Genomic DNA, 42,014 nt, shown 5'->3' with positions numbered 1-42,014 from the left:
AACAAAGAGTGAGGCGAATGGACGAGGAATGCCTTTTTGCAGCTAAAAAGTTTGCGTTTTAGCTGTGGAGAGGATGGGTGGGGGTTTGTTGAGGAGTTGTTCGACGGTCTCGAAAAAGCAGCCTCAACGCGCGAAGAAGGCTGCATCCCCGCGAAAGCACGCTGAGCCTGCCAAAAAGGAGGCTATCTCCAAAGGTCTAAAAAGACCTAAGAGTAGAAGCCATAAACAAAGGAGCTAAGCAGTTACAAGCTGCTCAGCTCCTTTTTCAATTAATTATTATCTTTTCCAACGGTGAATCTGTTGCCGATCAACAACAATAGTTACTTTTGGGACAGCCTGTTTTGATGTGGAGAGAGAGCCGGCCTAGACCGAGTTGCAAATGATGGTAGCTAGCAGCTTACGCATGGATCGGGTCCCAGCTTTAACCATAATTTTATCGATATGTACTTTGACGGTTTTCTCGCTAATGTTACAGTGGTCAGCGATTTCTTTGTTGCTGTAGCCGTTCATTGCGATTAGGCCAATGATTTCGGATTCACGATTGGTGAGTTGATGGATAGCGGCGAATTGGGTAATGACCGAATGTACTCCTTTATGGTGAATGATTCGGACGGAATTCTCTTGGACATGCGGCATGCTTGAACGACCTCAATATCTGTATATAAAATGTAAGACATATAACGTTCATTGTAGCAGAGTTATTCCCTATTTCATCCAATTGATTTGTCGAATTTGAAAATTTTTCTCAATCTTTGCTTTGAATGACGAGCAATAAGCCAGTTTCAAGCTCAATCATGCCCTGCGATGCTGCAAGAACATTACTGATCCCTAAGGATTGTCCGATTTGGAGAGTGGCGTTATGAAGCGGATATTGAAAGCCATGCAACGTGATGCCGGTCACTTCCATACTAAGCGGAAGCAGGGATATATGCGTATAGTTCCCCCTCGCGATGGAGGTGGATTGCTGGATGACGATGATTTGATTATTGGCATCAACGATGGCGCATGAAATTCCTTGCTCCAATCCTTTGCGAAGCAAATGGACGTTGGCTAATGAATGATCGAATCGAGTGCCTATCGCGCCTAGCAACGTAATGTGAGCAGGCTGCTGCGCCAAGGCCCAGTTAAAAGCCATTTCGGTATCTGTTAAATCCTTGAAAATGGGGTCGCAGTCCACGAAAGTGTGGCTGGACGCGCGAATTAATTCAAGCTCATCCTTGGTGACGGAGTCGAAATCGCCCATCGCGATATCGGGTTTGTAGCCATGTTGAATTAAGTATAAAGCGCCCCGATCGGAGCCTACGAGGATATCATCCGATTGAATGTCTCCGAGAGCCCAATCTCCCAAAGTGCCTCCTGTGACAATGATGATTCGTTTTCCGTTCATACCTATTTCCCCCAGCCGCTTAATTTCATCCCTCTAGTATACCATATAGAGGCAAAAAACCGAGCTGCATCCCTCACAGCCCGGTTCATCATTAAGTTCGTGTATCTACACGTTTGCGCAGTGGATTAAGCTCCGTTTGGTCATGATCAATCTCCGCTTCACTCGCGAAGCCCTGCAATTCCCAAGTCGTTCGGCCCAAGACGAGATCAGCGGGAAACTCGTCGCCACGCTTCAGTGTAACCTCTTGTCCTGCTTCATTGGCATAAATGCCATCAGTTTCCACTGTATCACCTGTCATGGGTTCCATGGATTTGTCTTTCGACATGCCGTATTCCTCCTTTCCTGTTGCTAATCCATACCATTTCCAATGAGGGAGGAAATTATGAGCAGATTCATGTAGAATGAAAAGGTTGTCACAGATTGGCCAGACAGAAAGGAAATGAAACGAATGGCTTTATGGGGGACGATTGTGAATGCAATCGCCATTATCATTGGGGGCTTATTAGGCATGATGCTGCCCCGCATCTCGGAGGGCATAAAAAACACAGTTATGCAGGGCTTGGGGCTCGCAATAACTGTGCTTGGTATTACTATGGCTTTAAAGTCGAACCAAATTGTACTCATCATTATGAGTGTAGTGATAGGCGGCATTCTTGGTGAGCTTCTCCGCATTGAATATAGGCTGGAGCAATTGGGCGACTGGCTGCAGTCTGCTCTGCGCAAAGGCGATTCATCGACCGCTCCTGGGAGCAGGATTTCAGAAGGTTTCGTGACGTGTACCCTGATTTATTGCATAGGGGCGATGGCGATTCTAGGTCCACTTGATGGCGGACTTCGCCATAATCATGATATTTTGTATACGAAGTCGCTGCTGGACGGCTTCTTGTCGATTATTTTCGCATCGACCCTAGGCGTAGGTGTTGTTTTCTCAGCCGGTTCGGTGTTCCTTATGCAGGGAGCTATCGCACTTAGTGCAACCTTGATTGCCATGGCTTTCAGTCAAGCATCCTTGGATGCGATGATCGTCCAAATTACAGCGGTTGGCGGCATTCTGGTTATTGGTGTAGGCATGAACATTTTGCAAATTAAGAAAATCAATGTCGCGAATATGCTGCCAGCTTTGGTGATCGCTGCGATAGCCGTTCCCTTGCAGCAGTACTTCACGTCATGGTTCAGCCGATTCTTCTAGATGTTTCTAAAGGCTAGCGCCGTTAAATTTATAGCCAACTCCGCGAACCGTAATAATGTAGCGAGGCTCCGCTGGATTCGTTTCTATCTTCTTCCGCAAGTTGCTGATATGTACGATAAGGGTGCGTGGGTCGCCCATGCTGTCCAGGCTCCATATAAGTTCAAAGAGCTGCTCGATTTTGTATACGCGGTTCGGCGTTTTGGCCATCAGGGAAAGCAGGTCGAACTCTTTGGCTGATAGGGAGATACTTTGTCCATTCACACGGACGATATGACTGACGAGATCGATTTCGAGGCCAGGGAATTTGACCAGCTGCGGATCGTCCTGATGCTGCTCGCGAATCGAGTTGCGGCGCAAATGTGCTTTGACTCTCGCGACAAGCTGACTTGGACTAAAGGGCTTCGTCAAATAGTCATCGCCGCCCATGCTAAGTCCGAGAATAATATCAATGTCCTCGCTTTTGCAAGAGATGAATAGAATAGGTGTATTGTTCGTTTTGCGGAGCTGGCGGCACACTTCGATACCATCCAGTCCTGGCAAAAGGATATCCAGAATAATTAAATCGGGTCTGTGTTCTTTCACGATGGCGAAGACATCATGTCCATTATTGGCACTGATGACCTTGTACCCTTCTCTAGCTAAATATAGTTGAATCAACTGGACGATTTCTTGCTCGTCATCAACGATTAAAATTGTTTCTCCTGCCATAAAATGAATCCTCCTCAGTCACGGAACGGCTCTGTTGAGAGAAAATGGTGTCCCCATTCTCAGCGGTTACCTTCATTATAGAACGATTCTCCCGGAAAACTCTATCCATTTATTTACAAACTGACAGAAATAGTGTAGTTCTTGCTTGGAAGTAGGTACTTTGCCCTGTTGGTAAATATCGAATGTTGGCGAATATTGTCGTAAAATACAAAAAAGTGCAGAAAACATCAAATATTAGACAGGAATTGACTTAAAGTTAATGTGATCTTTATAAAAAATTTATGTTCTCATGCTAAGCTACCTAAGTCTCTATGCAGAAATCAAGAGGGGGCGACGAAAGACATGAGTCAAAAGACTGATTTGGACCTTGCTACACTTTCATGGTTTCAGAACAATGCATTCGTACGCCAATTCATTGAGCAAGCCTGGGATTACTTCTGCACGTTTGATGTTCATGGGAATTTGACATACGCATCCAAAAGCTTTGGTCAAGTAGTCGGTTTCATTCCTAAAGATTTTCAACAAATAGTAGACTTCATTGATTCCGAATATCGAATGGATTTATATAAAATGTTCATCAAAGCACTGCAGACTTACCGCAGCAACAAGCTCGAATTTCGTGCGAAAAGTGCCAAAGAGGAATGCATCTGGTTAGAATGCACAGCGATTCCGATTAAGAATGAGCAGGGGGAATTAGCTGAAATTTCGTTTGTTCTTCATGATATTACACTGCGCAAAAACGAGGAAAGCCGACTTGTGGCCATGGCCTTTCATGATCCTTTGACAGGTTTGCCAAACCGGCGGTTGTTCAAGGATCATCTGCAACAGATGCTTGTCCAGTCCAAACAGACGAATCGGGCGTTTGCTCTTTTATATTTGGATATCGATGATTTTAAAATCGTTAATGATACGATGGGCCATGATGTCGGGGACGCGTTCTTGCAAGAATTCGCACAGCGGATTCAGGGCTGTCTTCGTGAGGTGGACATGTTCGCCCGCATGGGCGGCGATGAGTTCACGATTATTCTGCCAACTGTCGATTGCGAGGAGCATGTAAGCAGTGTGGCCGAGCGAATCATTCAATGCGTGGAGCAGCCATGGAAAGTACACGGACGGATTTTCCGATCAACGGTCAGCATGGGAATTACGATGTGCCACTCCGGTGTGGCGGATGCAGCTACCCTGTTGAAAGAAGTGGATATTGCGCTGTACCAAGTGAAGGGGAAAGGCCGCAATCATTATCAATTTTTCCGCCCAATCAAAGATAAATAAGAAGACCGCTAGTAGGAGCAAATGGCTCTGGCTAGCGGTTTTTTCGTATTCTCCAATATTTACACCTAGCACATTTCTTGCCTTTCTAAGATGATAGAAGAAGCGGAAACCGATCAGATAAGGGGAGATGAGGGATGAAAACCACCAAGAGACTATGGCGGAAATGTTTGATGATACTAGGGACGACTGGGTTATTGATCGCTGCTGCGAACTCCGAAACCTCCGTTACACAAGCTCAGGCAAGCTCGGCACAGGGTGCCTTTGCCATGTCCTATCTATACTTTGGCAATTCAAGCTCCTATACGTCCCAAGTGGACAAAAGCGGTCAAACCTTAGATGAGGTTTCACCCAGCTATTTTCATATTAAAGCAGATGGCAGTTTGCTAATAGACGATTCCTTTCAAGCTTCTTTTGTCACGGATATGCACCAAAGAGGGAAAAAGGTTGTTCCTTTTCTGAGTAATGATTTTGATCAGGCACTTGGGGAAAAAGCGATTGATAATCGGGAGAATTTGGCCAATCAAATCGTGCAAGCGATTCAAACGAATCAATTGGATGGTATTAATCTGGATATCGAGAATGTTGGCGCGGACTTTCGGGATAAATACACGGATTTCGTTAAACTGCTGCGCGATAAACTTCCGAGTACGAAAGAAGTTTCCGTCGCGGTTGCGGCGAATCCGACAGGAGCCACCACGAGCTGGATTGCTTTATATGACTATAAGGCCTTAGCTGCGGTGAGCGATTATTTGATGGTCATGGCTTATGATGAAAGCTTCCCAGGAGATCCGACTCCGGGGCCTGTCGCTAGCTTGCCCTTTGTTGAGAAATCCATTCAATATGCGATCAAGCAGGCGCCGGCGAATAAAATTGTACTCGGTCTTCCCTTCTACGGAAGGTACTGGAATCAAGATCCAGCGGCAGATGGCGCAGGCTTGTCAGCCCAGACGATCACGAAGCTGGTGAATGCGTATCAGGGAACGGTACGGTATGATACCGCAAGCCAGTCGCCTGTAGCGACTTTTTCGATTGGCCCTACGGATCCCGCTTACAGCATCAATGGCAAAAACCTGGATATCGGCGACTACACCGTTTGGTTTGAAAACGAACAGTCGCTCAAGGCAAAGTTAAAGCTGGTCAGCAAATATAAGCTGAAAGGGACTGGCAGCTGGAGTCTCAATCAGGAAACCTCAGATACCTGGGATTACTACAGTCTGTGGGCGGACGGTTTCTACTTCACCGATATGCAGAAGCACTGGGCCCAAGCCGACGTGCTTGCCGCGGCGAACCGCGGCTGGATGCTTGGCACAGCCGCAGACCGGTTCGCGCCCGACGCGGCGCTTACCAGAGCCGAAGCCGCGACGATTATCGTGCGCGTGCTGGGCTTGACTGGCGAGGCGCCGTCAGGCAGCGCCTCGTTCCGTGATGTGCCTGCCACCCACTGGGCGTGGCAGTCGATTCAGCTCGCGAAGCAGAACGGGCTGATCCAAGGGATCAGCGACGATCGCTTCGCGCCGGATCAGATCATGACGCGGGAGCAGATGAGTGTGCTGCTCTCCCGCGCTTTGCACTTAACTTCGCAGTCCGGCGGAGCTACGGCGAAGGTCTTCTCTGACGTGCCAGCGGGAAGCTGGTCGGCAGAGGCCATTGCTGCGATGAGCAGCTATGGCCTTGTCGACGGCTACGCGAGCGGCACGTTCCGCCCCAGCGCGTCGCTGACGCGCGCGGAGATGGCGGCGCTGCTCAGCCGCGCCCAGCCGCTGCTCACGAAGTGAGCCGGCAGCAAACGACCCCTCGCTTAAACAAGCGGGGGGTCGTTTGCTGTTTGGTCATGCCGAGTGTTAGCTAGAGGGACAAGCGGCGATTTGAGGAAATCCTGGAAGTTGCCGATGCCGTCCACGGAGCCCAGTTTGACGAAGGTTGTTTGTTCTTTCGGCCCAGGTTTGTCAGTGACGAACTGCCGGATGTTTTTGATTCTGGTTTCAGCGCTTGTGATGCGGTTGGAGCCGATCTGGAGCACAGCGGAGGAGGATATGCCTAGAATGCGGATGCCCTTCACTCGAATGAAAGAGCCTAAGTTATCCACACACATTGTGAAAGGCTCTGGAGGCTGAGGGATCGGGAAGGGTCTCTGGAAAAGAGGATGAGCAGCGAAGCTGCCCTCGTTCCCATAATAAAAAGGGACTTCGCGCTGCAGCGCGAAGACTCTGGTTTGAAGCACGGTACTCACGTTATCTCCGACATGCATGACGCTGCTTGAAGATAAATCATTGATGTAGACGTAACCGACGATGGATAATCGGGCCATCGCTCATCGCTCCGAGGCTGTAGGGATGAATGGAGAGATAATCACGGATTCTGGCGGTGTGTCGAACATAGAAGACAAGGAAACCACTTCTGTATCCCCAATGAGAAAAATGGAAGAACTGGATACCCCGATAATGCGTACATCTCCGACAAAAAGCTGTTTGTTTTCCACATTCAAGTTAAACATCGCTATCCCTCTTTCCTCGGCAGGCTTGATATGTAGCTCTCAATTGCACTAAGTATGTCTTGTTTGGTTCTCTCTGTGATGCTCGTCGTTACAGCTTCCATGGGCTCTTTGAACCCGACACCGCGGTATTGGTTGACATAATGCTGAATGCGGGTGTCAAGTTGCTTGCGAATATCTTCGATAATGAGGTCTTTGTAGTCCTCATCCAGCACGTACTTATATTTATTCTCTATATTTTGCATATCTGCCTGAAGACCAAATTGCAAATAATGCTCAATCCCGCTCGATACCTCCTGCTGAATGCCAAAAGACGGATTTCCTTGCTTCTGTCCTTCAGCTTGCCCTTGTCTTACGCCTTGCCCTTGCCAAGTGCTTTGTCCCTGCCCACTCCCCATCTCCTGCCCCGGAGTCTGGGCAAATACGTTCGCCTCAGTCCCTGCATCTTTGCCCATTGGCGAGCCGTTCACGGTGAAGTCTTCAATATTGTCCAGCGCGCTTGGACTGATGCCGATTGTCAGCGTTCCATCCAGCTTTTCGACTTTAAGCTGATCGAAATTATACTCGATTTTATCAATATGGAAGCGTTTCTGGTCCTTCATGGCCGTTAAGTCTGTTTGTAGCTTGGCTACGGTTTCCTCAAGCTTGTCGATGCGCTGCTTCTGCATTTCAATATAGGCGGAGAGCTGCTGGGCCCATTGCTGCCATGTAATAGAGTTATGCATCTAGGATAGGCACCTCCTTCCGGTTTCCATAAGGGAACCTTGATCTGCAAACAAAGCAAATTTGTGTGCCTCCCAGCGGCGACTACAGGCGAGATTAAGTTGGAGGAGGCAGAGGTACAAGAGAAACTGGATTCGTTGTAGATGTTCCAAGCTGTGGCGTAGGTTCTACAAAGCCGCCTGTATTATATAGATTAGACAACGAGCGGATAGAGCCAGCGGTGCCAATTTGCAGAACGGAGGAGTTGGAGACAGAGTCCACTTTCAAATGCTGAATCATAATTGTCTGGTGAATATACCAGTTCATTGGTCATGAACACCTCGCTCTACTTCGCCTAATTCCCGGATAGAAGTTCCTAACAGAACATTTATCCTAGATAATCAATCCACTGGCATTGTTTTCGATAAGGTCGGAATCGTTGGTGACGGTGGTGCTATAAGCATTATAGACGCGCGGGAAGTCTCCGGTATTGAATGAGCCTGCTCCAGCGAATGTTTTGGAGGAGCTGGTTGGCGCGATGATGAAGGAGTCGCCGAAGTGGACGACGGAACTGGGTCCCACGCTGATGATTTTGACATTCCCTACGATTGAAGGCATAGTCGATCTCCCTTGTTTCTGTCAGTCTTATCACACTCCAGTATATGTGGGTATTCGCCCAGAGGTGCCCTGTTTTTCAGTGGGGTATCACATCAGGGTGTAGGCACATATACTGCTAGGGAAAATGAGGTGATGGGCTTGAGCGGGTTTAATCGCCATCCTTGGCTGAAGTGGGAGCAGGTTGAGAAGTTCCTTGGGCAGAAGCTGCCTTTTGGTGAAAATGGGCAGACCTTTCTAGATAATATGACGTGGGTTGAGGGATATGTACAGGACATGCTGAAAAAAGCGATGCCGGGTGTTGATTCTGGCATTTCTGCTCATAACGCCGCCGGAGCGGAAATCTTTGAGACGCATGAACACGTCATCATCAAAGTGAAGATTGCCAAAGATGAAGATCCACGAGCGCTTCAAGTGTATGTCAAATCGAATCAGATCAAGCTAACCGGCTTTCTAAGCGGCAAGAACCAGATTGTGAAGCTTCCGACCTTAGTCATGCCTAGAACGGCTAGAGTAAGCTACAAGCAGCGTCTGCTTCAGATCAGGGTGCGCAAACGAGGACTGAAAGAGAATTATGTTGAGGCGTATATTCGTTATTAGGAGAACAATCGCGATGGATTAAACAACGAATAACCCTCAAGCCGGATGGCTGAGGGTTATCTCTGTTATTCTATAGCACGCGGCGAGCGGTCATGTAACGGGATGACCAAGTTCCGCTTTGAATGTTGGTGATGCGTACGCCGCCTGCACCATACGTTTGCAGCAGGTTGCCATTGCCCATGTAGATGGCGACGTGGTTAATCACGCCAGGCTTGCCTGGAATCGAGAAGAAAACGAGATCCCCTGCACGAAGGTTGCTTCTGGACACGTAGCTGCCTACTTTGGCTTGCTGCTTAGAGGTCCGCGGCAAGCTAACGCCAATCCGCTGGAACACATATTGCGTAAAGGAAGAACAGTCAAAGGTCCGTGTTTGACCTGCTTTTGCGCCGAATTGATAAGGTCGCCCTAAGTAGTTTTTACCGATCGAAATCACTTGATTCGCACGAGAAGTTGCTGTAATAGCTGCATCTGCTGTCGCCGCCTCTGCTTGATGGGGCGAACTGACGATTCCTGTTGAAAGTCCTATGGAAACGGTCAAAGCCGCTACGACTAGTTTCTTGTGCCATGTTTGTTGATTTTTCATCTGGTTTGCCTCCTTAGTGTTTATCGCCATTCACAAGAAAGTTTTATGGACTGACTTGTGTGTGGTCGTTCACTAAACCCAGTATACCAAATGAAATTTCGCCTATTATTTACCTTGCAACCTTGATTCCCTTGCTGTCACAGGGGTTCTTAGGGTTTCTGAGAAAATGATGGGAATCTCATTATAATGTTTTCATTGACAGGTTTGTGGGAGCGTAATCAATGCCATTGTTCCATGGCCCAAACGGCTTTGGAGTGCTATTTGCCCCCCATGCTGCTGGACGATATGATGGGCGATAGCTAGTCCAAGGCCGGCTCCGCCCTGTTTGCGATTCCTCGCTTTATCCGTCCGATAGAAACGGTCAAAGAGGTGAGGCAGCTCGTTTTCGGCTATGCCAATGCCTTGATCCGTGACCTTGATTTCAACCCATTTGTTGTCCTTGAGGTCTACGCTAAGCTCAACCCTTTCCTGGCTGTACTTGAGCGCATTATCCACCAAAATGATGATCAGCTGCCTGATCTTATGCGGATCCCCCGTCATAAGAAGCTCTTTTAAGCCTGCTGCGATTTGAACCTGAATCTCTCTGCCGGAGGTAAGCCTTAGCGAAGCTGCCGTTTGTTCTAGGATCGGAAGAAGATTGAAGGAGACGCTGTTCTCACAGTTTTCCTGCTCGATCTTGGTGAGGGAAAGCAGGTTCTGGGTAAGCATCTTCAGCTGTGCAGATTCGGAGATAATCGCTTCGAGAGCTTCCTCGCGTAATTTATCATCCCGGAACGCCCATCTTCGCAGCAGGCTGGCATAGCTCTCGATGATGGTGAGCGGCGTACGCAGCTCATGCGAGGCATCTGCGAGGAATTGCTCCTGCTTTTGAAACATGTCCTGCAATCGATCAATCATCCTGTTGAAAGTCGCTCCAAGCATCGTTAATTCATCATTGGTCCTCTTGGCGGGCATGCTGATATGCCGGAAAGAGCCGCTTTTTTCAATGTTTTGCATGGTAGTTACAAGCTGCTGGAGCGGACGAAAGAGCACATTCGTGTAGAAATAACCCCCAAGGAGAGCTAGAATCAGCGCACCGGTGGAAGTTAGTAAAAGTATGGATATGAGCATGCTCGAGTATTCGCCAAGCCTTCGCAAGTTTCGCCCAATTTCTAACGTAGCGACCTGATGCCCTTCTTGGTACACAGGCATTTGCACAAAGATAAAAATGCCGTCTGCTGCCGTTTCTAAAACAACGGTTTCTTTGTTTACATAACTTGCAGGGTAGCTAATGAGCTTCTCATCGGAATAAATTTGATGAACAATCTTCGAATCCGGAGCGATATATCGCAGCATCTCTTGCGGGATAAGGAGCTCATCCATCTGTGAGTTGTTCTGCCAGTACTCAGGATGGGTAGGCAAATCCTTCAGCAGCAAAGTTCGAGCCTTCTCTTTCAGCAGCTCCACCTCGCCTTTGGTTGTAACCCGAATGAACATGTAATAAACGAAGGTGAAGCTGAAAAAAAGGATCAGCATAAGTCCGGCGGAAACCGATAAAGTGATTTTGAGCTTAAGGCTCATATAGGCTTCTGCTCGTCTTTGGGGGGAGCGTCCCCAGCGGCTTCTTCGCTGTCTTTGTTCGAAGAGGAGGAGTCACACTTCAATAAATAGCCGACCCCTCGTATGGTCTGTATCAGCTTGCAGGAGAAGGGCTTGTCGACCTTTTGGCGCAAATAACGGATATACACATCAACTACGTTGGTATCGCCGACGAAATCGTATCCCCATACTTCCGAAATAATCTGTTCCCGTGACATGACTTCATCTTGATGCTGAATGAGGAAGCGCAGCAAATCAAACTCAGTAGGTGTTAATTCAATAGGGATGCCCTCGCGGACAACGGCTCTGCTTTTCAAATCCATGGTGAGATCATCGACTTTGAGCAAATGGGGCTGCTCGGCCGGCTGCTCTTGCAAACTTCTTTGCCGGAGCAAGCTGCGAATGCGGGCGAGCAGCTCAATCGTGGCGAAAGGCTTCGTAACATAGTCATTAGCCCCCTGGTCCAATCCGCTGACTCGATCCCTGACCGCATCGCGTGCCGTCAATAAAATAATAGGAATACTGGCATTCACCTGACGTATGCGGCGGAGCACCTCCAGACCGCTAAGCTCAGGCAGCATGACATCCAGCAGAATCAGCTCCCAGTCAGACCCATCCAAAGCGGTATTCAGTCCGGAACGCCCATCTGATCGGGTATGTACCTCATAGCCTTCATGCTCCAGCTCCAGTTGAAGCACGCGGGCGATTCGTTCCTCATCTTCGATTAGTAATATGCGGCTCATTGCGTTCGTCATCCCCGTTCGCTTGCTTTGACTTGCATTTGATCGTGCCGTTTACCATACTATTTTCAGATATGAGCAGAAATATCCCCAAGCCTAGAAGCGAGGAAGTATTTCAATAGCGTTCATATGCCTAGTCCGCGTTCGTCCTTCGTGACATAAAATAGCACAGAGAAGACTAATGAAGGAGTAGGACAGATGAGTATATCTCCGAAAAAGAAGGTGCGTATCAAAGCGAACGCCAAAGTCGTGATCCTCCTGCAAGATCATGATGCTATTGGCAGAGTCTATGTGGAGATTCAAGGTGACCTAAAATCGCGTGAGGTTATGGTTGAGGCGCTTAAACGCTTGGAAGATGGGTTGATTTACTCAGACGAAGATTGTACGGAGCTCATTGAGAGCGAATATATTGAGGTGTTCCGCAAAAAAAACTCATCTCGCCGTGATGAAGAGGAGTTTATCTTTCTCATTGATCGGGCTTATGCCGAAGATTATGTGGTATCTGCTAAGCTTATTAAATAACAGCAAAAAAACCCCTTATCGAACGCTCAAAGGGCTTCAGAAGCCTTCAGAACGGTCAATAAGGGGTTTAAGTTATCTAAGCGGCAAATTAGTCTTTGTTAATAGAAGGAGCTGTTTCCACGGAAGTCAAACGGTCATAGAAATCTACGAAGTTATTTCTCTCCTTGGAGTTCAACAATGCCATTGCCGTACGTGGATGCTCATCAAGCGCACCTACGATCATGTAAGGAATGAGGTAGCCCCAATCCCATTTTTGACGCATGGTGATCATGTGCTTCTCAATAATTTCGAGCACTGGACGAATGTCGTAACGTGCCCCTTTCAAGTAGCTAAGAAGCAGTTCTGTTGTACAGTTTCCTGCAGCGCGTCCCATCCCGTATACGGAAGAGTCCAAGAACGATACACCTTTTGCAGCACCGGCAATCGTGTTGGCGAAAGCAAGCTGCATGTTATTGTGCATATGCAAACCAAGCTCTTTCTCAGGTAGCAAACGTTGGAACTTCGTTACGAGGTAATCAATATCTTTGTGATCCATGCTGCCGTAAGAGTCTACAATGTAGACAACGTCAACTGGACTTTTGTTAATTTCTTCGAAAGCTTCAACCAGCTCATTTTCCATTACATGAGAAAGCGCCATAATGTTCAGGGACGTTTCGTAACCCATGTCATTGAACTTTTGGACAAGCTCGAGGCCTTTATCTACATCTTTGATGTAACAAGCAACGCGAATCAAGTCAAGCAAGCTGTCTTCACGAGGCAAAATGTCTTTCTCATCGACACGGCCGATATCTACGAGAGCAGACAGCTTTGTATCGGTTTTTTTGGTAATCACGTCACGCAAGAACTCTTCGTTCAAGAATCTCCATGGACCGGAAGCTCCGCCTTTCAGCAGCTTTTCCGAATTTTTGTAACCAATTTCCATATATTCCACGCCAGCTGCGCTTAAGCCGCGATACATGTCTTGGACAAACTCCACGCTAAAATCCCAATCGTTCACCAAACCGCCGTCCCGAATCGTGCAATCCAATATCTTGTGTTGATGATGCTTTACCATGCTCGTAGTGCCCCTTTCGACTGCTCATATCGCTTAAGATTTTGCTATATTATGACTTATGAATAGGCAGCTTGTCAATCTAACAGCCTTCACAAACGACAATAATCGTAGGAACATATGGTAATATATGAGAGAGAACTACTAGATTGCTTGAAGGGGCTGAGCAAATGGATCGTAATGAATGGTCACTGGCAAAAGAAGTTGCGGGAAATGCTGCGCGCAAAGCAGGAGAACTTGCCAAGGAACGTTTCGGGAGCAAGCTGACGACCCTCCATAAAGACGAACGCGGTGATCTGGTGACCGAAGTGGATGTCGAGGCCGATCGTTTAATCGTAGAGACGATTATGGCCGTATTTCCGACTCATCGTATATATAGTGAAGAAGCGGGTGAAGGCGGAGTAGAGAGCGACTGGGTATGGCATGTGGATCCGTTGGATGGGACGAATAATTTCGCTCTGGGGATTCCTCTGTACGGCGTATCCATTTCACTTAGCTATCAGGGACGAATCGTCGTAGGCGTCGTTTATGATTCCGTGATGGGCTTGAACTATGTGGCTGTGAAAGGCGAAGGCGCGTGGCAAGAGGAAACTCGGCTGGAGGCGAAGCCCCAAGGTGTGTTGACGAAATCTACTCTTTCCTGGATTCAGGGCCATGCTGTTGGCAAAGATGATCGCAAGGCGTTGGCCTTAAGGCATCATCTCGAGCATTCGGTCAAAAGAGTACTGCGCATGTGGGCACCATCCTTAACTTGGGCGATGCTGGCCAGAGGTGATCTTCATGGCATCGTGCTGTATAACTCGGAAGGGGAAGATCTGTATGCAGGCCTGCTGCTCGCTCGGGAGGCCGGAGTGAAGGTGACGGATTTCTACGGTCAGCCTGTTTCGTGGTTAGAGGATAGCACGCAGGATGCTGAAGGAAGTAGTCAACAAGGCGGGGCGGCTGCTGCAGCCAAAGGCAACGAATTGGAGAAAGGCGTTTATTTAGTCGCTGCTGTCCCTGCCTACCATGAAGAACTGCTCAAAATCGTCCAAGCCGGGATTTAAGAGGAGAGGAATAGGCGAGGAACAATTTGTAAAAGCTAATGGCAGACTTTTCATTTGGAGAAAGGATGCTGGGCGATGAACAACTTTGTTCCGATCTTTTTTGAATTTGAGCACGAGCGCGATGCGCTTCTTGCTCTGGATACGCTGGAAGAGCTTGGCTATAAGCCGGAGCTGTTGGATGGGGAGCGGGCGACGCTGCACATCCACTTGGACGAGCAGGAAGTTACCTCTGCGCTGGAGATTGCGCAGTCCCACGGCGGACGCTTCGTGGAAAGCAAGTCCGCTCAGGCAGAGCCAGCGACGTTCGCCATGGCGTACGATCTGGAGGGCTCCATCCGCATTCCGGCCCATACGGTGAATGAGGATTGGCCCGACAGCTACGCCGAGGCGCAGGCATCCACGAACAACGATGCCGTCCCAAGTGAGGAAGAGGCGGTGTTCGACCCGTCCTCGGACGATTACAACCATTTCAGCCCTGGCATCCGGATATGAAATGGGGCTGGCGCAGTGTGCTCGCTTCCTCCGGCAGCAAGCGGAAGCGGAGAGCTAGCGCGGACAAGCGGCGCTAACAGCTGGCGCGTCGCTAGGAGGCGTCGAGGCGGATGGGTAGCATTGTGCGGCGGCGTGGGGGCTAAGCGGGCGAGTGCGAAGCGGCCGGTAGTGGGCGGGTGCGAAGCCGCTGATTGCCAGTGCGAAGTGGCATTATCGAGTGAGTGCGAAGCTGATGGTTGACGAGTGCGAAGCGGTGGTTAGCGAGTGAGTGCGAAGCCGATGGTTGACGAGTGCGAAGCGGTCGTTATCGGGTGAGACTAATACAGAGGCTGTCCCCGAAAACTCGGGGACAGCCTCTTGCTGTTTCGACCTTGGCTGGAGGTTGGGCGGTGCGCCAGGGTCCTTTTGCCCACTGTTTAGGCACGAAAGGGAACTGAGATACGCTATTTCGGAGATTTCGTCCATATTTCGTTCCAAACGGAACTACAGTCCTCTATATGGTCTTCAAATACGATTTTAGAGGGCAAAACCGCGAAATAACGCACTGTAGTTCCCTTTCATCATGGTTTTAGATGGTTTACGCCAAAATAGCGTACCGTAGTTCCCCTAACTTTTCAGCCACGGAGGTCCAACTGCCTGCAAATCTAGCAGTAGGCCGCCTAAGCTACTTAACAACTATCCGCCCGAGCGACTAATCCGTGGTGCTACCTAAGCTACTTAACAACTACCCGCCCGAGCGACTAATCCGTGGTGCTACCTAAGCTACTTAACAACTACCCGCCCGAGCGACTAATCCGTGGTGCTACCTAAGCTACTTAACAACTATCCGCCCGAGCGACTAATCCGTGGTGCTACCTAAGCTACTTAACAACTATCCACCCGAGCGACTAATCCGTGGTGCTATGTAAGCTACTTAACAACTATCCTCTCGAGCGACTAATCCGTGGTGCTACCTAAGCTACTTAACAACTATCCGCCCGAGCGACTAATCCGTGGTGCTACCTAAGCTACTTAACAACTATCCGCCCGAGCGACTAATCCGTGGTGCTACCTAAGCTACTTAACAACTATCCACCCGAGCGACTAATCCGTGCTGCTATCTAAGCTCCTTAACAACTATTCTCCTGAGCAACTAAACCACGATTCCCAAGTAACTAATCCCCACAAGAACCCAAGCTAATTAGAATACTTATCCACCCTAGCAACAAATCTTCATCGCCGCCCAGACATGCCTTATTATTGTAGATACCACAGAAACCGAAACTTTTAGCTGAGGGAGAAGGAGAGGAGAAAGGCAATGTGATGGAGGAGTGGTAGGGATGGGAAGACGAGTAGTACAGTTTGTTGTTGTTTCGTTGGTAAGTGTAATGGCAGGATGTACGAGTAAGCTGGTAAAAGAAGGCGCTGAAACTACAACGGCACCCGCAACGACAGTCAGTAATGAAAGCTTACCTTCGCCAATGCCAGCAGCTTCACCCGTAGAGCCTCCAACAAATTCACCTATATTCACCTCCAAGCCTACTTCTGCCATCGAGAGCCGGGAGTGCATCCATCGCCAACAGCACCAGCCTCCTACGGCTATAGTGCATGATCAGCATACGATGTAATTTTATTATGAGTTTAGACATAGTTATATAGAACATACAAAGCCGCGCCAGTTCTCAGAAAAGTTGACATTGGAGCGACTTTTGGCATATGACTTGAAAATTAACCGTTGACAGGTAACGTCATATGTCATATTCTTAACCCATAAAACCAAGTGACATTATAGGGATTAAGGGGATGATTCTAGTGAAAAACAACCTAGTGACGGCATTTCAATCAAACTGGGTCAGCTTAGTTGTATCATTGATAATTATTGCGGGGCTCGTGTTTCTGGCGAGAAAGAGAGTCAGCTTCGGCAACCGCGTTTTCATCGCGTTAGGTCTTGGCTTAGTGGCCGGAATTGTGTTCAACCAAACACACTTGGAGTTCAAGAGTGTAAGCACAATCGGTACGATTTATGTTAATTTGATCAAAATGCTCGTTATGCCTCTCGTACTTATTCTGGTTATTAACAGTATTTCATCGTTATCCAGTTTGGGTCAGCTTCGTAAATTAGGACTCAAAACGATTGGTTGGTTCTTGCTCACAACAGGGATTGCCGCATTGATCGGGCTTCTGGTTGCTCTGGCATTTGATCCGGGCAACGGCATTGCGCAAGCTGTACCGAAGGATTTTAAAGCAAGAGAAATCCCTACGTTCTCGCAGGTTATTCTGGACTTGGTACCATCCAATCCAATTAATGATATGGCAACAGGGAAAGTTGTACCGGTGCTGATTTTCGCGATTTTCGTGGCAGTAGCGATTGTCCATGTGGGCTCCAAAAAGCCGGAAACTGTAGCGCCAATCAAAGCGTTTATCACGTCAGCAACAGCTGTCATTCACCAAGTAGTTAAGTATGTTATTCGTCTCACACCTTATGGGGTGTATGCTTTGATCGCGGCTATGGCGGCTAAATACGGTCTGGACACATTGGCTCCTTTGGCTAAAATTATCCTAACGTCCTATGTCGCTCTGATCATCCACTTCGTGTTGATTTTCGGTGGTTTGGTTCTTCTCGTGGCAAAAGTAAACCCAATCAAGTTCTTCAAAAAGGCTTATCCGACGATTGCAGTCGCATTCACAACACGCAGCAGCTATGCGACGCTGCCTGTGAATCTGGAAGTGATCACGAAACGTCTTCGCATATCACCACGTATTGCAAGCTTCGTAGCACCGCTTGGCGCAACGATGAATTTCAATGGCTGCGGCGGGGTATGGCCGGCAGTTGTGGCAATTTTCGTCGCGAAGGTTTACAATTTGCCGCTTAGCGTGTCTGAATATGCATTGTTGATCTTGGTCAGCGTGGTTTCCTCCATCGGCGTAGCCGGCGTTCCGGGTCCCGCAGCGATCTCGACGACTGTCGTATTGACGGCTCTGGGCTTGCCGCTGGAAGGTATGGGTCTTGTACTTGGCGTTGAAGCGCTGATCGACATGGGCCGTACTGCGGTGAACGCAACAGGAACAACCGTAACGGCTCTGCTTGTGGCAGAATCCGAAGGGGAATTCGATCGCGCTGCTTTTGATCGCGACGAGGAAGATGATCTTGAGCTGGCTACAGCTTAAGTTAGTGAAATTGAAAGAAGGACCCAGCATCTCGGTATGCGGGTCCTTCTTTTTTTATGCCTGCTCCGCCGCGCTTTTGCCAGCCATAAAGCCGGTAGAGAAAGCTGCGGTAATGTTATAACCGCCCGTATAGCCGTGAATATCGAGGATTTCACCGCAGAAATAAAGCCCATTCACAAGCTTCGACTGCATCGTGCTGGGGTCGACCTCCTTGAGCTGGACGCCGCCGCCGGTGACGAAGGCTTCTTCAATAGACAGCGTGCCTTTGATGGTCACGGGGAAGGCTTTCATCAGCTTGCAGAGCTCGAGCCATTTCTGCTTGGGAATGTTGTCGTAGGTCAATTGCTCATCCAAATCGGATTTTTCCAGAAGAATGGGGATGAGACGTTCCGAGAGGAGCGTCTTTAGTACATTCTTAATGGCTTTTTTGGCGTCAGCTTTGGCAAGCGCCATGCTTTCACTATATACCTCGTCCATGCTTTGATCCGGAAAGAGATCCACGGTGAGCAGGACTTCTTTACGCTCCGATTTATTAAGCTCTTTGACGACGAACTGGCTGCAGCGCAGGGCAATCGGACCGGACAAGCCGAAATGGGTGAACAGCATGTCCCCCCGATGCGAAATGACCGGCTTGCCTTTGGCATTCCATACGGAGAGACTGACGTCCCGTAAGGATAGCCCCTGCAGCTCGCGGCTGCGGATGAATGCTTCTTTCGAGGTTAACGGCACCTCGGTCGGAAATAGCTGCGTGATGGTGTGCCCACCCGCCTCCGCCCATGCATAACCGTCTCCCGTGGAGCCGGTGTGTGGGACAGAGCATCCGCCGGATGCGATGATCACAGCGCGGCTGTGCAGCGTTTCGCCGGAGCGGAGCTGGACGCCTTGGACGCTGCCTGCCTGGTACAAAACCTTTTTGACCGGACTGTTCGTCCGGATCTCCACGCCCTGCTTGCGAACTTGGCCGATCAGCGCGTCTACGACGGTTTTGGCCTTGTCGCTGACGGGAAACATCCGACCATTGTCTTCTTCCTTCAGGCGAATGCCGAGATTTTCAAAGAAATCAATAATGTCCTTATTGCTGAAATGTGTGAAAGCACTATATAGAAAGCGGCCGTTGCCCGGGATATGCTTGATTAGTTCATCCATCTCTTTATTGTTCGTGACGTTGCATCGTCCGCCCCCGGAAATGCCCAGCTTGCGACCGAGCTTATCCCCTTTATCCAAGAGAAGAACCTTGGCGCCGTGACGGCTGGCTGCGATGCTGGCCATCAATCCTGCGGATCCTCCGCCTATTACAATGACTTCATAGTCCATAGTAAACTCCTTCATTATTTTCGAAGATTGTAACAGATTCAATCTCCCATTGCTAGTAAGCTAGCAATAATACATCAGCAACGGCTAAAGCGGAATTGCCTCAGGATGATTATGATCCTCAGGTATTTTCGCTTTTTTGTGCTGCTTGGGCGCAGTGATTCGGATACGGTTCATTTTCAGCAAACAATCAGCTTCTGTTCAACTTACTTTCAGCCTTCGTTCAGATGGGATTCAGCGTGGCGCGTTACACTTTGGTTTGTGGCAAAGCCGTTCAGTCTTTAAACTCCAGCCGCGTGAGTCGTCTATTGGCTTGGCACATGTAGTCGATTCTGCTCCCAAAGGGAGGAATAGAAAAGGAGATCACATATGGCACGCATTCTTCTCATCGACGAAGAAAATCCTGCTCGTCATTCGCTTCGCTACACGCTGCAGCGTGAAGGTTTTGACGTTGTTTGTACGGATGACGTTGCACAAGTTCAGACACTTATAGAACAGTCCCAGATGGAGCTGATCATCCTCGATATCACGGCAGCGCATCTAGATGGTTGCCAGCTCGCGCGCCAGCTTAGACAGGATGCGGATTTGCCGATGCTGCTCCTAGGACCTGACGGCGATTACACTGATGTAGTCAAAGGATTTCAGCTTGGAGCAGACGATTATATGGCTAAGCCGTTTCACCCGGAGGAGCTGGTCATGCGTGTAAGATCGCTGCTCAAACGCAATCGCGCAGTCTCCTGCACCAAGATTCATATCGGCGATTTTATGATTGATAAAGCTATGCATGAAGTTCAAGTGGAGGGACATAGCCTCTTCCTGCCGCTTAAGGAGTTTCAATTGCTCTTTACACTAGCAAGCTAACCGAATCATATTCTAACCAGAAGCCAACTGATTGAACAGGTCTGGGGCGTTAATTATGAGGGAGGCGAACGGACCGTCGATGTACATATCAAAAGGCTGCGGAACAAGCTGGGCGTAATCTCCCAGGCAATTCGGTTCACAACGGTGCGTGGGCTGGGCTATCGCTTCGAAGTGAAGACTGCTCGACATTAGGCATGTTTAAGCCTTGTCGGGCAGTTTTTGTATATCGTCCTGTATGTGAAAATAGTAGAGTCCCTCCTACTTACTTCGTGTATGATAGCAATATGAAATGGGAAAGCTGACTTTCACATTCAGGAGGACGATACCCGCATGAAACGATTTGATGAACAAGGCTTCGATACTTGGATCAGTGAAGCTACGGCAGACAATGTGTTTGCTATGGAAGACTACCATGTCAGTTGCGGCAGCATCACCCGCGCGCCTGACGGGCAGTATTGTTTAGTTTTCACGCGCTGGCCGGAATCGGTTGGCTTCGAGGGAAGGCTGACGCACGCTGAAATTGCGGCAGCCGTCTCTGATCATCCGGCAGGTCCCTATACATTTGACCGAGTGCTTCTGGAAAGAGGTGAGCCGGGCTGGGACTGTGATGTGACGCATAATCCAGCGGTGTTGGAAGTAGAAGGCACCTACTATTTATATTATGTGGGAACGCAAGGTCCAGGGGTCTCCGAAGCGGCATCCGACGAGGCCATAGTTGGGGAAAAGCGGTTGGTCTACCGCAATAATCAAAGAATTGGTATCGCGATGGCCGACCATCCGCTTGGACCTTGGCAGCGGTTTGACGAGCCTATACTGGACGTTACACCTGGGGCTTGGGACGCTGTGATGACCAGTAGTCCGGCAATCTGTCGAGCACAGGGCAGAAATATCCTTATGTTGTATACAGGTGCTGCTGAAGGCGACGCGGTGAAAGCGGGAATTGCCCGGGCTGAGCGGCCGATTGGCCCTTTTGCCAAAATCGGAACGCTGGATATTGACCAGCTGGACAATGGATTAGCGGTCGAGGACACGTGCATTTGGTTTCAGGATGAGCGTTTCTATGCCCTCATGAAGGATGATCGCGGTTATGTCACTAAGAGTGAACCGGGAGCTTTTGCTTTGCTTGAATCCGAGGATGGATTGTCCTGGCAAGCCGCGGATCAGCCTCTTGCGCTGCGCAAGGAGATGGCATGGACAGCACGGGGGATTCAGCCAGTCGCCTGCTTGGCACGGCCGCAGATTTATTTGGAAGAGGGCAAGCCCCTTGTGCTCAGCTGCACTGTCGTGGAGGCGGAGGGGACAAGAGCCTATACAATGCAAATTCCTTTGCAGACATAAGCAAATGGTGACAAAACAATAGCGCCTTTGGATTCTCGGAATCCTAGGCGTTATTGTTTTGTCTGTTCAGCCGGTGAGCAAAAGGAACTCTGATCCGCTATGTTGCTCTAAAAAGGGGAATTAGCCAGTGAAGAGGAACTACGATCCTCTATTTATGGCAAATGGGGCCCTAAGAAGGGGAAAACAGCCGAATAACGGATTGTAGTTCCCCTTGGTCACTCCAACTGGTCATTTTCTGAAAAATAGCGTATCTGAGTTCCGTTTGAGCTTGGAAGTGTGTATTCTCCACAGATCGAGCGAAAAAGGAGCGATGATTTCCACAGCTCAAGCTAGTCGCTGCCTGCCAAAACACAAATGCATGCACAGGCTGTGGGTAACATGTTGATAAAATCGACTGTTTTGTGGGTAAATCACAATTCCATTGTGGATAATGTGTGGATAAATGTGGATAACTTCGTGAATCTCGATCCACAAGCCCTTTTCTTGCCTAATAAATATCCACAACGAAAGAGTAATCGATTTTCAGTCCAGCAGCTGAACTTGTGAGTCGCTAAGAAGCAAGACAGAGGTGGAACTTCATGTTTACCAAGGTGAAGACGGCTTCCGCCGCGATCCTTCCATGAATGGAGGCCGTTTGCGTCCTCTTCCTCAAGATACCAGATCCTGAAAATGATAATGGTCAATCTTCATATCGAGCCATCTGCGACGAAGCGATGCTTCTCTGCCGAAATAATGCAGCTCCTGATTCGCAGTTAGAACGACAGCTTCGCAGGCAGACGTGCGCTTGGCCATTAGCGCAAAGCCTTCTGCCATACCCAGCCTGCACAGCAGCCTTGCCCAAACCTGACACTCAATCAGGTCCTGACCGACAACCGTACATTGCACAATATCATTGCTGGAATGCGCGTTAGCAGACTCTTCAAAGATATTGTAAGTGGAAAGCGAGCCTTCCGGCATAGCGATGGCGCCGAGCTTGGCGTTAGTTTGCCAAGGATTTTGAATCCCTATGATCCAAGGGTCGAGCTCCTGTGTATCCCGCCCCCACACGGTCATATCTCCGCCGGCAAGAATAAGGCCTTGCTGGAGGGCTAGGTTTTTGCGGATATATTCGGCTAGCCGTTTAATGGACCAGCTTTTTTCGATGCCTCGCAAATCTATATTGGTATGCGCGGGAAGCTTAATTGATTTCATAGCGGGATCCACTTTCCATTCCAAACCAACCGAAGCCTCCTCGAAGGCGGCCTGCACCCCGTTAGGCAGGAGAGGACTATAGTAGCCATCCGTAACAGCCTGATACAACTCGGCTAGAAAAAGCACTTCAAGCATGGTATTCGAGACCATGCAGTTCTCGCCGGCTAATGTATTCAGCAGACTGAGTTCACTATCGGCGAGTAGAAGGCTGAAACGTTTATCTACCTTTTGAAACCAGTCAATAGCCAGTTTCTTGATATGGGTGTGGTCCTTTTCTTCACAGCTGAGCAACAGCTCGACATCCGATTCGATAGCTTGGAATTGAAAGGAATAAAAGGATGGTGTAATAGGCTCCATAAGGTTCCCTCTTTTCTTCGTGTCCTTACGTTAATGAATCTAATTATAAAGAGGTTAACTGAGATTCAATTGATAGTTAGCTGAAAGAATACTGAAAGATCAAGTCGATGTAAGGATGCATTCAGCAACCTTTCAGCCACCGCTCAGGTTGTTTTTAGGCAGGATATGGGATACTGAGTATAGAACACTACTAGGCAGGAAATATAATCGGGAGGATACACCCCATGCGCCAATTAAAAGGAATCAAAATACTTCTCGTTGATGACGAGCCTCATATTTTAGAATTTTTGGAATTAGGACTGACGAATGAAGGCTTCGAGGTCATGACTGCGACGGATGGGCTTTCGGCCATTACGACATGCAATAAATTTCAGCCGCATATCGCTATTTTGGATGTGATGATGCCAGGGATGGACGGGTTCGAGGTTTGCCGGATGATCAAAAAGACAGAAAACGTCGCCGTCATTATGTTAACCGCTAAGGATGAAGTCGAGGATCGCGTGAAGGGACTTACCTTGGGAGCGGACGATTATATGGTGAAGCCGTTCAGCTTTGAGGAGCTGCTTGCTCGAATCTATGCGCGGATCCGCAATCATTTTCCCAACTTATTCGGCGAAGTTGTCATAGGACCGCTTCGGATGGATGACCGCCGCAAAGAGATCAGTCTGCATGACAAGGTGCTGGAACTGTCGCCAACCGAGTATGAACTGCTTAAATTTATGGCGATTAACCACGGACTGGTGCTCAGCAAATCAATGATTCTCGACAAAGTGTGGGGTTATGATTTCGGAGGCGAGGAGAACATCGTCGAAGTGTATATCCGTTCCTTGCGCGACAAGCTGGGAGATAAGGAACATAAGTTGATCCGCACGATTCGCGGCGCCGGTTACCGGATGGATTTGACATGAAGAAGCGGGGCTGGTTTGCCGATCTCTTCGTAATGGGCTCCCTGAAATTTCAGCTATTATCGAGATCATTATTAGTCATGTCTGCCCTGCTTTTGCTTATCGGTATTTTTCAATATGTCGTCATGCAGCAGTTCATGTATCAAAATAAAGCGGAGACCATTCGCAATCAGTTGGCGGCGCTTCCCCCTAACATGTGGCGTGCGGCAGTGGGAGAGTTCTCAGGCTCATTTGCGAATCCGTCTTTCCCCAAACAAGAGCCAGACCGCAATAATCGTTCTGATAATGGGGGGGACCCTCAACGCATTTTCGTTTCCGATTTATCCCTTGCTGTGATTGATGCGAGCGGGAATTATAAACTGATGCCCTCCCAAAATGAACAGCACACACCGCAACTGTCCCAAGCGGAGTACTTGGCGCTTATGGATAAGCGAATGAAACTGCCATATCAAATTATAAACGAGCAGTTGGTCGTTTTTCATCAAATTGGCGAACCAGAGCGATCACGTGGTAATGCTGGCATTCAAGGGCTTATTCAAGCCAGCACGAGCACGGCTCCTTTGAAAGATGTACTCCTCCAGCAGCTGGTTACCTTTATATTTCTCTCCTTGCTGGCGCTTATCTTCGGTTTGCTAGGTTTCCTCCCTGTACTGCGCCGTACGTTGGTGCCGCTATCGAATATGGTGGGCACCGTAAAACAAATTGACGCAGGGAACCTCAATGAACGGTTTCCGGCACATCAAGGACAAGTGGAAATTGATCAATTGGCTGTTTCCTTCAACAGCATGCTGGAACGTTTGGAATTTTCATTTGAGGCGGAAAAGGAAGCCAAGGAGCAGATGCGCCGTTTTGCCGCGGATGCTTCGCATGAGCTTCGCACGCCGCTGACTTCCATCCACGGGTTTCTGGAAGTGCTGCTCCGCGGAGCGTATCAACAGCCGGAACAGCTGCTGAAAGCACTCAAAAGCATGCACGGTGAGTCCGTGCGGATTAATAAACTAGTCGAGGATCTTCTGATGCTCGCTCGGTTGGATCGCACACCGTCTTTTCACAAAACGGAAGGAGTTCTCGATGACATGCTGCATGATATGGAGCATCAGCTTCGTTTGCTGGCAGGAGACAGAACCGTTACATTCACCTTGGAGCCTAACACGCATTGTCTGTTTGATCCGGATAAAATCAAGCAAGTTGTGCTTAACTTGTTTCACAACGCCGTTCAGCACACACATCCGGAAACCGGTAATCTGAGGCTGTCATTGGCCAAAACGAGTGCGGGTGTCGAAATCGCGATTCACGACAATGGCCCGGGGATCGCGGCCGAGCATCTCCCGCACCTGTTCGACCGATTCTACCGCATCGATTCCTCGCGGGCTAGACGCAGCGGCGGCGCCGGACTGGGCTTGTCGATCACGCGTTCCATCGTCGAGCTTCACGGCGGATCGATTGGAGTTGAAAGTGAATTGGGGGTAGGCAGCACATTTAAGGTGCTTCTGCCTGTTGGTAAATGAATTATGAGTCATACCCGCGGAGTGCTGGGGTATGGCTTTTTTTGATCGATTGGTACGAGCGGCGTCTCTGCTATGAGTGATACAAAGGGTCAAAGTAGCAAAACCATCGCTGAGGTCCGAAAGGACCGTCTCAGAGTAAGAGTGGTGGAAGTCTCTGCAAGTGTAAGGTGAGAGCGCTAAAAGGGAGGGGGAGGTAGTCAAAGTAACAAAACCTTGCTGAGAAGCCCAAAGGGCAGTCTCAAAGTAAGAGTGGTGAAAGTCTCTGCAAGTGTAAGGTGAGAGCGCTAAAAGGGAGGGGTAGGTAGTCAAAGTAGCAAAACCATCGCTGAGGTCCGAAAAGACTGTCTCAGAGTAAGAATGGTGGAAGTCTCCGCAAGTGTAAGGTGAGAGCACCACAAAGGGAGGGGGAGGTAATCAAAGTAGCGAATCATCGCTGAGAGGCCCAAAGGGCCGTCTCAGGGTAAGAATGGTGGAAGTCTCCGCAAGTGTAAGGTGAGAGCGCCACAGAGGGAGAGTTGGGTAGTCCAAGTAGCAAATCATCGCTGAGAGGCCCAAAGGGCAGTCTCAGCACTAAATTGCCACTCCCCGAATGGGAGTGAGCCGTAAAAGTGCCAAAAAAACAACGAAACGGAACTACGGTCCGCTATTTCGAGGAATTAGCCTCAAAAGCAGCTCAAAGGGAACGTCGTTCCCTTATTTGCTCCATTTCACACCAAATTGTGGTCTAAACAAGGAATTAGCGGATCACAGTTCCCTTTGAGCATGAAAAGTAGCATTTTACCTAAAAATAGCGTACCATAGTTCCGCTTCCTCCTAGCTAACGCCGGATTATTCTCACATTTGCTCACACGGAGCTCACCAGCTTCTATTTCACCGTGACCATCCACTACATTTCGCCACCGTCCGCCCACCATCGTCCAGTCGTGACCCACCACTCCGCTGTTCGTCCATCATCCTTCCCCCATGTCTCTCACCCTTAGCCCTTGTCTTGATCCCTTCGTCCTCCGCCCATCGTCCTCCGCCCATCGTCCTTCGTCCTTCGTCCTTCGCCCTTCGTCCTCCGCCCTTCGCCCTTCGTCCTTCGCCCTTCGCCCTTCGTCCTTCGCCCCTCATCCATCCACGCCCCAACAGTCCTACCATTTTCAGCCAACCCTCAGAAACTTCTCAACGAACCTTCAGTTTACACTCAGATGGGTTTCAGGTAAGGGGGCTATACTTGGTTTTGTAAGGAAGAAACAAACAAAATAATAAAGGAAAAGGTGGAAACAAATTATGAAAAACATCGGCAGAAAAATTCTTACAGGTTCATTGGTAGCTTCTTTTGTACTCGGAGTTGGTTTTGTTGGCGCCCTACATAATCAGGCATTTGCAGATACGGTAACAGGTACGACGAAGAGCGCGACGACGCAAAAAGCAGGTCCAGGCAAAGGGCGTGGAGATTTTGGGAACCGCGGCGGCTTCCGTGGAAACAATGTCGTGAAAGAAACGGCGACGATCCTTGGGGTTGAGGAAAGTGCAGTTCAAGAAGCGTTGAAAGCTGACAAAACCTTAGCTGCCTTTGCAGAGGAAAAGGGACTGGCGCAAACTGATTATCTAGCCAAGCTAGTCGCAGCAGAAACGGCTTCGATCACAGCTGAGGTAACCGCAGGTAAATTGACCCAAGAGCAAGCAGATAAAATCATCAGTGGTCTTTCTGATCAATTGACTAAGCAAATCGAAGGCAAGGGCTTCGGAGGCGGCTTCGCTGGTAAGGGGCAAGGCCAGTTCCCAGGCGGAGATCGCGGCGGCAAAGGTCACGGCAGCAATTTGGTAGAGCAAACAGCAACGATCCTTGGTGTGGAACAAAGTGTGGTGCAGGATGCGGTGAAATCCGGTAAAACTCTGGCAGCTTTTGCAGTGGAGAAAGGGATTACTGAAGCGGACTATGTAGCTAAGCTGGCAGCAGCAGAGACGACTTCCATCAACGCTGAGGTGACGGCTGGCAAACTGACGCAAGATCAGGCTGACAAAATGTTGTCCGGTCTATCCGAACGCATCACCAAACAAGTGGAAAGCACTCGTCCTGAGGGCGGTCCAGAAGGAAGAGGCGGCGGTCACGGAGGCCCAGGCGGGCAATTCGGAAACCCTGAACTGTTGACGACAATTCTCGGTGTTACACAGGATGAGCTGAGAACAGAGCTGGAAGCGGGCAAATCTATTGCTGATATTGCAGCAGCTAAAGGGATCAGTGAAGATGATTTGATCAGTAAAATTAAAGATGGCATGACAGACAGCATCAAGAAGCAAGTGGAGCAAAAAGGCACTGATCATAAACGTCCAGAGGGTAAATTCGGCAAAAACGCAGATGCTCCGTCTGCAGCATCCTCTACGACATCCACAACAACGAACTAATTGTTATAAAATAAAGCGAAAGTCGGCTGGCGGATCCTCTACTTGAGGGGAAGTCGGTCGGCTTTTTTTTATCATTGACAGCTATTAGGAGATGAACTATAGTAATAACAACCTAAAACCAAGTTTGTTTATCGGAATTATTAAAATTAAATGAATCTTCACAAAAGGGGGCCTAACGTTGAACATCGAGAATATTGAAGCATTCATCTATGTGATCCACTATGGCAGCTTTAATAAGGCGGCAGAAGTGTTGTTCTTATCGCAGCCATCAGTTACCGCGCGCATACAATCACTTGAACGCGAGCTGGATTGCCGAATGTTCGATCGTATAGGAAAGCAGATTTCCTTGACGGATGACGGGAAAAAGTTTCTGCCCTATGCCCAGGAGCTTTTGCAAACCTTTCAGAAGAGCAAAATTCAACTAAAACAGAAAAGAACATTGCCCAATGAGCTGCGCGTCGGCTGTACGGTCTCTGTTTCCAACTATGTCATTCCAACGATTATTCCAAAAATGAAGTACAAATATCCGGATGTCAACTACAAGCTCAGCACGGCGGTTTCCGAAGATATCGTGAATAAAGTGCTGAATCGCGAGCTGGATCTAGGCTTTGTGCGCAACATAAGCCACCCCAATCTTCTTTCGGCCAAAGCCTATGAAGACCCAATACGTCTATATGTCTATAAAGATCATCCGTTTATTGATAAGACGGTTTCCATCGATGATATAGGTGAATATCCTTTGGTTTTTTTCGAGTGTGGTTCACTGGACTGGATGCGAATTCACCGATTATTTGCCAGTATGAGCCGGCCGCCGAACATTGAATTCCAGACCGATAATTTGGAGACGGCGAAGAAATTAGTGCTTCAAGGCGTAGGAATCGCGTTTCTGCCCAGTTTATGCGTAGCGCAGGAAGTAAGGGAAAATAAGCTGTTTCCTATCGAATTTCCGCAGACAGCAGGCATTTCCCTTCAGACGAATATGATCGCTCTGAATGGGGAGAACGCAATATTTTTCAACAGTGCATTGGATCTCTGCAAGGGGATTGCCCAGAGCATTCGAGATCATATTTGACTTTTGAATATGCATATAGAAAAACTCTATTATCCAGTTCGTGAACTTGATGATAAATTAAAAGCATAGCTTTAATTCATACTTAACAGGTAGGAATTATTAACATTAAAATAAAAGAGAGATCATATGGAGGGGTTCATCATGAAACGATTTACTACACTTGCAGTATCCACATTAACTTTAGCTCTGGTGGTTGCGGGCTGCGGTTCCAAAAGCACGGCGGCGGACGCTTCCCCGAAAGCACCTGCTGCAAGCACGGCAGCGACGGCTGCGCCTGTGAAAGTGAAGAAAATCATCGTAGGCACAGGAACACAGTTCCCTAACGTAGCCTTTCTGGATAAAGACGGTAAACTCACTGGTTACGATATTGAATTAGTCAAAGAATTGGATAAACGTCTGCCGGAATACGAATTTGAGTTTAAAACGATGGATTTCGCCAACCTGCTGCTCAGCTTGGAAACGAATAAAGTCGACTTCGTCGCACATGAAATTGAGAAAAACAAGGAGAGAGAGCAGAAATATCTTTTCAATAATGAGCCTTATGCCTATTGGAAAACCAAAGTCATCGTAGCCAAAGATAACACAACGGTTAAATCGATTGATGATTTGAAAGGGAAGAAGGCTTTAACTACGGCAACGAGTGCTGAAGCAACGCTGCTGGAGAATTACAATAAAGCGCATGATAATGCGATCAAAATTGTTTATCAAAGCGGCGCAGCGAACGACTTAGTGAGTCAGCTGACGTCGGGACGTGCGGATGGCGCGCTTGGCGCGGATTTCTTGCTTCCGCTAGTTGATCCTCAAAGTAAACTTAAGGCAATTGGTCCAATTATTGAAGAAGCCGAGGTTCGTTTCTTATTCCGCAAAAATGATAAAGACGGGCAAGAGCTGGCTGATAAAATCGATGCTGCACTGAAGGCTATCAAGGCTGATGGCACGCTTTCGAAGCTGAGTGTTCAATGGCTGGGCGGAGATTTTACGAAAAAAGAAGATACCAAATAAGCGATTATCCAACGTATAAAGGAAGGGTGAGATCGCCGTCATGGCCAACCAATTCGAGATCACCTATGTATTCGAGTTTCTTCCCAAATTACTCTCCTATATCAACATCACTTTATTCATTGTGGCTTGCTCGATGCTGCTCGGGATTATCTTTGGATTTCTCATTGCATTGCCCCGGCTGTATAAAATACCTGTTGTTCAGCGGTTATCCCAGATCTACGTATCCTTCTTCCGCGGGACGCCCATTCTGATTCAGCTGTTTCTAATCTATTACGGGCTCCCCGAAATGTTAAAAGCGATCCACGTGGATGTCTCCAAAGCACCGGTGCTGACATTCGTCATCCTGACGTTCGCCCTTCACTCAGGAGCCTATATCTCCGAAGTGATCAGGGCAGCAGTCAAGGCTGTAGACAAGGGCCAGGTCGAGGGCGCTTACTCCGTCGGCATGACAGGCTACCAAGCTTTTACCCGGATTGTGATGCCGCAGGCGCTCGCTATTTCGCTTCCTAACTTTACGAACCTGCTGATCGCTAACTTGAAGGATACTTCGCTGGCTTTCTCGCTTGGGGCTATGGAGCTAATGGGCAAAGCGCAGACATTAGGGGCTGCTACACAACACTTTTTGGAAACTTACGTGTCCTTATCCATCATTTATTTTATTATCTGCTTTGGACTTGAGAAGCTGTTTATCTACATTGAGAAACGACTGCTCCAGCACGAGCAGCCGCTGGTCAAAGAGGAGCGTCAGCCGCTTTCTCGTCGATGGTTCAAGGGCGTCTGGTCTTCTCAGCCGGATAAAGGAGGCTTTCAAGCATGAAAATCGATCCTGGATTCATATGGACCGCCTTTGTTCAATTGCTTTCAGCCTTGCCTACAACATTGATTATTACAGTGGTTTCCGTCTTCTTTGGTTTCTTGATCGGAACAGCCGTAGCTTTAATCCGACTATATCGAGTGCCTTTTATTCATTACATTGCAACAGCTTATGTGACTTTTGTTCGCGGCACACCGATGCTTATGCATCTGCTGCTGATTTACTTCGGATTGCCGATGATCCTGGATTCGATATCCATCGCGATGGGCTGGAGCTTCCGATCGGTTTCGATTCCGATGATCGGCTTCGCCTTCCTATCCTTCTCCATCACAGCAGGGGCTTACCTCTCGGAGGTTGTGAGATCAGGGATCGTGGCTATTAATCGGGGGCAAATGGAAGCCGCCTACTCCATCGGGATGACCACGTCGCAGGCACTACGGCGCGTTATTCTGCCACAAGCGCTGGCAGTTAGTTTGCCGAACCTTTCCAACACGTTGATCGGGATGCTGCATGGCTCTACGCTGGCTTTTACCGTATCCGTGGTCGAAATTAATGCCAAGGCGCAAATTGTCGCAACGACAAACTGGAAATTTTTCGAAGCTTATATCGCAGCTGCCGCCCTGTTCTGGGGAGTTACGTTCCTGATCGAAAGAGCGACAGGTTTGCTGGAGAAACGAATCAATCTGTATAACCGGGGGGGCGTATCATGATTCAAATGGCCAATATCACCAAATCATTCGGAAAAAACGAGGTATTGAAAGGCATTAACCTAACTGTGAAAAAGGGCGAGGTCGTCTGTATTCTTGGCCCCAGTGGTTCGGGCAAAACGACCCTTCTGCGCTGCATGAATTACTTGGAGAAGCCGAATAACGGCGAAGTGACAATCGGGGATTTCACGGTGAATTGCAAGCGCCCCAGCAAGCAGGAGATTCATACACTTCGGCAAAAAACAGCGATGGTCTTTCAGCATTACAATCTCTTTAAGCATAAAACAGTGCTTGAGAATGTGATGGAAGGGCTTGTTATCGTACAGAAGCAGCCCAAAGACAAAGCACGGGAAACCAGCGTGAAGGTGCTGGAGAAGGTTGGACTAGGCAATAAGCTGGATGCATATCCAAGTCAGCTGTCCGGCGGACAGCAGCAGCGGGTGGGCATTGCGCGTGCGTTGGCTTTGAATCCTGAGGTTATTTTATTCGATGAACCGACGTCGGCGCTCGATCCTGAGCTGGTTGGCGAGGTGCTTGATGTCATTCAGAAGATTGCCAAGGAAGGCATTACGATGATCGTCGTCACGCATGAGATGGGCTTCGCCCGTGAAGTTTCCAATCACGTGGTGTTTATGGATGAAGGCGTGATCGTTGAGGAAGGCAAGCCGCAAGAGATTTTTGGCGCTGCCAAAGAAGAACGCACGAGACAATTTTTGAAACGAATTACGCCCGAGTGGAGCTATAACATATAAAACCATAGTAGAATGGAGCGAACGAGCATGGGGATTAAGCTTAGTATTTTGGACCAAAGTGTTGTTTTTCCGGGAGAAAACGCAACGGATGCTTTTAAACATACGATTGAGCTTGTACAGTTGGCAGAACAATTGGATTATCACCGTTTTTGGGTATCCGAGCATCATGATTCAGAGCAAGTTGCGGGCTCATCGCCCGAAGTATTGATCTCACATCTTTTGGCCAAAACAGAGCGCATTCGCATCGGCTCCGGCGGCATCATGCTGCAGCATTACAGCCCCTACAAGGTAGCTGAGAATTTCAATGTTTTGGCTTCTCTCGCACCGGGGCGGGTAGATCTTGGCGTAGGCCGCGCACCGGGCGGACTGCCTCGCTCAACCAAAGCGCTGCAGCAGGGGATAACAGAAGCTGCTTCGCTGGCGGACAAAGTAAGCGAGCTGCAGCAATTCGTGCATAATCAGCTGCATGACGACCATCCGCTGAAAGGCTTGCGCGTTTCGCCAATTCCAACAGTACCTGTGGATATCTATATCCTCGGGGCCAGCGTGGCAAGTGCGCAATCCGCAGCGGAAGCCGGTCTTCCCTATGTATTCGCGCAATTCATTAATGGCGATCATGCCATAGCTGAAGCGGCGTTCGAGGCTTATCGAGAGCATTTTAATACGACAAAAGGCACACAGCCAAGGCTGCTGCTGGCGCTGTCCCTTATCGTAGCAGATACGGAAGAGGAAGCGATCGAGCTTGCGGGCGAGTATAAGAATGTCAAAATCCATTTGGAAAATGGCAAAACCTTAACCGTAGGCACGCTGGAGCAAGCTGAGGAATATGGTCGCCAGACACAAGCGAAGTTTACCGTAGAAGAGAAACAAGCGGAGATTACCAAAGGTACGAAAGAAACCGTCCGTCAGAAACTGCTGGAGATCCAGCTCAAATATGGTGTTGAAGAATTTATTGTCACTACATCCGTAAAGGATTTTGCCAAACGCCTGCGTTCATTCGAGCTGCTTAACGAGGCATTCTCGGAATCACTGGTCTAGGCTCCAAGGAGGCATTTTAATGAGCATATCAGCTTCGGAACGGACGTTGCCGGATTTTGAACAGAAATTAATCGAGATTCGGCGTCATTTGCATCAGAATCCTGAATTGTCGCACGAGGAAGTCCAAACGACTGCTTCAATCCGCGCTTGGCTGACGGAAGCTGGCATTCGCATTGCGGATTTCCCTCTCCGCACGGGCGTTATTGCCGAGGTTGGCGGAAAGCAGGCTGGACCGATCATTGCGATTCGCGCAGATATAGATGCGCTGCCTATTCAAGAAGAGACAGGACTTCCTTATGCTTCGCAGGTTGCAGGAAAAATGCACGCCTGCGGACATGATTTCCACACAGCGGCTGTCCTCGGCGCAGCGATTTTGCTGAAATCACGGGAAAGCGAGCTGCAGGGCACGGTTCGTTTTGTCTTTCAACCTGCGGAGGAGAAGGCGCAAGGCGCAGAGCAGGTTATCAAAAGCGGAGCGCTGGGTGGGGTGCGGGCGATTTATGGCATGCACAACAAACCCGATCTTCCGGTAGGAACGATAGGGATTAAATCAGGGCCATTAATGGCGGCTGCGGACGGTTTTGTGATCGAAGTCGAGGGACTTGGCACACATGCCGCTGTTCCTGAAGCAGGAATTGATCCCATTGTAACAGGGGCGCATATCGTAACGGCACTCCAGTCCATTATTAGCCGCAACATCAGCTCCCTTCAGAGCGCAGTCATCAGTGTAACGCGTATCCACAGCGGTACCGCTTGGAATGTGATTCCGGACAAAGCCATTCTCGATGGTACGCTGCGTACTTTTGAAGAGAGTGTAAGATCGCTCATTATCACGCGTTTTGAGCAGGTCGTGCATGGTGTAGCTGCTGCTTATGGGACGAAAGCGACTGTACGCTGGGTCAAAGGACCACCCTCGGTGTTCAATGACAGCGAATTAGCGCAACTGGCTTCCGAGGCTGCCGTGGAGGCGGGCTTGAATGTTATTACACCTGTGCCTTCCCCGGCGGGCGAGGATTTCGCATTTTATCAAAAGCAAATTCCTGGCGTGTTCGTATTCATGGGCACCTCGGGTTCACAAGAATGGCACCATCCGGCTTTTGATTTGGACGAACGAGCTTTGCCGATTAGTGCTAACTATTTTGCCGTTTTGGCTGAAAAAGCATTAAAAGAGCTATCAACGGACATTCCACTGGAGGTATCGAAATGAGTCAACCTATCCCTGATTTAGGAGCCTATTTGTATACACACGACCAACTGCAGGAAGCTATCCAAGGGTTAAATGAAGCTCAGTTGACTTGGAAAGCTGCACCGGAGAAATGGAGTGTGACGGAGGTTCTCTCCCATTTGGCCGACCATAACATTGTGGTCTCCTTCCGTATTCGTGCAATTATTTCTGCTGCATCGGCTCAATTGCCGGCTTTTGACCAAGATCCATGGGTAAGCAGCGCCAAAGCGAATGAAGGCTCGGCTTCTGATATTTTAGCCGTTTTTCAGGCTTTATTAGTTTATAACCATCTGTTGTTTAAGCGATTATCCGCCGAAGATTGGCAGAAAACGGGTGTTAATTTCAAAGGACAAACACTGGCGTTAACGGATGTTGTTCAGTCTTTTGTAGCCCATGTTCAAGTTCATTTGGCTCAAATTGCACGGATTAAGAACGAATTGGAAGCACGGGTATAAGGAGGGGTTAGGTATGGCGGATGCACTAGAGATTCAAATTCGGGATGCTACTGAGGCTGATCGGGAGGCCATTCGGAAGGTTCTGGAAGAAGCATACGGGCAATATCAGTCCGTGCTGCCTCCAGATGGCTGGGAGCAATATAGGGAAAATATTGTCGCTTCGGTCGATAGCGATAAGCCTACCGCTCGCATTATTGCCTTATTGGATGGCGAAATCGTAGGAAGCTCGCTGTTATTTATTTCTTCAGAAGCGGCCTATGGGCTGCCGGAGCTCGATATCCAATCGCCGATCATCCGTTTATTAGCGGTTTCGCCAAGGGCCAGAGGGCGGGGCATCGCTACGGCACTAATTAAAGAAAACGTTAGACGTGCTGTTGAGCTAGGAGCATCGACACTGCATTTGCATACCTCGGATATGATGGATTCTGCGGTGAAGCTCTATGAACGACTGGGCTTTGAACGCGCTTATGAGAAAGATATACGAAAAGGTGAGACACTCGTAAAAAGCTATCGGCTGCATTTGCAGACCACAGCTAATCTGTGAAAGGCGGAGATGACCATGGCTAAGCAAAAACAATTGAAATTGGGTGCCATCATTCATGGCGTAGGCGGTAATGTTTCGGGCTGGAGACACCCGGAGGCGATTACGGATGCAAGTGTGAATTTTGGCTTTTATAAACAGCAGGCTCAGAAAGCGGAATCCGGTAAATTTGATCTCGTATTTATCGCGGATGGCTTGTATATTACGGAAAAATCGATTCCTCACTTCCTCAATCGTTTCGAACCGATTACCATCTTGTCTGCCTTGGCTTCGGTCACAACGCATATTGGACTTGTAGGTACGCTATCGACATCCTACAGTGAACCGTTCACAGTTGCTCGGCAATTCGCGTCTATTGATATGATTAGCGATGGCCGTTCCGGCTGGAATATTGTGACATCTCCACTGGAAGGCTCAGCGAAAAATTACAGCAAAGAGCAGCATCCTTCTCACCCTGAACGCTATCGCATCGCGAATGAATATTTGGAAGTGACGCGCGGACTATGGGATTCCTGGGAAGATGATGCGTTCGTTCGCGATAAAGAGAGCGGCGTGTTTTTTGACCCTAGCAAGCTGCACACCTTGAATCACAAGGGAGAGTTTTTCTCCGTGCAGGGTCCGCTGAATATTGCTCGTTCCCGACAAGGGCAGCCGGTTATTTTCCAAGCCGGAGCCTCCGAGGATGGCCGGGCATTTGCCGCCAAAGTAGCCGATGCGATTTTTGCCGGACATGAAAATATGGAAGAGGCCAAAGCCTATTATGCGGATATCAAAAAGAGAGCCGCCGCGGAAGGCCGCAATCCCGACGAAGTCGTGATCCTGCCAGGAATCTCTCCGATTATCGGCCGTACGGAAGAGGAAGCGGAGCGCAAATATCAAGAAGTCGCCAATCTGGTTACGATCGACAAGGCGCTTGATTTCTTGGGCCGCTTCTTCGAACATCACGACTTCTCCCAGTATCCGCTCGATGAGCCATTCCCGGAACTAGGTGATTTCGGCAGCAACAGCTTCCGCAGCGGTACCGACAAAATCAAGCAAAATGCCAAAGAGAAAGACCTAACACTGCGCCAAGTCGCACTGAATGTGGCAACGCCAAGAACCGAGTTCACCGGAACAGCTGAACAAGTGGCCGATCGCGTTCAAGCTTGGTTCGAAGAAAATGCCGCCGATGGCTTCATCATCGCAGCAGCCCTGCCCAAAGGCTTGGACGACTTCGTAGACCTCGTGGTGCCAATCCTGCAGGAACGCGGCATCTACCGGACCGACTACGAATCCGACACGCTTCGCGGGAACTTGGGTGTCCCGATTCCAGCAAACCGGTACACGAAGGTTAAGGTATAGGAGTAAGAGGGATTTGTTAAAAGACTGCTCGACAGGCTGATTCAGCTTTGTCGGGCGGTTTTTTGGTTTAGCGGTAAGGTGTGGGGAGTGCTGGGGAGGATGTCTGTAGGGGTGGAAGACATGCTTAGGAGAGGAGAAAGGTGAGGATTTCTGGGAGTGGTGGTGGGAACTCGAGATGATATCCATGAGGCTGGAAAACATGCTTAATAGGAGGAGAATGGGTGGATTCTCCGTGAGTGGTGGCTGAGAGGCTGAAAAACAGCCCTAAGGTGTGCGGAAAGCTGGAGATGGGCCTCTGTAAGGCTGAAAAACAGCCCTAAAGTGGGCGGAAAGCTGGAGATGACCTCGGTAAGGCTGAAAAACAGCCTTACCGAAGTAGAAATGCGCGCACTCGCCCAAATTGGTGGCTGAAAGGCCGAAAAACAGCCCTAAAGTGGGCGGAAAGCTGGAGATGATCTCCGTAAGGCTGAAAAACAGCCTTACGGAAGTAGAAATGCGCGCACTCGCCCAAATTGGTGGCTGAGAGGCCGAAAAACAGCCCTAAAGTGGGCGGGGAGCTGGAGATGATCTCCGTAAGGCTGAAAAACAGCCTTACGGAAGTAGAAATGCGCGCACTCGCCCAAATTGTTGGCTGAGAGGCCGAAAAACAGCCCTAAAGTGGGCGGGGAGCTGGAGATGATCTCCGTAAGGCTGAAAAACAGCCCTAAAGTGCGCGGATAGCTGGATGACCTCTGTAAGATCTAAAAACGACCAAAAGGTTGAAGGATGCTTCCTATCCCTCAACCTTATTTAACGTCATGCGATAAATTTACTTTTTTTGTGTTTACGTTGAAGCCGAAACCGGTCTGGGGCCTGTCGGTGTCCTGGTTTGTACGCCTAGTTGACGTCGTATCCTTTGGCGATGGAGGGCTCGATCCATCGCTTCCGGGAGTGCTCGCGGCGCATGATGACGACGCGGTCTTTGTAGACGTCGACCACGAGACTTTGGCTGATGGCCATCGTCTCGGGCTCGTTCTGGCTGCTCCATACCTCACGGATGGAGGCGCTTGAAGTGGCAAGGAATTTCAGCTGCTTCACTTGCTGGGTCGTTTCCAGATTCCAGTGGGTGTGACCACTGAAGAAGATGACATTCGGGTGCGCATCGAGCAGCGCCCGCAGCTCCTGGTGCTGGATGACGCCCAGCTCCCGATCCGTGCCATCCAGCGTCTGCGGCAGCGGCTGGTGCAGGAACACGAACACGGGCTTGCCGGCATCCGCCGCGCCCGCGCTCGTTAACCGCTCGCGCAGCCAAGCAAGCTGCTCGGGAGAGAGGAACGCGTTCTCCGCATAGGAGGCGTTCACGTCCCGGTACGCTTCCCCGCTCAGGAAGAGGAAGCGGTAGCCCTCCACGATAAGCTCGTGATACGGCTTATCGTAGCCCCACATGCGGTCGAATAAGGCGACCGCTTGTTTGCTGGACCAGGCTGGATTCATCTTCGATGTATCCATGCCACCCTCCGGCGTGCGCCACACGCCGTAGTAATCGTGGTTGCCCATGGTCGCATGCACAGGGGCATGGGGCTGGCTGCTGAGCAGCGTCTGCAAGCTGCGATAGTCGGCCTCACTCCCATTGGTGAGGTCCCCGTTCATCACGAGCAGCTTGCTGTTCGGGCGCAGCGCGTGATGATCCGCCAGCGCACGGCTGAGCAGCAATTGAGCCTCTGTATCCGAGGCGATGATGTGTGCATCGCTCAACACGGAGAATGAAAACAGGGGAGCTGCCACCGGTTGCGCATTATTTTTGAACTTCGTGTTCTTCATGAACTTCGCATGAATTCCCGCATGAAGCATGTCTTGAGTGTCTTGAGACGATTCCATATTTTCCGCACTATTCACAGCCTGACTCGGAGCGAGTAGAAGCATCAGGCTTACGAAAGCGATACGCATTTTAGAAGAGATCATGTTGGATATACCTTTCCTGCGAATGAATGTTTTGGGCGATTGTACTAGTGGTATTCCCAGTTGCAAGGAGATTTATGTTGAACAGGCGGCCCAAATTGCTCGAAGCGTATTGACATCTAAGTGAGTTGGTTGTATGGTTAATTACATGAGTAACTAACCAATGTGGTGGTGAGAAGAAATGGGAGTCATGATGGACGACAGCCGCCCGATTTTCGTGCAAATCGCGGAACGAATTGAGGATGACATTATTGAAGCAAGAATGCTGGAAGAGACGCAGGTGCCTTCAACAAATCAGTTCGCATCATTTTATCAAATTAATCCGGCGACAGCCGCCAAAGGCGTAAACCTGCTGGTTGATCAAGGAATTTTGTACAAAAAACGCGGAATTGGCATGTTTGTAGCGGAAGGAGCGCGAGCGAAACTGATGGAAAAGCGAAAAGAACTATTCTATGAGCAATATATCGTAACGATGGTGAAAGAGGCAGCGAAGCTTGGAATTACGGTGGAGCAATTAACGGAAATGGTGCGCAGAGGGGAGAAAGCGTAATGGCCAACATTGTGGAAGTGAAAGGGCTGACCAAGTCCTATGGGAAAATAACAGCGGTTGATCATGTCAGCTTCACCATGGAACCGAATAAAATTTACGGTTTATTAGGTCGAAATGGTGCAGGGAAAACGACCATCATGCATATGATCTCAGCCCAGCAGTTTGCGACGAGCGGGGAGTTAAAGGTATTTGGCGAAGAGCCGTTTGAGAACAGCCGTGTGCTGAATCAGATTTGTTTCATTAAGGAAAGTCAGAAATATCCGGATACGTTCCGTGTCGTTGATGTCATAGAAGTAGCCAAATCCCTCTATCCCAACTGGGATGATGACTATGCTCATGCCTTAGTTGAAGATTTCCGTCTGCCTTTGAAAAGAAAAATTAAAAAGCTGTCCAGAGGAATGCTCTCCTCGGTGGGGATCGTCGTGGGTCTGGCTAGCCGTGCGCCGTTGACCATTTTTGATGAGCCTTACCTAGGGCTTGATGCCGTAGCTAGAGTACTTTTCTATGATCGCTTGCTTGAGGACTACGCAGAGTACCCGAGAACTGTCATCCTCTCTACGCACCTGATTGACGAAGTGAGCCGGTTGCTGGAGCATGTCATGGTAATTGATCAAGGCAAATTGATTCTCAATGAAGATGCAGACGCCCTTCGCGGCCGTGCTTGCACGGTTTCCGGCTTAGCAACAGTTGTAGATTCGTTCACTAGAGGCAGAGAGGTGCTGGAACGCACAGCGATTGGCGCAGCTGCATCGGCTACCTTGCTAGGTGCGCCGAATGAACGTGAGCGGAAGGAAGCTGAGGCTTTGGGGCTAACATTTACACCCGTATCGATGCAGCAGTTAATCATTCATTTGACACGTATACCAAGTGCTGGAAAGGGGACTGAAGGCGCATGAATCGAGCCGAGCAAGTCATTAAGCTTCATTTGAGAAATAAATTGACGTGGTTCTATGTTCCTTGGATCATTTTGCTAGCTAATTTCCTGATCAATATGATTATTGCTTCTTCGCTCAACCTAGGGGAGACCATGCACACTGGAGCGATTTCCTCCATTTTCGTTTACACATTCGTAGTAGGTACGATCACGCTGAAGGAGACCTTCCCGTTTGCTGTGGGACTCAGCATTCGCAGAAAAGATTATTTCTTCGGAACCGTTGGGACCGCCCTCATTGTCAATGGCTTGTCCGCCTTAATACTTACCGTATTGTCGGTTATTGAAGGAGCAACGAATGGATGGGGAGTCCGCTTGAATCTATTTAAAGTTGCGTTTCTTAGCGATGTTTCTGTGATCAGCGTACTGGGGATTTATTTGATTCTGCTGCTTAACATGTACTTTCTGGGGTTTGCGATTTCAAGTATACACCGTAGATTTGGCAGTACGGGATTATATATCTTTTTTACGACCCTGCTGCTCATTGGCACACTTGTATCTTTGTATTTGACTCACTTTAGCCTGTGGGGAGATCTTATCCTGGGAGGAATAGCGCATCACTATCTGGAAATTTTCTGGTGGATGGCACCATTGACAGCTGTCTACTTGGCAGCGGCTTATGGTTTGTTGCGGAGAGCATCTGTTTAGTTTACTTAAAATGCTAAAGCCTAAGGCAAAGTGCCTTGGGCTTTTTTAACTACACAATATTGTTATTATTGTTATCAATTAAATCAGGGTCAATGGTATTTGTATTTCCGATCTGGGGATTAAATCCAAAATTGTCCCCTGGAGAAAATGAATTAGCCCCCCCATAGTATTTGGCACTGCTGGATAGCCTGATAATAGCGGTATCACCGATCTGGACATTCGAACCGGAATTTACACTATTGATTTTGATACCTCCATAAACAACTGCAGGCATTTGTTCGACACCCCTTCCCGCTCTTAGCCATTGTATGTATTGATCAGCCTAACTGCCACCATCCTCCTGCTCTATGTTTCCCCTTTCAAATGTACAGGCGATTCCTACTCACCATATTTCTTTACAAAAGGTGTTCCCAGCCATTTCTTATCGGAATGTTCACGGCCTTGGATCGCAATCCGATCCGCGAAGACGTCCACGACCAGACTTTGGCTAGCCGCGCTGCCCTCGGGTTCATTCTTTGCGTTCCATACTTCTCTGACAGAGGAACTGCCTACGGCAAGAAACGTAAGCTGTTTGATCTGCTCTGTTGTTTCAAGGTTCCAATGCGTATGACCCGTGAAGAAAACCACATTCGGATATTGGTTAAGTATAGCTCGCAGTTCCTCATGTTGAACAACGCCCAGCTCTTGATCGGAGCCTCCCAGCGTATGAACCAACGGTTGATGCAGAAATACGAAGATAGGCTTGTCCGCATCCGCTGTTGAGGCAAGTGCTAGTCTATCTTTGAACCAGGTGAGCTGTTCAGGGGATAGGTAGGCATCTTCTTTGACATTGGCATCCACATCTCGATATGCCTCTCCGCTCAGGAACAGAAAATGATAATCCTCCATGACTAGTTACACTGGTACCCATAGTCTGGACACTTTGAAAAAGTGTTCAGACTGTGGGTATCTTTTTTTGTATACTAGAGTAAGCACCGGAGGGGATTACAATATGTCTAAGAAAATGTTTAGTGAG

General features: G+C 48.9%; 47 protein-coding genes. 29 read left to right on the top strand and 18 right to left on the bottom strand.

Annotation, left to right across the window (positions count from 1 at the left end; translation table 11 throughout):
- Positions 1-363 precede the first annotated feature (363 nt).
- The 3 genes from HQN90_RS35740 to HQN90_RS35730 form a co-directional block, all read right to left on the bottom strand.
- A complete protein-coding gene (locus HQN90_RS35740) occupies positions 364-636 on the bottom strand; it encodes a helix-turn-helix transcriptional regulator (protein WP_173227609.1) in 273 nt (90 codons plus the stop codon).
- A 109-nt stretch (positions 637-745) separates the two neighbouring features.
- A complete protein-coding gene (locus tag HQN90_RS35735; RefSeq protein WP_173227608.1) occupies positions 746-1,387 on the bottom strand; it encodes a thiamine diphosphokinase in 642 nt (213 codons plus the stop codon).
- A gap of 91 nt (positions 1,388-1,478) precedes the next feature.
- Positions 1,479-1,712, bottom strand: coding sequence for a hypothetical protein (locus tag HQN90_RS35730; RefSeq protein ID WP_173227607.1), 234 nt, complete (start codon positions 1,710-1,712; stop codon positions 1,479-1,481).
- Between the two features lie 123 nt (positions 1,713-1,835).
- Here HQN90_RS35730 and HQN90_RS35725 point away from each other — a divergent pair, with 123 nt between their 5' ends.
- Positions 1,836-2,576 carry a DUF554 domain-containing protein gene (locus tag HQN90_RS35725; protein ID WP_173227606.1) on the top strand — a complete coding sequence of 247 codons (741 nt, stop codon included), beginning with the start codon at positions 1,836-1,838 and terminating at the stop codon, positions 2,574-2,576.
- Between the two features lie 6 nt (positions 2,577-2,582).
- On the opposite strand, the gene HQN90_RS35720 is transcribed toward HQN90_RS35725, so the two are convergent.
- Positions 2,583-3,284 (bottom strand): response regulator transcription factor, encoded by a 702-nt coding sequence (locus HQN90_RS35720; protein WP_173227605.1) that lies wholly within the window; start codon positions 3,282-3,284, stop codon positions 2,583-2,585.
- Between the two features lie 342 nt (positions 3,285-3,626).
- Here HQN90_RS35720 and HQN90_RS35715 point away from each other — a divergent pair, with 342 nt between their 5' ends.
- The gene (locus HQN90_RS35715; protein WP_173227604.1) at positions 3,627-4,556 is read left to right on the top strand and encodes a sensor domain-containing diguanylate cyclase; all 930 of its coding nucleotides are present in this window, start codon (positions 3,627-3,629) and stop codon (positions 4,554-4,556) included.
- A gap of 134 nt (positions 4,557-4,690) precedes the next feature.
- Positions 4,691-6,331, top strand: a complete 1,641-nt coding sequence (locus HQN90_RS35710) for an S-layer homology domain-containing protein (protein WP_173227603.1) — start codon at positions 4,691-4,693, stop codon at positions 6,329-6,331.
- A 23-nt stretch (positions 6,332-6,354) separates the two neighbouring features.
- On the opposite strand, the gene HQN90_RS35705 is transcribed toward HQN90_RS35710, so the two are convergent.
- The 5 genes from HQN90_RS35705 to HQN90_RS35685 all read right to left on the bottom strand — a co-directional run bounded on the left by HQN90_RS35705 (position 6,355) and on the right by HQN90_RS35685 (position 8,367).
- A complete protein-coding gene (locus HQN90_RS35705; protein WP_173227602.1) occupies positions 6,355-6,864 on the bottom strand; it encodes a spore germination protein GerPE in 510 nt (169 codons plus the stop codon).
- A 3-nt stretch (positions 6,865-6,867) separates the two neighbouring features.
- Complete coding sequence (locus tag HQN90_RS35700) at positions 6,868-7,050, bottom strand: spore gernimation protein GerPD (RefSeq protein ID WP_173227601.1); 183 nt, start codon at positions 7,048-7,050, stop codon at positions 6,868-6,870.
- 2 nt (positions 7,051-7,052) lie between these two features.
- Positions 7,053-7,772, bottom strand: a complete 720-nt coding sequence (gene gerPC / locus HQN90_RS35695; RefSeq protein ID WP_173227600.1) for a spore germination protein GerPC — start codon at positions 7,770-7,772, stop codon at positions 7,053-7,055.
- 94 nt (positions 7,773-7,866) lie between these two features.
- Complete coding sequence (locus tag HQN90_RS35690) at positions 7,867-8,076, bottom strand: spore germination protein GerPB (protein ID WP_173227599.1); 210 nt, start codon at positions 8,074-8,076, stop codon at positions 7,867-7,869.
- A 66-nt stretch (positions 8,077-8,142) separates the two neighbouring features.
- On the bottom strand, positions 8,143-8,367 hold the full coding sequence (locus HQN90_RS35685) for a spore germination protein (protein ID WP_173227598.1): 225 nt from the start codon (positions 8,365-8,367) through the stop codon (positions 8,143-8,145).
- Between the two features lie 138 nt (positions 8,368-8,505).
- Between HQN90_RS35685 and HQN90_RS35680 the strand changes: the two genes are divergently transcribed.
- The gene (locus HQN90_RS35680) at positions 8,506-8,964 is read left to right on the top strand and encodes a hypothetical protein (protein ID WP_173227597.1); all 459 of its coding nucleotides are present in this window, start codon (positions 8,506-8,508) and stop codon (positions 8,962-8,964) included.
- A gap of 70 nt (positions 8,965-9,034) precedes the next feature.
- Here the strand turns inward: HQN90_RS35680 and HQN90_RS35675 are convergent, their stop codons facing one another.
- From HQN90_RS35675 to HQN90_RS35665, 3 genes are all read right to left on the bottom strand, one after another.
- Positions 9,035-9,547, bottom strand: a complete 513-nt coding sequence (locus tag HQN90_RS35675) for a C40 family peptidase (RefSeq protein ID WP_173227596.1) — start codon at positions 9,545-9,547, stop codon at positions 9,035-9,037.
- Positions 9,548-9,739: 192 nt separating this feature from the next.
- Positions 9,740-11,107, bottom strand: coding sequence for a sensor histidine kinase (locus tag HQN90_RS35670; RefSeq protein WP_173227595.1), 1,368 nt, complete (start codon positions 11,105-11,107; stop codon positions 9,740-9,742).
- Complete coding sequence (locus HQN90_RS35665) at positions 11,104-11,868, bottom strand: response regulator transcription factor (RefSeq protein ID WP_173227594.1); 765 nt, start codon at positions 11,866-11,868, stop codon at positions 11,104-11,106. The genes HQN90_RS35670 and HQN90_RS35665 overlap by 4 nt, the downstream gene beginning before the upstream one ends.
- Positions 11,869-12,063: 195 nt before the next feature.
- On the opposite strand from HQN90_RS35665, the gene HQN90_RS35660 reads away from it, so the two are divergent.
- Entirely contained in the window at positions 12,064-12,387 is a 324-nt protein-coding gene (locus HQN90_RS35660) for a hypothetical protein (RefSeq protein WP_173227593.1), read from the top strand.
- An 88-nt stretch (positions 12,388-12,475) separates the two neighbouring features.
- On the opposite strand, the gene HQN90_RS35655 is transcribed toward HQN90_RS35660, so the two are convergent.
- A complete protein-coding gene (locus HQN90_RS35655) occupies positions 12,476-13,441 on the bottom strand; it encodes an aldolase catalytic domain-containing protein (protein WP_079410917.1) in 966 nt (321 codons plus the stop codon).
- A gap of 167 nt (positions 13,442-13,608) precedes the next feature.
- On the opposite strand from HQN90_RS35655, the gene HQN90_RS35650 reads away from it, so the two are divergent.
- The 5 genes from HQN90_RS35650 to HQN90_RS35630 all read left to right on the top strand — a co-directional run bounded on the left by HQN90_RS35650 (position 13,609) and on the right by HQN90_RS35630 (position 18,123).
- Complete coding sequence (locus HQN90_RS35650; RefSeq protein ID WP_173227592.1) at positions 13,609-14,484, top strand: inositol monophosphatase family protein; 876 nt, start codon at positions 13,609-13,611, stop codon at positions 14,482-14,484.
- 75 nt (positions 14,485-14,559) lie between these two features.
- A complete protein-coding gene (locus tag HQN90_RS35645) occupies positions 14,560-14,976 on the top strand; it encodes a hypothetical protein (RefSeq protein ID WP_173227591.1) in 417 nt (138 codons plus the stop codon).
- Positions 14,977-14,991: 15 nt separating this feature from the next.
- Positions 14,992-15,216 carry a hypothetical protein gene (locus HQN90_RS35640; RefSeq protein WP_173227590.1) on the top strand — a complete coding sequence of 75 codons (225 nt, stop codon included), beginning with the start codon at positions 14,992-14,994 and terminating at the stop codon, positions 15,214-15,216.
- A gap of 1,079 nt (positions 15,217-16,295) precedes the next feature.
- Positions 16,296-16,583: a hypothetical protein gene (locus HQN90_RS35635; RefSeq protein WP_173227589.1), complete on the top strand. Its 288-nt coding sequence runs from the start codon at positions 16,296-16,298 to the stop codon at positions 16,581-16,583.
- A gap of 184 nt (positions 16,584-16,767) precedes the next feature.
- A complete protein-coding gene (locus tag HQN90_RS35630) occupies positions 16,768-18,123 on the top strand; it encodes a dicarboxylate/amino acid:cation symporter (protein WP_173227588.1) in 1,356 nt (451 codons plus the stop codon).
- Positions 18,124-18,177: 54 nt separating this feature from the next.
- Here the strand turns inward: HQN90_RS35630 and HQN90_RS35625 are convergent, their stop codons facing one another.
- Positions 18,178-19,437 carry a BaiN/RdsA family NAD(P)/FAD-dependent oxidoreductase gene (locus HQN90_RS35625; protein WP_173227611.1) on the bottom strand — a complete coding sequence of 420 codons (1,260 nt, stop codon included), beginning with the start codon at positions 19,435-19,437 and terminating at the stop codon, positions 18,178-18,180.
- 366 nt (positions 19,438-19,803) lie between these two features.
- Between HQN90_RS35625 and HQN90_RS35620 the strand changes: the two genes are divergently transcribed.
- The 3 genes from HQN90_RS35620 to HQN90_RS35610 all read left to right on the top strand — a co-directional run bounded on the left by HQN90_RS35620 (position 19,804) and on the right by HQN90_RS35610 (position 21,633).
- Positions 19,804-20,295: a response regulator transcription factor gene (locus HQN90_RS35620; protein WP_173227587.1), complete on the top strand. Its 492-nt coding sequence runs from the start codon at positions 19,804-19,806 to the stop codon at positions 20,293-20,295.
- A 9-nt stretch (positions 20,296-20,304) separates the two neighbouring features.
- Positions 20,305-20,487 carry a winged helix-turn-helix domain-containing protein gene (locus HQN90_RS40075; protein ID WP_173227610.1) on the top strand — a complete coding sequence of 61 codons (183 nt, stop codon included), beginning with the start codon at positions 20,305-20,307 and terminating at the stop codon, positions 20,485-20,487.
- A gap of 138 nt (positions 20,488-20,625) precedes the next feature.
- A complete protein-coding gene (locus HQN90_RS35610) occupies positions 20,626-21,633 on the top strand; it encodes a glycoside hydrolase family protein (protein WP_173227586.1) in 1,008 nt (335 codons plus the stop codon).
- 648 nt (positions 21,634-22,281) lie between these two features.
- Here the strand turns inward: HQN90_RS35610 and HQN90_RS35605 are convergent.
- Positions 22,282-23,181, bottom strand: a complete 900-nt coding sequence (locus HQN90_RS35605) for an FAD:protein FMN transferase (protein ID WP_173227585.1) — start codon at positions 23,179-23,181, stop codon at positions 22,282-22,284.
- Between the two features lie 224 nt (positions 23,182-23,405).
- Here HQN90_RS35605 and HQN90_RS35600 point away from each other — a divergent pair, with 224 nt between their 5' ends.
- From HQN90_RS35600 to HQN90_RS35540, 13 genes are all read left to right on the top strand, one after another.
- On the top strand, positions 23,406-24,089 hold the full coding sequence (locus tag HQN90_RS35600; protein ID WP_079410890.1) for a response regulator transcription factor: 684 nt from the start codon (positions 23,406-23,408) through the stop codon (positions 24,087-24,089).
- The gene (locus HQN90_RS35595) at positions 24,086-25,594 is read left to right on the top strand and encodes a sensor histidine kinase (RefSeq protein ID WP_173227584.1); all 1,509 of its coding nucleotides are present in this window, start codon (positions 24,086-24,088) and stop codon (positions 25,592-25,594) included. The genes HQN90_RS35600 and HQN90_RS35595 overlap by 4 nt, the downstream gene beginning before the upstream one ends.
- Positions 25,595-26,866: 1,272 nt before the next feature.
- Complete coding sequence (locus HQN90_RS35590) at positions 26,867-27,985, top strand: hypothetical protein (protein WP_173227583.1); 1,119 nt, start codon at positions 26,867-26,869, stop codon at positions 27,983-27,985.
- A 178-nt stretch (positions 27,986-28,163) separates the two neighbouring features.
- Positions 28,164-29,057 carry a LysR family transcriptional regulator gene (locus HQN90_RS35585; RefSeq protein WP_173227582.1) on the top strand — a complete coding sequence of 298 codons (894 nt, stop codon included), beginning with the start codon at positions 28,164-28,166 and terminating at the stop codon, positions 29,055-29,057.
- Between the two features lie 141 nt (positions 29,058-29,198).
- Positions 29,199-30,059, top strand: a complete 861-nt coding sequence (locus tag HQN90_RS35580) for a transporter substrate-binding domain-containing protein (RefSeq protein ID WP_173227581.1) — start codon at positions 29,199-29,201, stop codon at positions 30,057-30,059.
- A gap of 40 nt (positions 30,060-30,099) precedes the next feature.
- Positions 30,100-30,876, top strand: a complete 777-nt coding sequence (locus tag HQN90_RS35575; protein WP_173227580.1) for an amino acid ABC transporter permease — start codon at positions 30,100-30,102, stop codon at positions 30,874-30,876.
- Entirely contained in the window at positions 30,873-31,583 is a 711-nt protein-coding gene (locus HQN90_RS35570) for an amino acid ABC transporter permease (RefSeq protein ID WP_173227579.1), read from the top strand. The genes HQN90_RS35575 and HQN90_RS35570 overlap by 4 nt, the downstream gene beginning before the upstream one ends.
- Positions 31,580-32,332 carry an amino acid ABC transporter ATP-binding protein gene (locus HQN90_RS35565; RefSeq protein ID WP_079410875.1) on the top strand — a complete coding sequence of 251 codons (753 nt, stop codon included), beginning with the start codon at positions 31,580-31,582 and terminating at the stop codon, positions 32,330-32,332. The genes HQN90_RS35570 and HQN90_RS35565 overlap by 4 nt, the downstream gene beginning before the upstream one ends.
- Positions 32,333-32,359: 27 nt before the next feature.
- Complete coding sequence (locus HQN90_RS35560; protein WP_173227578.1) at positions 32,360-33,370, top strand: LLM class flavin-dependent oxidoreductase; 1,011 nt, start codon at positions 32,360-32,362, stop codon at positions 33,368-33,370.
- Between the two features lie 19 nt (positions 33,371-33,389).
- Entirely contained in the window at positions 33,390-34,577 is a 1,188-nt protein-coding gene (locus HQN90_RS35555) for a M20 peptidase aminoacylase family protein (RefSeq protein ID WP_173227577.1), read from the top strand.
- The gene (locus HQN90_RS35550; RefSeq protein WP_173227576.1) at positions 34,574-35,050 is read left to right on the top strand and encodes a DinB family protein; all 477 of its coding nucleotides are present in this window, start codon (positions 34,574-34,576) and stop codon (positions 35,048-35,050) included. Before HQN90_RS35555 ends, HQN90_RS35550 begins: the two co-directional genes overlap by 4 nt.
- A 13-nt stretch (positions 35,051-35,063) precedes the next feature.
- Positions 35,064-35,594, top strand: a complete 531-nt coding sequence (locus HQN90_RS35545) for a GNAT family N-acetyltransferase (protein WP_173227575.1) — start codon at positions 35,064-35,066, stop codon at positions 35,592-35,594.
- 15 nt (positions 35,595-35,609) lie between these two features.
- The gene (locus tag HQN90_RS35540) at positions 35,610-36,932 is read left to right on the top strand and encodes an LLM class flavin-dependent oxidoreductase (protein ID WP_173227574.1); all 1,323 of its coding nucleotides are present in this window, start codon (positions 35,610-35,612) and stop codon (positions 36,930-36,932) included.
- A gap of 876 nt (positions 36,933-37,808) precedes the next feature.
- Here the strand turns inward: HQN90_RS35540 and HQN90_RS35535 are convergent.
- Entirely contained in the window at positions 37,809-38,873 is a 1,065-nt protein-coding gene (locus tag HQN90_RS35535; RefSeq protein ID WP_173227573.1) for a metallophosphoesterase family protein, read from the bottom strand.
- Positions 38,874-39,051: 178 nt separating this feature from the next.
- Here HQN90_RS35535 and HQN90_RS35530 point away from each other — a divergent pair, with 178 nt between their 5' ends.
- The 3 genes from HQN90_RS35530 to HQN90_RS35520 are packed head-to-tail and all read left to right on the top strand — an operon-like array spanning position 39,052 to position 40,999.
- Positions 39,052-39,420 (top strand): GntR family transcriptional regulator, encoded by a 369-nt coding sequence (locus HQN90_RS35530; RefSeq protein ID WP_079410860.1) that lies wholly within the window; start codon positions 39,052-39,054, stop codon positions 39,418-39,420.
- Positions 39,420-40,316, top strand: a complete 897-nt coding sequence (locus tag HQN90_RS35525; protein WP_173227572.1) for an ABC transporter ATP-binding protein — start codon at positions 39,420-39,422, stop codon at positions 40,314-40,316. The genes HQN90_RS35530 and HQN90_RS35525 overlap by 1 nt, the downstream gene beginning before the upstream one ends.
- Positions 40,313-40,999: a hypothetical protein gene (locus HQN90_RS35520; RefSeq protein ID WP_173227571.1), complete on the top strand. Its 687-nt coding sequence runs from the start codon at positions 40,313-40,315 to the stop codon at positions 40,997-40,999. The genes HQN90_RS35525 and HQN90_RS35520 overlap by 4 nt, the downstream gene beginning before the upstream one ends.
- 49 nt (positions 41,000-41,048) lie before the next feature.
- On the opposite strand, the gene HQN90_RS35515 is transcribed toward HQN90_RS35520, so the two are convergent.
- A complete protein-coding gene (locus tag HQN90_RS35515) occupies positions 41,049-41,273 on the bottom strand; it encodes a spore germination protein (RefSeq protein WP_173227570.1) in 225 nt (74 codons plus the stop codon).
- A gap of 104 nt (positions 41,274-41,377) precedes the next feature.
- The gene (locus HQN90_RS35510) at positions 41,378-41,887 is read right to left on the bottom strand and encodes a metallophosphoesterase family protein (protein WP_173227569.1); all 510 of its coding nucleotides are present in this window, start codon (positions 41,885-41,887) and stop codon (positions 41,378-41,380) included.
- Positions 41,888-42,014: the final 127 nt, after the last annotated feature.

The sequence above is a fragment of the Paenibacillus alba genome (genome assembly GCF_013204855.1).
Classification (GTDB): domain Bacteria; phylum Bacillota; class Bacilli; order Paenibacillales; family NBRC-103111; genus Paenibacillus_E; species Paenibacillus_E alba.
Note: the sequence above shows the minus strand (reverse complement) of the source record. Positions and strands in the feature narration are given on the sequence as shown.

What these genes read in the sequence shown, in the direction of transcription:
- HQN90_RS35580 (WP_173227581.1), top strand. Translation starts at nt 29,199, where the DNA reads ATGAAACGATTTACTACACTTGCAGTATCCACATTAACTTTAGCTCTG.
- HQN90_RS35720 (WP_173227605.1), bottom strand. Translation starts at nt 3,284, where the DNA reads ATGGCAGGAGAAACAATTTTAATCGTTGATGACGAGCAAGAAATCGTC.
- HQN90_RS35530 (WP_079410860.1), top strand. Translation starts at nt 39,052, where the DNA reads ATGGGAGTCATGATGGACGACAGCCGCCCGATTTTCGTGCAAATCGCG.
- HQN90_RS35545 (WP_173227575.1), top strand. Translation starts at nt 35,064, where the DNA reads ATGGCGGATGCACTAGAGATTCAAATTCGGGATGCTACTGAGGCTGAT.
- HQN90_RS35515 (WP_173227570.1), bottom strand. Translation starts at nt 41,273, where the DNA reads ATGCCTGCAGTTGTTTATGGAGGTATCAAAATCAATAGTGTAAATTCC.
- HQN90_RS35675 (WP_173227596.1), bottom strand. Translation starts at nt 9,547, where the DNA reads ATGAAAAATCAACAAACATGGCACAAGAAACTAGTCGTAGCGGCTTTG.
- HQN90_RS35710 (WP_173227603.1), top strand. Translation starts at nt 4,691, where the DNA reads ATGAAAACCACCAAGAGACTATGGCGGAAATGTTTGATGATACTAGGG.
- HQN90_RS35550 (WP_173227576.1), top strand. Translation starts at nt 34,574, where the DNA reads ATGAGTCAACCTATCCCTGATTTAGGAGCCTATTTGTATACACACGAC.
- HQN90_RS35620 (WP_173227587.1), top strand. Translation starts at nt 19,804, where the DNA reads ATGGCACGCATTCTTCTCATCGACGAAGAAAATCCTGCTCGTCATTCG.
- HQN90_RS35670 (WP_173227595.1), bottom strand. Translation starts at nt 11,107, where the DNA reads ATGAGCCTTAAGCTCAAAATCACTTTATCGGTTTCCGCCGGACTTATG.
- HQN90_RS35605 (WP_173227585.1), bottom strand. Translation starts at nt 23,181, where the DNA reads ATGGAGCCTATTACACCATCCTTTTATTCCTTTCAATTCCAAGCTATC.
- HQN90_RS35540 (WP_173227574.1), top strand. Translation starts at nt 35,610, where the DNA reads ATGGCTAAGCAAAAACAATTGAAATTGGGTGCCATCATTCATGGCGTA.
- HQN90_RS35555 (WP_173227577.1), top strand. Translation starts at nt 33,390, where the DNA reads ATGAGCATATCAGCTTCGGAACGGACGTTGCCGGATTTTGAACAGAAA.
- HQN90_RS35740 (WP_173227609.1), bottom strand. Translation starts at nt 636, where the DNA reads ATGCCGCATGTCCAAGAGAATTCCGTCCGAATCATTCACCATAAAGGA.
- HQN90_RS35650 (WP_173227592.1), top strand. Translation starts at nt 13,609, where the DNA reads ATGGATCGTAATGAATGGTCACTGGCAAAAGAAGTTGCGGGAAATGCT.
- HQN90_RS35725 (WP_173227606.1), top strand. Translation starts at nt 1,836, where the DNA reads ATGGCTTTATGGGGGACGATTGTGAATGCAATCGCCATTATCATTGGG.
- HQN90_RS35730 (WP_173227607.1), bottom strand. Translation starts at nt 1,712, where the DNA reads ATGTCGAAAGACAAATCCATGGAACCCATGACAGGTGATACAGTGGAA.
- HQN90_RS35565 (WP_079410875.1), top strand. Translation starts at nt 31,580, where the DNA reads ATGATTCAAATGGCCAATATCACCAAATCATTCGGAAAAAACGAGGTA.
- HQN90_RS35560 (WP_173227578.1), top strand. Translation starts at nt 32,360, where the DNA reads ATGGGGATTAAGCTTAGTATTTTGGACCAAAGTGTTGTTTTTCCGGGA.
- HQN90_RS35690 (WP_173227599.1), bottom strand. Translation starts at nt 8,076, where the DNA reads ATGAACTGGTATATTCACCAGACAATTATGATTCAGCATTTGAAAGTG.
- HQN90_RS35610 (WP_173227586.1), top strand. Translation starts at nt 20,626, where the DNA reads ATGAAACGATTTGATGAACAAGGCTTCGATACTTGGATCAGTGAAGCT.
- HQN90_RS35590 (WP_173227583.1), top strand. Translation starts at nt 26,867, where the DNA reads ATGAAAAACATCGGCAGAAAAATTCTTACAGGTTCATTGGTAGCTTCT.
- gerPC (WP_173227600.1), bottom strand. Translation starts at nt 7,772, where the DNA reads ATGCATAACTCTATTACATGGCAGCAATGGGCCCAGCAGCTCTCCGCC.
- HQN90_RS35525 (WP_173227572.1), top strand. Translation starts at nt 39,420, where the DNA reads ATGGCCAACATTGTGGAAGTGAAAGGGCTGACCAAGTCCTATGGGAAA.
- HQN90_RS35685 (WP_173227598.1), bottom strand. Translation starts at nt 8,367, where the DNA reads ATGCCTTCAATCGTAGGGAATGTCAAAATCATCAGCGTGGGACCCAGT.
- HQN90_RS35705 (WP_173227602.1), bottom strand. Translation starts at nt 6,864, where the DNA reads ATGGCCCGATTATCCATCGTCGGTTACGTCTACATCAATGATTTATCT.
- HQN90_RS35645 (WP_173227591.1), top strand. Translation starts at nt 14,560, where the DNA reads ATGAACAACTTTGTTCCGATCTTTTTTGAATTTGAGCACGAGCGCGAT.
- HQN90_RS35535 (WP_173227573.1), bottom strand. Translation starts at nt 38,873, where the DNA reads ATGATCTCTTCTAAAATGCGTATCGCTTTCGTAAGCCTGATGCTTCTA.
- HQN90_RS35570 (WP_173227579.1), top strand. Translation starts at nt 30,873, where the DNA reads ATGAAAATCGATCCTGGATTCATATGGACCGCCTTTGTTCAATTGCTT.
- HQN90_RS35575 (WP_173227580.1), top strand. Translation starts at nt 30,100, where the DNA reads ATGGCCAACCAATTCGAGATCACCTATGTATTCGAGTTTCTTCCCAAA.
- HQN90_RS35520 (WP_173227571.1), top strand. Translation starts at nt 40,313, where the DNA reads ATGAATCGAGCCGAGCAAGTCATTAAGCTTCATTTGAGAAATAAATTG.
- HQN90_RS35655 (WP_079410917.1), bottom strand. Translation starts at nt 13,441, where the DNA reads ATGGTAAAGCATCATCAACACAAGATATTGGATTGCACGATTCGGGAC.
- HQN90_RS35700 (WP_173227601.1), bottom strand. Translation starts at nt 7,050, where the DNA reads ATGTTTAACTTGAATGTGGAAAACAAACAGCTTTTTGTCGGAGATGTA.
- HQN90_RS35665 (WP_173227594.1), bottom strand. Translation starts at nt 11,868, where the DNA reads ATGAGCCGCATATTACTAATCGAAGATGAGGAACGAATCGCCCGCGTG.
- HQN90_RS35635 (WP_173227589.1), top strand. Translation starts at nt 16,296, where the DNA reads ATGGGAAGACGAGTAGTACAGTTTGTTGTTGTTTCGTTGGTAAGTGTA.
- HQN90_RS35595 (WP_173227584.1), top strand. Translation starts at nt 24,086, where the DNA reads ATGAAGAAGCGGGGCTGGTTTGCCGATCTCTTCGTAATGGGCTCCCTG.
- HQN90_RS35715 (WP_173227604.1), top strand. Translation starts at nt 3,627, where the DNA reads ATGAGTCAAAAGACTGATTTGGACCTTGCTACACTTTCATGGTTTCAG.
- HQN90_RS35625 (WP_173227611.1), bottom strand. Translation starts at nt 19,437, where the DNA reads ATGGACTATGAAGTCATTGTAATAGGCGGAGGATCCGCAGGATTGATG.
- HQN90_RS35735 (WP_173227608.1), bottom strand. Translation starts at nt 1,387, where the DNA reads ATGAACGGAAAACGAATCATCATTGTCACAGGAGGCACTTTGGGAGAT.
- HQN90_RS35660 (WP_173227593.1), top strand. Translation starts at nt 12,064, where the DNA reads ATGAGTATATCTCCGAAAAAGAAGGTGCGTATCAAAGCGAACGCCAAA.
- HQN90_RS35600 (WP_079410890.1), top strand. Translation starts at nt 23,406, where the DNA reads ATGCGCCAATTAAAAGGAATCAAAATACTTCTCGTTGATGACGAGCCT.
- HQN90_RS35510 (WP_173227569.1), bottom strand. Translation starts at nt 41,887, where the DNA reads ATGGAGGATTATCATTTTCTGTTCCTGAGCGGAGAGGCATATCGAGAT.